Origin of the sequence: Mesorhizobium sp. BR1-1-15, from assembly GCF_020165475.1 — a bacterium.
Classification (GTDB): Bacteria; Pseudomonadota; Alphaproteobacteria; order Rhizobiales; family Rhizobiaceae; genus Mesorhizobium.
The window spans coordinates 55402-108370 of sequence record NZ_JAIUIF010000012.1; the positions used below are offsets into that span (position 1 = coordinate 55402).

Here is a 52969-nt window from a genome sequence, read left to right on the forward strand (position 1 = left end):
ACTTCGGTCGTGCCCGGCTTGAACTCCACCAGCCGGTTGAAGATCGTCTTGGCGGCGGCATCCATGGTGGAGTCGGCGATGCCGATCGCCGGGTTGAAGGTCTCGGGATTGGCCTCCGAGCAATAGACGAGCGTCTTGGCATGAGCCTGCCCGCCGAGAAGGACGGACGAGGCCAGAAGGGTCGAGCCAAGCACTGTGCGCAGAACGGTGGATTTCATCGCAAACGCTCCTGATGACACTTTTTCTGGTTGAGGGAAGGGCATGAAATTCATGGCGTCGCCGCCGGGGCCAGGAAGCGGTCGGGCGCCAGCGCCGCGGCGGTGACGCCAAGCGCGGTGACATCGTCGGGCAAGGGTTGGCCGCGCATCAGCGCCGAGCCGAGCCGCGCCAATGTCAGCGACACCTGGAAACCGTAGCCGCCCTGGCCGCCGAGCCAGAAGAAGCCGGGCAGGCGCGGGTCGAAGCCGGCGACCGGCGTGCGGTCGGGCGCGAAGGTGCGCAGGCCGGCCCAGGGCGTGGACGGGCGGCCGATGCATATGGACGTCGCCTGCTCGATCCGGTCGACGGCAATGGCGACGTCGATGTCTTCCGGCCAGGCGTCGCAAGGCTCGGAATCGGTTTCGTCGGCCAGCGAGCCGATCAGCCTGCCGGCGTCTGGCTTGAAGTAGAATTGTTCGTGCAGATCGACCACCAGCGGCCAGCCGGCAATGTCGGCGCCCGCGGGCGGGTCGAACAGGAAGGCGGTGCGCCGCTTGGGCTGGAAGCCGAGGCCGGTGAGCCCCGCCAGGCCGGCCACGACATCGACCCAGGCGCCGGCGGCGTTGACGACGATGTCGGCGGGATAGGCGCCGGCACTGGTGGCGACGCGCAGGCCATTGCCGGCGCGCGCGATCGCGCGCACCTCTTCGCTCGTGCGCATGATGCCGCCCCTGGCCTTCAGTGCCGAAGCGCAGGCCGCAAGCATCTTGCCGGTATCGACGTCCACCGCACCCGGTTCATGGACACCGCCGCATGTGGTTTGCGGATCGATGACGGGAACCAGCGCATGCAGCTCAGCGGCGGAGAGGCGGCGTACGCTCGGCACCATGGCCTGCAATTCGCCGGCCAGCCGGTCGACGGCCGCGCCGTCATCGGCGCGGCCGACATGCAGCGCGCCACGTTGATGCGCGACGAAGCCGCCGTCGAAGATCGCCCGGCGGCTCGCCAGCGTCAGCGCGCGCACCAGGCGGTTGCCATAAGTCTCGGTGAACAGGGCGGCCGAGCGGCCGCTGGCATGATAGCCCGGCTGGCTCTCGCGCTCGATGAGGGTGACGTCGGCCCAGTCCGCCACCTCGGCGGCAAGCGAGAGGCCGGCAATGCCGCCGCCGATGACGACGATTTTCGGGAGTGAATTCGACTGCATCGTTCAGTCGTAAAAATAATTTCTTATCCAGTCAATATTTAGCGTATAAGAAAATTGTTGGCGTTGTTGATGACGGCGGGAAGTTCAATTACCTAGGATGGAGCGGCGCGATCCCGCGGCATGGAGCTGATATGTCGGAGCAACCGAAGCTGGGTGATTGCCTGCGCGGCTTGAGGAAGACGCATGGCTGGACCCTCCAGGAGGTGAGCAGGCTCACCGGTGTCGCGGTGTCGACGCTGTCCAAGGTCGAGAACGACCAGATGTCGCTGAGTTACGACAAGCTGCTGCAGATCTGCGAAGGGCTCGGCATCCATGTAACGGAACTGCTCAGCGGCGACCGCAAGCAGCCGGCGGCGCGCACCCGCCGCTCCGTGACGTCACCGTCCAACACACTGCGCCAACTGACCCGCAATTACGACTACCGGTACCTGGCCACCGACCTGGTGCGCAAGCGCATGGTGCCGATCCACGCCTATGCGCGCGCCCGCACGCCCGAGGAGTTCGGGCCGCTGACGAAACATGCCGGCGAGGAATTTTTGATCGTGCTCAAGGGCGAGATCGAGCTGCACACCGACCAGTACGCGCCGGTGCGGCTGAAACAGGGCGAGAGCGTCTATATCGATTCCACCATGGGCCACGCCTACCTCTCTGTGGGCGACGGCGACGCCGAAATGCTGTGCGTCTGCTCCGGCGACGAGCCCGACATGGAAGGCACGCTGCTCAGCGTGCTGGAGACGGTGGAAGGATAGGGCGGAAAGGCCGGGGCAAAGCTGCACGACCTTCTCACTCCTCGCTATAACGAAACGGTTTGCCCCAATCCCTGCCGCACCGCCTCGCGATAGGCGAGGTCGGCTGCCACCATGTCCTCCATGGCCACACCCATGGCCTTGTAGATGGTGATCTGTTCGGCGCTGACCCGCCCTGGCCTGAGCCCCAGCAGCATCTCGCCGAGTTCGGTTCCGGTTTGCGGATCGAGGCCGTCAAGTTCGCAAGAGCCGACCGGAGTAGGGGCGAAGGCATCGGCCGTCTCGACGAACAGACTGCCCCTACCGATAAGCGAAACAGGCAGTTCGCCGCCGGGCGGAGCGACGCCGACCGACGAGACATGGGTGCCGGGCCGCACCCAGTCGGCCGAGATCACCGGCTCGTAGGAGTGCGTTGCCAGGCAGACGACATCCGACGAGCGTATCGCGGCCTCGAGATCGTCGACGGCGACGACGCCGACATGCCGGGCGGCAAGCGCTTGCGCATCGGCGAATTCCTTCGAGACCACGCGGATCTCGGCGAAGTCGCGCACCAGCGGCAGGAGATTGAGATGTTGGCCGGCCTGCACACCGGCGCCGACCACGGTCGCGATCCTTGCGTCGGGGCGGGCGAGTTCGCGCACCGAAAGCACGGCTGAGCCGGAAGTGCGCACGGCGGTGATGTAGGTGCCGTCCATGACACAGACCGGCATGCCCGTCGCAGGGTCGAACAGATGGATGGTGGCAAGGTGGCTTGGGATGCCGTCGGCGATATTGCCCTCGAACACGTTGACGATCTTCACCGTCAGGTGCATGCCCGCCATCCAGGCGGGCATCGCCAGCGAATAGCCGGCCTGCGGAATGTCGAGCTGCGGCCGGGCCGGATTGACGACTTTGCCGCCGGACAGCGCCTTGAAGCCGCTGGCCAGCGCGTTGAGAAGCTGGCGAAGATCGACGCATGTCTTCACCTCGGCCTCGCTCAGGACGAGCACCGGTGTGTCGCCCTTGGCCTGGGCGCTGCGGGAGATCGATAGGGCTGTCGTCATGGATACGCTTTCGTTGGTGGCTGGAGTGCACGGCAACGGTATTGCGATCCATGGGCGTGATGAAATATGCTGTTTTGGCTATTTCGGCGTGATTATCGCGTTTGCTCCCGTTCGAAAGTGTGAATCCTGAAATGGACGATCTCGACCGCATCGACCGCTCGCTGCTGCGCTTGTTGCAGGAGGATGGCCGCCGCACGACGCTCGATCTGGCCCGCCGCGTCGGCCTGTCGCCGACGGGAGCTGCGCAGCGCGTCAAGCGGCTGTTCGCCGAAGGTTTCATCCGCGCGGTGCGAGCCGTTCTCGATCCGGCCAGGATCGGGCAGGCACAGCTCGTCTTCATCGAGGTGCGGCTCGACCACACGGCGCCGCATGTCTTCGACCGCTTCGCCGAAGCGGTGCTGCGGGCGCCCGAGATCATCGAGTGCCACATGGTGGTTGGTGGCTTCGACTATCTGGTCAAGGCACGGATCGCCGACATGGCGACGTTCCAGGATTTTCTGCAGCGTGTCATCCTGCCGCTGCCCGGCGTTCGGGAAACGCACACCTACGCCTCGATCGCCAATGTGAAGCCGGATGCTTTGCTGCCCGTCGCTCCTTGAAGTCGAGTGACATGTTCGCATTTTCTGCAGGTCGGTTCAGCCTTTCTGGTTCGAAGCGGCCGACGAAACCGGCTATATGACCGCTGAGACGAAATTCCCGCCAACCCGAGAAGGAAAACCCAATGAGTTCAGAAAAAGTGGCTGTCATCGTGGCGGGCGGCAGCGGCATGGGGGCGGCAGCGGCCAAGCGGCTGGCGGCGGACGGGTTCAAGGTCGCCATCCTGTCTTCGTCCGGCAAGGGCGAGGCGCTGGCCAAGGAACTGGGCGGCATCGGTGTCACCGGTTCCAACCAGTCGAACGAGGATCTGCGGCGCCTCGCGGACCTGACGCTGGAGCACTATGGCCGCATCGACGTTCTGGTCAACAGCGGCGGCCACGGGCCGCGCGCGCCGATCCTGGAGATCACGGACGAACAGTGGCACGCCGGCATGGACGTCTACCTGCTCAACGTCATCCGGCCGGTGCGCATCGTGGCGCCGCAGATGGTCAAGCAGAAGGCCGGCGCCATCATCAACATCTCGACCGCCTGGGTGGTGGAGCCGAGCCCGATGTTCCCGACCTCGGCCGTGTTCCGCGCCGGCCTTGCCGCCTATACCAAGATATTCGCCAACACTTATGCAGCGGACAATGTGCGCATGAACAATGTGCTGCCCGGCTGGATCGACAGCCTGCCGGCGACGGAAGAACGCCGCGACTCCGTGCCCATGCAGCGCTACGGCACGTCGGAAGAGATCGCCGCGACCATCGCCTTCCTGGCTTCGGAAGGCGCCGGCTACATCACCGGCCAGAACATCCGCGTCGACGGCGGGATCATTCGCGCTATTTGAGGCGGGTCCGGGAGGGAAGGCCTGTCCGACCCGCGTCGCGGAGGGGATCCGGCATCCCGCCTGGCGCGACGACATCTCGCACCAAGGAGGAAAAATGCGGCTTCTGATACTTGGCACCGGCTGGATGGCGCAGGAACATGCACGGCAATTCAGCGCCATCGATGGCGTCGACATTGTCGGGGCCGTCGACCTCGATCCGGCGCGCGTCGGCGAATTCGCCGACGGCTTCAACATCCCCAACCGCTTCACCGTGCTGGAGGAGGCGCTGCAATGGGGCGCCTTCGACGCCGTGGCCAATGTCACGCCGGACCGCATCCACCACCCGACCACCATGAAACTGATCGCCGCCGGCAAGCCGGTGCTGTGCGAGAAGCCGCTGGCCGAGAATTTCGGCAAGGCGATCGAGATGGCCGAGGCCGCCGAGAAAGCCGGCATCGTCAACATGGTGAACCTCACCTACCGCAATGTCGCTGCGCTGCAGAAAGCCCGCCGGATGGTGCAGGCCGGCGAGATCGGCACGGTCCGGCATGTCGAGGCGTCCTATCTGCAGAGCTGGCTGGTGTCGAAATTCTGGGGCGACTGGCGCAGCGACCCGAAATGGCTCTGGCGGCTGTCGCGCGGCCACGGCTCCAACGGCGTGCTTGGCGATGTCGGCATCCACATCCTCGATTTCGCCAGCTATGGCGCGGCCCTCGGCATCGATCATGTGTTCTGCCGGCTGCGTTCCTTCGACAAGGCGCCGGGCAACCGCATCGGCGACTACGGGCTCGACGCCAATGACAGTTTCGCCATGACGGTGGATTTCTCCAACGGCGCCTTCGGCGTGGTGCATGCCAGCCGCTGGGCGACCGGCCATCTCAACGAATTGCGCCTGCGCATCTATGGCGATCGAGGCGGTCTCGAAGTGGTGCACAATCTCGACGGCTCGTCGCTCAAGGCTTGCCTCGGCGAAAATGTCGACGACGGGATATGGGAAGAGCTCGACGCCGGCACGGTGGCCACCAACTACCAGCGTTTCGCCGACGCGGTGCGGACCGGCGTGCAGGCCGAACCGTCCTTCCGCCACGCCGCCGAACTGCAGAAGGTGCTGGATCTGGCCGTGGTGTCGGACGAGAAGCGGGCGGAGCTCGCGGCGAGCGCGCAGACGCGGTGAGGGTGGCGCCTTCCTCTCAGGGACCGGTCACGAGGCCAAAAACCAGTTTTTGCAAATTGCCGCCATTGCCGAATTCGACGCGGTCGAAATCGCGGCTTGCCCGCCGCTGCGCCTGCGACAATTCGGAGAGGCGCCTGGTCATCTCGGTCCGGATCTTGGCGCATTTGGGATCGTCGGCAACGCTGAGGCCGACGGTCGCCGCCTCGATCTTGCGCACCATGGCGATGATATCGGCGCCATGCACTTTCTCATGGGCGGCGACGCCGGCGATGAAGCTGTCCCAGCTCTTCTGCACGGCCGGCGGCAGGGAGCCTGACGGCTTCGGCAAGGCATAGGTGATGATCAGCTTCGGCCTGGCCGATGCCAGGACGCAATCGCCGCCCTTGTTCTGGTAGTCCCTGGTCCAGGTCAGCTTGAAATTGGTGTAGGCGATGGTGCGCGTTTTGGCGCCGCGGATCAGCGGTCCGTTCTCGCCGATCGACCGGTAGAGCTCCTGTCCGGTCCGGCCTGAAATGGCGTAGGGCTCGACCGTCTCGACGGGCTTCCATTGTGCATGGGCGGCAAGCGGCAAGGCGAGCACCGCGACCAGCGACAGGCACAGACGAACACACGCTCTCAACACCGCTCTCCGCGAAACCAGGACCGGCGCCGACGCCAATGCCATCTTGTGGCTTTTCCTATATGCTGCCGGCGGGTGCTGCAAATGTGTTGGAGGGAGGCGCTGGCGCCGTGCGGCAAGACCAGGATGGGTATGGGGTTGAAGAAGTTCCCTCGGTTCGTCATCCTAGGGCGGAGCAAGGAGCGAAGCGACGCGGCGCAGACCCTAGGATGACGAAGATAGGGTGAGGCTTCCAAACCAACGGCCTTGCCGGCGCCGGCGCGTCGCCGTAAGTCGTGCTCATGATCACCTTCCGCAAGGCCCTGGCCTCCGACCTGCCTGCCCTCGTGGCCATGCTGGCGGACGATCCGCTTGGCGCGGCCAGAGAGGATGCCTCGCTGCCGCTGGCGCAGGGCTATGTCGATGCCTTCAACGCCATCGATGCCGACCCCAACCAGTTGCTGGCGGTGGCGGTCGATGGCGCCGACGTGGTCGGCACCTTGCAGATCAGCTTCCTTGCCGGGCTGTCGCGGAAGGGCGCCTGGCGCGGTCAGATCGAGGCGGTGCGGGTCGCCGGGCACCGCCGTTCCGAAGGCATAGGCAGGCTGATGATCGAATGGGCTGTTGATCAATGCCGGGCGCGCGGTTGCGGCCTCGTCCAGCTCACCACCGACAAGACCAGAGCGGACGCGCACCGCTTCTATGAAAGCCTCGGCTTCACCGGCACCCATCTCGGCTACAAGAAGACCTTGTAGCGCAGGCGGGGCCGTCGCTTTCCGCTAAGGCGGGCGGCTGGCGCATGCGGGAAGGCTAGCAGGCCCTATTCAATTTGCGGCGAGACCAGATATAGGTCAGCTAAGTTGACCTATATTCGATGCGTCCGGGGAGGCGTGCTTGACCCTTATGAACCTGTTGGCGTCGCGCTCGTCGCGCATGAAGGCCTCGGAAATCCGCGAGCTGCTGAAGCTGCTCGACCAGCCGGACATCATCTCCTTCGCAGGCGGCATTCCCGATCCGGCGCTGTTTCCGGCCGAGGCGATCCGCGACGCCTATGCCGACGTGCTCGGCGGCGGCGAGGCGGGGGCCGCGCTTCAGTACCAGGTGAGCGAGGGCTATCTGCCGCTGCGGCGATGGATCGCCGGGCAGATGGGCAAGCTCGGCGTCGCCTGCGAGGAAGCCAACATCTTCATCACTTCGGGCTCGCAGCAGGCGCTCGATTATATCGGCAAGCTGCTGCTGTCGCCCGGCGACACCGCACTGGTGACGTGGCCGACCTATCTCGGCGCGCTGCAAGCCTTCAACGCCTATGAACCGCGCTACGACCGGCTGCGGCCGGAAGGCGGTAACATGACGCCGGATGCCTATCGCGCGGCGGCGGCGGCGAATGGCGGCCGGGTCAAGTTCGCCTATCTGGTGCCGGATTTCGCCAACCCGACCGGCAACACGCTGGACAGGCAGCAGCGCGAGGCGGTGCTCGACCTTGCCGGCGAGCTCGACATCGCAATCGTCGAGGACGCCGCCTACCGGGCGCTGCGCTATGATGGCGAAAGCGTGCCGCCGATCCTGGCGCTGGACTGCGCCCGATCCGGCGGCATCGACAAGGCGCGCACGCTCTATTGCGGCTCGTTCTCGAAGATCCTGTCGCCGGGCATGCGCGTCGGCTGGGTCTGCGCGCCGCGTCACGTGGTGGAGAAGCTGGTGCTGATGAAGCAGGCTTCCGACCTGCACAGCCCGTCGATCAACCAGATGGTGATGCACCGGGCGGCCGAAGCGGTGTTCGAGGCCCAGGTCGAAAAGCTGATCGGCGCCTATCGCGAACGCCGCGACGGCCTGCTCGGCGCGCTCGCGGCCAACATGCCGGAAGGCGTGACCTGGAGCCGCCCGGAAGGCGGCATGTTCGTCTGGGTGACGCTGCCGGAAGGCGCTGACGCCACCACGCTCCTGGCGCGCTCGGTGAAGGAGGCGCGTGTCGCCTTCGTGCCCGGCAGCGCCTTCTTCGCCGATGGCACCGGGCGCAACACGCTGCGGCTGTCCTTCACGCTCGCTGACCGGCGCGCGGTGAGCGAGGGCATTCCGCGGCTGGCGGCGCTGCTCAAGGCTTAAGGCGCCGGCCAGACGACGGCGCATCGCCCCAGCGGCGAACAAACCCGGGTTGCCCTGACTTGTTGCTGGTGCAAAATAGCCTTGTGTCCACGAACGCGGGTTCATGCGCCATGACCGACCTTTCCGGTATCTACCGCGACTACATTGCCTGCCTCAACCGGCAGGACTGGCCGAACCTCGGGCAGTTCGTCGACGATGACGTGTCCCACAATGGCAGGCGGATCGGTCTCTCCGGCTACCGTGCGATGCTGGAGAAGGATTTCGACGACATTCCGGATCTTCGTTTCGATATCCGGCTGCTGGTCTGCGATCCGCCTCATGTCGCGAGCCGCCTGATGTTCGACTGCACGCCCAGGGGAAATTTCCTCGGGCTTGCCGTAGACGGCCGGAAAGTGTCCTTCGCCGAGAACGTCTTCTATGAATTTCGCGGCGCGAAGATCCGGCTCGTGTGGTCCATCATCGACAAGGCCGCCATCGAAGCCCAGCTTTGAACCACGAACCTCTCCTGGCGTGCTCGGTGAAGGAAGCGCGTGTCGCCTTCGTGCCCGGCAGCGCCTTCTTCGCCGATGGCACCGGGCGCAACACGCTGCGGCTGTCCTTCACCTTGGCCGACCGCCGCGCTGTGACCGAGGGCATTCCCAGATTGGCCAAGCTGCTGAGGAACTAGCAACCGACCGGATTCCTGGCCCCGGGGCGTCAGGCCGGCTTGTCGGCAGCCCTTGTGCGCCTGGCAAGGCGTGCGGTAAATGCGGGCGTGCCTTTGCCGGTCGAATGAGGATGTCATGGTCTCCGCAACGCCCAGAGTGACGCTGCTTCTCGGCAGCGCGCCCGATGTCGTGCGCTGCGCCGCCTGGCCGAAGGAGACCTTCGCCAGCATCGTCGCCATCAACAATGCCTGGCGCGTGCGCCCCGACTGGGACGTGCTGGTGCATGCCGGCGATTTCCCGTCCGACCGGATGCCGCCTCTGGAACCGCTGCGGCAGGCCGAGATCTTCAGCGCCGCGCATTACGTGCCGGCCCAGAATACTTTCGGCGGCTTCGTCTATGCCGGCGCCACCATGTCGCTGACGGCGGCCTATTGGGCCGTCCACAGCCAGAGGCCGGACGTGCTCGCCTTCCTCGGCTGCGACATGATCTACGACACGGCCGGCGACACCCATTTCTACGGCATCGGCCGCGCCGACCCGCTGCGCGACGATGTCACGCTGCAGAGCCTCGAGGCCAAATCCGCCCGCCTGCTCATTCATGCGCTGCGACGCGGCACGCTCTGCATCAACCTGTCGGACCTGCCGCAAAGCCGCCTGGTCTTCCCAAGGCTGTCCTTCGAGGAATTGCGGGTACTGTCCCCCGAGCGCCTCGCCGGCATGAAGATGGATGCGCGTGCGGGCATCCATCAGCATAGGGTCGAAGCGGCCGAGCAAATCGAGCGCGAGCTCGGCTATTTCTACGAGGATGGCATGTACTGGAACCATCTCGACGAAATCGACCGCGCGCAGCTAGCCGACATTGACCGGCTCTGGATCTCGGCGATCGGTCCGGCTGAGCCGACCGAAGAATGCAGCGCGGCGGAATAGCGCCGTCCGGCAGCTTTTGTTGCAGGGACCAGCAATTCCCGCGGCTCCCACCAGCAGTTTCGCGCCAAATTGCCTAATTTCGGGCCGCTTTTCGGCTAAACTTGTCGGCATCTTGGCTGGAAGTGGAGGAAGCCATGAGCTTGCGCCTCGGTTTCGCCGTGCTGGTGCTGTTCGGCCTCGCCAATCAGGCGGCGGCTTTCGAGATTTCAAGCCCGTCGGTTTCCAACGGCAAATGGGCCGAAAAATATCTCGGCGACAAGGCCGGCGGCTGCAGCGGGCAAAGCGTATCGATCGCTTTGAGATGGAAGGACCCGCCGGCAGGCACCAAGAGCTACGCGCTCACCATGTTCGACCCCGACGCCGGCGGCGGCAAGGGCTTTTGGCACTGGCTGGCCTGGAACATCCCGGCAAGCGCGAAGGGCTTGGCCGAAGGGGCGGGCTCGAAGCGCGGCAAAGGCTTGCCCAAGGGTACGGTGCTCGGCAAGGGCGGCATCGGCCGCGCAGGCTATTTCGGGCCATGCCCGCCGCCCGGCAGCGGCACGCATCACTATGTCTTCACGCTCTATGCGCTCGGCGCGCCGAAGCTGCGCGCGCCGGAGAATCCCTCTCCGGAAATGGTGGCAGTGGCCGCGAAGAGCCAGGCGCTCGGCGAGACCAGCGTGACGTACACCTATGGGCGGTAAGCATGACCGGTTCAGGCAGTCGCCCGGGCCACCAGCGCATTGACGACGCTGTTGGCAAACACGTTCCAAGAGATCGTTTGAATTCCGTTCCGGTGGCCATCTGGCGGCTTTGCGCGCGGCCTCGGCCGGCGCGTCAGCGCGTCCAGAAATCGCGATGCGGCGCGATCAGCTCGTCCTCGATCTCGGGGAAGGGGCCAAAGACCTCGATCTTCTTCTGGCCCGAGGCGAGCACTGTGCGCGAGGGCAGGCTCATCGTCGGATTCTCGGCGTGATCGCCGGTGAGCGCCAGGAGCTTCGTCTCCTCGAAGCCGTAGACCAGGCGGCCGATATTGGCCCAGTAGAGCGTTCCGGCGCACATCGCACAGGGTTCGCCGGTCGAGACCAGCGTGCAGGACCAGAGGAAATCCGGCTCGTAGGCAGCCGCGGCGCGCCGGGCAAGCTCCGTCTCGGCATGGCGCACCGTGTCGAGATTTCCCTGGCGCATAAGCACGCGATCGTCCGGCCCGACCAGCACACAGCCGAACGGATGATGGCCGTGCACGACCGCCTCGCGAGCGACGGCGTCGGCGGCGCGAAGGTGGGCGAGCATCTGGTCGCGGGTCATTGCGCAATCCTAACACGACGGGCGAGGGGAGGAACCGACACCCGGCGACCGGCTTCGTAGGGCTGAGAGTGCGCCGATCGGCGGGCATTGGCAAGCTTCGCCCGGCGGGCAAAACCCGAGCGCGGACCATCGCCTGATCAGGTTTGAAGCACTGTTCTCCGCTCTCGTATCCCTGTATACGAAATTGAAATGATCTGTTTTGAGGAATTGATGAGTCCACCGCCTGGGACCGTGCCGTTTTTCAGCCAGTGGGAGACGCCCGACATGACCTTGGCCGTGCTTGCCGATGGCGCCGAGGTGGCGCTGCGGCGCGATGCGCTGTGGGAGAACTCGGGCGCGCGCACACTCGACGAATACGCGCTGTGGGCCGCCAATGTCTGCGGCATGGCGTGCCTCAAGATGATCCTGGCGGCGCGCGGCCAGATCGTGCCGACCATCGAACTGGCCAGGCGCTGCACCGGATATGGCGGTTATGTCGTCACCGAACGATCGATCAAGGGCCTGATCTACGCCCCCTTTGTCAGCTTCGTGAAGGCGGAATTCGGCCTGGAAGCGAAGGTGATGACCAGTGTCGCTACATCGGATATTCCGGCGATCCTCGGGCAGTCGCGCTTCTTCATCGCCTCGGTCAGCAGTTCGATCCGCTGGCCCGAGCGCGAGCCGCCGTCCAAGGGCGGCCATCTGGTGCTGGTCATGTCGGCATCGGATGAAGGTTTTCGCTTTCACAATCCGTCCGGCCATACCGGCGCCACACAGGCGAACGCAGTGTTGGCGGCCGCCGATTTCGATCGCTTCTTTGCCAATCGCGGCATTGCCGTCAGCATTTGATCTTGTGGGATTTCGATGAAGGACAAGGCTTTTTCAATGAAGAGCAAGATTAGGGTCGCCGTCCTCTATGGCGGACGTTCGGCCGAGCATGACGTATCGCGCCTTTCGGCCGCCAATGTGCTGAAGGCCATCGACCGGACGCTTTACGAGGTGGTCCCGATCGCCATTTCCAGGGACGGAAGATGGCTGCTGCAACCATCCTCCGAGGCTGGCGACGACAGAGCCGGGGCACCGGTGTCTGAGGACGGCGTGGAGGTCGCATTGTTGCCCGGTGGTAGAGGCAGGCTGGTGGCCGCACCAGGCGGCGGAGCACAGCCCGACCTGCCGCCGGTCGACGTCGTCTTTCCCGTGCTGCACGGTCCTTTCGGCGAGGACGGCTCGGTGCAGGGCTATGCCGAGGTCGCCGACGTCGCCTATGTCGGCTGCGGCATTCTCGCCTCGGCCGCCGCCATGGACAAGGATGTCGCCAAGCGGCTGCTGCGCGAGGCCGGGCTGCCGGTTGCCCGTTCCGTCACCGTGCATCGAAACGATGTCGGGCCGTTCCAGGAGATCGCCGGCGCGCTCGGCCTGCCTTTCTTCGCCAAGCCGGCGCGCCAGGGCTCGTCGTTCGGCGTCAGCAAGGTGAACGACCGGGACGGCTTCGAACGGGCCGTCGAGACGGCTTTCCGCTACGACGGCAAGGTCCTGATCGAAGAGTTCGTCGACGGCCGCGAGATCGAATGCTCGGTGCTGGAGCGGGCCGAAGGAACGCTGACCGTATCGCTGCCCGGCGAAATCATTCCGGCCGGCAAGCACGGCTTCTACACCTATGAAGCCAAATATCTCGACGCCGACGGCGCCGTGGTGAACGTGCCCGCCGATGTCCCGTCCGCGGTCGCCGACCAGGCAAGGGAGATGGCGGCACAAGCTTTCCAGGCGCTCGGCTGCGAGGCGATGGCCCGCGTCGACCTCTTCCTGCGGGCTGACGGCTCGCTGCTGGTCAACGAGGTCAACACGCTGCCCGGCTTCACCGACATCTCGATGTATGCCAAGGCGCTGGCGGCGATCGGCATCGGCTACAGCCAGGTCATCGACGTGCTGATCGAGCACGCACTGGCGCGGCATGCCGCGCGAAAGTCCTGACGTTCGGCGGGGCATTGACGCCGGATCATGCGAAGCTAGATTCGAGCCCTTGGCGAGAGGAGAGCTTGCATGGAAGAACTGCATCGCGGCCGGCTCATCGATCATATCCAGCTGGTGGTCAGGGACATCGCCGCCAGCCGCCGCTTTTACGAAGCAGTATTTCGAGTGCTCGATATTCCGATCGGCGGCAGCGCCGCCGATTATTTCTGGGCCGACGAGCTTTTCATTTCAACCGCCGACAGCCGCGCGGCTCGGGGAGAGTTGACCGGTCGCCATCACCTGGCATTCCAGGCGAAAGACCGCGCCATGGTCGATGCGTTCTATAAGGCCGGGCTGGACGGCGGCGGCAGGGACAATGGCGGGCCGGGTGAACGCCGGTACCACCCCGGCTACTACGCCGCTTTCCTTCTCGACCCGGACGGCAACAACATCGAAGCGGTGCATCACGGGGCGGCCAACCGCAGTGCCGCCTCGGTGAAGATCACGTTCTAGAATGCGCCGACAAGAGGCGGGTGGTTTTGCCTTGATGTGGCCCGTCCCGGCTTGATCCCAATCGGGTGGAGGGAGCTCGATCCACGCGGAGGCGACCCGTCCGTGGGGCAGGCCTTGAAGGCCATGTGAGGCATAGTTACATCAACCATTAAGCGTGCGTTTGCACGCGAATACAACGCTTTGGCCAAGCTTCATCTATGGAGGTTGTCATGGCAAATACACTCATGGAAGGAAAGAAAGGCCAGGACTGGCTCAATCTGGTCCTTGCCGTCTGCCTGTTCATCTCACCCTGGATAATCGGCTTCGCTGCTGAAACCGCTCCCGCATGGAACGCCTGGATTGTCGGCGTCGTGCTGGGCGCGGTGGCCGTGGCGGCGCTTGCCGCCTTCGCCGAGTGGGAGGAATGGGTAGGTGTCGTTCTCGGGCTCTGGCTGATCGTGTCGCCCTGGCTGCTCAAATTCATGGCGAACACGAATGCGATGGCCACCCACGTCATTCTCGGCGTGCTGGTGGTTGCCGTATCGGGTTGGGCCGTCTGGGACGTCCGTCACCCGCACGCACATGCGTGACCGCTGACCAAGGACGGGGCCGGCGCGCGAGCGGGGCCCCTTCCGGCTTTGAACGTCTGCCCATTGCGTTTGCCGCCGGCTGCGAAGGGCAGGGTCGCCGGCTTGCAATCTGAGGCCAGGCCATGGATCTCGACGGACCGAACGCCATATCCTGCACAGCATATCCTGCGTAATTCAGGGAGTTTTGAGCGTGACCCTCGCGCGGATGGCGGTTCTGGCAGCGGCCTTCATGGCCGCCGCGGCCGCCAGTCACTCTTCCGTGACCGCGGAGGCTGCGGAGAAGGTCGCGTTGCGCGTCGTGATCGACGGCGCCATCGGCCCGGCGAGCGCCAGGCAGCTCAACGAAGCGCTGGCCAAAGCCGCCGAGCGGCACGCCGAAGCCGTTGTCCTCGAGATCGACACGCCGGGCGGGCTGGTCACCTCGATGCGCGAAATGATCGCCGATATCCTTGCCTCGCCGGTTCCCGTCATCGGCTATGTCGCGCCCGCCGGCGCGCATGCGGCAAGTGCCGGAACCTATATCCTTTATGCCACCCATGTCGCGGCGATGGCGCCCGGCACCAATCTGGGTGCCGCCACGCCGGTCGAGCTTGGCGGGCTGCCATCCCTTCCCGGTGGCGACCAAAAGGACAAGGGCGACCAGAAGAATGCCACCGGGCCTCCGGCGGGCGACGCGATGATGACCAAGGTAACGAACGACGCGGTCGCCTTGATCCGTTCGCTCGCCGAACTGCGCGGCCGCAATGCCGACTGGGGCGAAAGGGCCGTGCGCGAGGCGGCCAGCCTTTCCGCCAATGCGGCACTTCAGGCACATGTAGTCGACCTCGTCGCCCGCGACACGGCCGAGCTGCTCCAGCTTGCTGACGGCCGCACGGTCGAGGTGGCCGGCAAGCAACAGGTGCTGGCGACCAAGGGCGTGGCGGTCGAGACGCTCGATCCCGGCTGGCTGATCCGGCTTCTCGCCGTCATCACCGATCCCAACATCGCCGTCGTCCTGATGCTGGCCGGCGTCTACGGCCTCGTCTTCGAGTTCACCAGCCCAGGCGCCGTGGCGCCCGGCGTGATCGGGACCATCTGCCTGCTGCTCGGGCTCTATGCCCTCAATCTGCTGCCGATCAGCTATACCGGCCTCGCCCTGATGCTGCTTGGCATCGCCTTCCTCGTCATCGAGGCCTTCAACCCGACCGTGGTGCTCGGGCTTGGAGGCGTGGCCGCCTTCCTGCTCGGCGCCGCCATGCTGCTCAAGGTCGAGGGCCCGGGCTTCGAGATGTCGTGGGCGCTCATCGGCACCGCCGCGGCGCTGACGCTTGGCCTGGCGCTGCTGGCCGGCAGCTATCTGTGGAGGGCGCGCAGGAGCCTGCCGCGTGTCGGCGCGCAGGCCATGCACGGGCTGCCGGCCAGGATCCTCGACTGGTCGGGCAGCGAGGGCCATGTGTTCGCGCAGGGCGAGCGCTGGCGGGCGAAAGCCGATGAACCGCTCGCCCCCGGCGACAGCGTCGAGGTGGCCGATGTCAGGGATCTCGTGCTGACGGTCCGGCGCAGGAACAATGGAGCAAGGCAATGATCATCGGTTACGTCGCCTACCTGGTGCTCGCCCTCATCGTGCTGATCTTCCTGTCCGCGGCCATTCGCATCCTGCGGGAATATGAGCGCGGCGTGGTCTTCACGCTCGGCCGCTTCACCGGGGTGAAGGGCCCCGGCCTCATCCTCCTCGTCCCCTTCGTCCAGCAGATGGTGCGGGTCGACCTGCGCGTGGTGGTCCAGGACGTGCCGCCGCAGGACGTGATCTCGCGCGACAATGTCTCGGTGAAGGTGAACGCGGTGCTGTATTTCCGCATCGTCGACGCCGAGCGGGCCGTCATCCAGGTCGAGGACTTCATGGCCGCGACAAACCAGCTTGCGCAGACCACATTGCGCTCGGTTCTCGGCAAGCACGAGCTCGACGAGATGCTGGCCGAGCGCGACAAGTTGAACAGCGACATCCAGGAGATCCTGGACCAGCGGACCGACGCATGGGGCATCAAGGTGTCCAATGTCGAGATCAAGCATGTCGACCTCAACGAAAACATGGTCCGCGCCATCGCTAAGCAGGCCGAGGCTGAAAGGCTGCGGCGCGCGAAGGTGATCAACGCCGATGGCGAGCAGCAGGCGGCGGCAAAGCTGGTCGAGGCCGGCAAGATGCTGGCGCAGGAGCCACAGGCCATGCAACTGCGCTATTTCGAGGCGCTGCACGACATCGCCGGCGAGCGCTCGTCGACGGTGGTGTTTCCGCTGCCGATGGACCTGCTAGCGATCTTCAACAAGCAGCCGGGCGCCGGGAAATAAGCTTGGGAGGGGTTTGGCAGCCCGGCCGCGGGCCGGCGAGTTCGGGACCGGCACGATCACCCGGCGATTCCCCGAAGTTGCGATCTCCACGCCAAGCGCTGCCGGTCCTTTGCTGTCAATTTTAGGAGTTTTATTCAGAATTCGGCAATATATAGCGGGCTTTTTAGCGGATTCATTGTTTTTAATCAGCTTAAGCTTTCGCTATGGATTCTCGACTAGGGTGACGGCGAAATGATCGAGAGCCCTGACGGCGTGGCGGCTTGCCCGGCCAGTCAGGTCAATCGCCTCCTGCAAGTCAAGCTTCGGTTGCATAAATGAGTGGGCCCATGTCGATTGCCGGCATCATCGAAAGGATCCTGGACAAGTTGTCCGGCTCCAGCCTGCTTGCGGCCGGCCTTTTGCTGCTGACCGCGCTGGGCAGCGCCCTGATCGCCTATTGGCGGACGGCGGAGCGCAAGAGCTTCAGGGAATTCTTCGATTTCGTCTTTCCCAACGAGATCGTCACGCATCCCTCGGCGCGGGCGGACCTGCTTTTCTGGATCACCCGCAAGGCGATTATGCCCTTCCTGATGCTGCCCGCGGGCGTGACCTTCGTCGTCGCCGTCGGTTACGCGACGAATCGGACGCTGGCGGCACTCCTGCAAATCGAGCCGCCGCTGCTGCCGGGACCGCCGGGGGCGGTGACGATCGTCATCTTCACGGTGACGATGCTGATCGCCTACGACATATCCTATTACCTCTACCATGTGGCCCAGCACCGCTTCCCGTTCCTGTGGGAGCTGCACAAGGTGCATCACTCGGCGGAGGTGATGGTCGGGATCACCAAGGACAGGGTTCATCCGCTCGACGAGCTCATGAACCGCGCCTGGGACGGCGTCATACCCGGGATCTGCTTCGGCATCTGGACCCTTTTGTCGCTTAACCTCGTCGAAGTGACGATCTTCGGCGTCAACGTCTACGTCATGCGCAATATCCTGATGATGGATTTCGTCAGGCACACCCATTTCAAGATATCGTTCGGGCCGCTCAACAACATCGTGCTGTGCCCGCATTGGCACCAACTGCACCACAGCGTCGATCCAAGGCACTACGACAAGAATTTCGGCTTGCTGTTCTCGTTCTGGGACCGGCTATTCGGAACGTTGTGCGTGCCCAAGCCCGATGAGGATTTCAGGTTCGGATTGATGGAACGCGGCGCGCGCGACTATCAATCCCTGTCCGGGCTTTACGTGCTGCCGCTCAAGAAGATGTGGGGGCACATCGCCCGGCGGTTTCGCCGCCGCGCTTCGTCCGAGCCGACACGGAGCCCGCAGCCATGAACGCTCACGCCGCGATCGAGGGCCCGAAGGCCGGCGCTTTGGAGATCGTCACCTCCGAGGAGCGCCTCGCGTCGGTCGGGCCGGCCTGGACGGAGCTGTGGCGCCGGGCGGAGGGGCTGATCTTTCAAAGCCACGCCTGGGTCACGGCGTGGTGGCAGACGGCCCCGGACCGGGAGCTGCGTGGTCTCAGGATCGGCCTCGTCTGGAACGGTGACCGGATCGACGCCGTCATCCCGCTGGCGACGGTGCGGCGCAAGGGCGTCAACATCCTGGAATGGGCTGCCAAGGACCACAGCGACTATGGCGACGTGCTGGTCGCGCCGGACTGCGATCCGGCGGCGGTCGCGGCGCTATGGCAGGAAATTTCGGCCGCGGGCGGCTTCGATCTCGTCTATCTGAACCGCCTGCTGCCGGACGCCGCGATGCGCACGCTGCTTGCTCCCGCTTCGGCGCCCAAGATGGCGCTGCGCCCGAACCGCCGCAGCGAAACCAGCTTCCGGGTCGCCGGGCCATGGCGTACGGGCGCGGACTGGTTCGGGGAACAAACGAAGAAGATGCGCCAGAATTATCGCCGTGGCCGCAAATTCCTCGAGGAAGGCGGCGAAGTGCGGTTCCGCCTCATGTCGCCGGACGAGCCGATGCAGCCCGTCCTCGAGAGGCTCGCCGAGTTCAAGCGCAAATGGCTCGCCGCGCGCGGACACGAATCCAACCTGTTCGATGAGGGGTCGCCGGCCCTGGCCGCGCTGGTCGCCGTGCTGGCCAGGGAAGGACTCCTGCATGTCTTCGTGCTGGAATGCGCCGGGATGGTGGTGGCGGTCTCGATCAATTTCGTCCAGCGCAACACGATGATGGCCTTCGTCACGACCTACGATCCGGATGTCGAACGGGCGTCTCCCGGCATGGTGCTGATGATGGACTACATCCAGTGGTCGATCGACAGAGGGCTGACGATGGTCGACTTCCTGTGCGGCGGCGAGGACTTCAAGCGGCGCTTCGCGACCCAGTCGGTGACGCTGGATTCGGTGCTGGGAACAAGGACCTTGCGCGGAACACTCGCCGCGCTGGCGGACCGGACCCTGCACGCCGGCAGGGAACTTCACCAGCGGTTGCGGCCCGATCCTCGCCAAAAGCCCGCACCGGTGGAATAGGCCCGATTCACCGGCGACGTGCGAACCTATCGGTCGATCATCATCATGGTGCGGTCGCCGTAGCGCGGGCCGGAGACCTTCCCCGGGGCCAGCGCGTCGTCGAGCGCCGCCATCTCGGCGGCCTCCGGTTTCAGCGACGCAGCGGCGACATTTTCTTCCAGATATTTGATCCGCTTGGTGCCGGGGATCGGCACGATGTCGACACCGAAGACGTTGCCCTTCTCCAGGAGCCAGGCCAGCGCGATCTGCCCTGGCTTGATGCCTTTGGCGGCGGCGATGTCGCGAACCTTCGCGGCGGCCTCGACATTGGCGTCGTAGTTCGCGCCCTGGTAGCGCGGGTCGCCGCGGCGGTAATCGCCTTCCGGATAGTCCTCGGCGCGCTTGGCGCCGCCGGTCAGGAAGCCGCGGCCGAGCGGTGAGAACGGCACCAGGCCGATGCCGGTTTGCCGCAGCAGGGGAATGATTTCCGGCTCGAGATTGCGCTCCCACAGCGAGTACTCACTCTGCAGCGCCGAGATCGGAAACACGGCGTGCGCCCGCTGGATGTTGGCGGCTCCCGCCTCCGACAGGCCGAAGAAGCGGACCTTGCCCTGTTTTACCAGCTCGCCGACCGTGCCGGCGACATCCTCGGCCGGCACGGCCGGATCGACACGGTGCTGGTAGAGAAGGTCGATATGGTCGGTGGCGAGCCGCTTCAACGACCCTTCAACCGCCGCCCTGATGGTTTGCGGCCTGCTGTCGCGTTCGGTGCCGACCTGCCGGCCATTTTCGATGCGAAAGCCGAATTTGGTGGCGATGGTCACCTGGTCGCGCTTGCCCTTCAAGGCGCGGCCGAGCAGCGCCTCATTGGCGTAAGGGCCATACACCTCGGCGGTGTCGAGGAAGGTGCAGCCGAGTTCGATGGCGCGGTGCAGCGTGGCGATGGATTCGGCTTCGTCGGCCGGGCCGTAGGACTGGCTCATGCCCATGCAGCCGAGGCCGATGGCCGAGACCCGCAGCCCCTGGCTGCCGAGCTTGCGTGTGTCGAGCGTCATGGCGTGTTCTCCAGAGGGGGGAATTCAAACACCATATAGCGCGCGCGCTCAATTTCCACAGGTAGGCGGCGTCCAGCGGGCTCGCCCGGCCACCGGAGCCCTGATGCAGGTCGCCCGAAATGACTTAGCGCGTCGCCTCAAATCTGTTCAGACGAGGCGCTTCAGGGCAGGGGCCGGTCCGCCGGGGCGGCCGTTGACATGAGCGTCCGGCAAGCGGTCGATCATGGTCAGGCCCTCGAATTCGATGGCGGCTCCAAGCAGTTGGGCGGCCGCCAGGACCAGGTGCTCGACGTCCTCGAGAGCAACGTTTTCGTCGAGGTTCCTGAGCCTGATTCGTTCGGCCACCGCGGTGATGTTGACGATGCCGTACGTCCTGAAAGCCGTCGTGACCGCGGATTGAACGTCATCGCGCAACCGCGTCGAGTAGTCATACCGCATCGAAACCTCCTGGACTGGTTTTGCCTTTGTAGCATGCGCCTCGCATCGGCGTCTGGCAAGCGAAAATATGAAAATAGTCGATATATATCAGTTAGTTAGCATGGTTACGCAAAGGCGCACCCGACGCTTTATAGTCATCATGAGCAGGATGGGGAGGTCGCGTATTTGCCGACCTTGACGTGTTAGGATTGCTATCCTAATTATTAGTGGAATGAGACAGATACTCATTCGCGTATTGGGTTTTGCGAGGAAGTGCCGTGACTGAACTGGAACGTCCTGAACGCTTGCAGGTCATGCTGACCGCCGATGAACTGGCGGCATTGGAGAACTGGCGCTTCGACAAGCGCATGCCGAGCCGCTCGGCCGCGGTCAGGGAGCTCTTGCGGCGTGGCCTCGCCTCGGACGGATTCCTGGCGGCGGAGCAGGGCGTCAAGTCCCAGGACTTCGGACTGCTGTCCACCCCGGGCGGCAACGGCAATGTGGGCGACGGCCATTCTGACTGAGGCGCGGTGACATTCAGGTGATGCCGGCCCGCAAGGACGGGTTCCGCGCTTCCGGTGCCCATGGACTTGAATGTCCGCTCTGTCCTGGTGCTCGAAAACCATTTTGTATGGTCGCTGGCGTCTCCGATGCCGGCCGCCCTGATCTGCGGAACGACCTTCCCCTCGATCACTCCAGCCGGCGAGGCGATTTCGATGAAGTTGAAGCAGCAGGCCGCTTCAAGGTGATTGCCTTGTCCGGCGCACGCGTTATCTAGTGGCTATAGGCTGACACCTGGCGGGGCAATGGCTGACATAGCAAGCGGTGAAAAACAGGACGCAACGGCCGATGCGCAGCTGGCGGCGATCGTCGATTCCTCCTTCGACGCCATCATCAGCAAGGACCTGAACAGCATCATCAAAAGCTGGAACCAGGCGGCCGAACGCATGTTCGGCTACAGCGCGGAGGAAGCGTTGGGGCAGTCGATCCTGATGCTCATCCCCGACCACCTCAAGAACGAGGAAACCGAGATCATCGCCAAGGTCCGCCGCGGCGAACGCCTCGCGAGCTACGAGACGACGCGAAAGCGCAAGGACGGCACCTTCATTGCCGTTTCGCTGACGGTGTCGCCGATCAGGAACGCCAGCGGCGAGATCGTCGGCGCCTCGAAGATCGCCCGCGACATCAGCGCCAGCAGGGAGAACGAGCGCCGGATCAAGATGCTGATGCGCGAGGTCAACCATCGCGTCAAGAACCAGTTTGCGGTGATCCTGTCGATGGTCAGGGAAACCAGCAAGCGCTCGCAGGACCCGCGCGAGTTCGAGGAGATGATCCGCGCCCGCATCATGGCGCTGTCACGCTCGCACGATCTGCTGGTCACCTCGAACTGGGCGGGAGCCAGCCTGTTCGACCTGGTCCAGGAACATCTCAAACCGTTCGGCCGCGAGGAGCAGATACTGCTTTCGGGACCGCTGCTGACCTTGCAGTCGAATGCGGTGCAGAATCTCGGCATGGCTTTCCACGAGCTCGGCACCAATTCGTCCAAGTATGGAGCGCTCGCCAGCGATTCCGGCCGGGTCGAGGTGACCTGGAGCATGAGCGACGACGCTCTGGCCGAACGCGAATTCCAACTTGTCTGGGAGGAGCGGTCGCCCCCCTATAGCGGCGGCGACGAGCGCGACGACACCACGCGCAAGGGGTTCGGCACCGTTGTCCTGCAAAGGGTGGCGCCGCAGTCGCTCGGCGGGTCCGCCGTGATCGAGCGCTCGCCCGGCTATTTCAGATGGACGCTGAATGCGCCGCTGGCGTCGATCATTGTGCCGCAGCACCCTATGGAAGACGCCGGCCAGACGATCGGCTTAGGCATCTGAAAGCTGCCGCTGCCGATCCGCCGTGGCCAAGGCGCGCCGCATTTGCGGATTCAGGCGACTACAGGATGTTGCCCGTCACCTCGACGATGATCGCAGCCCCTTCGAGCGAGCCGTCGGGCACATGCACGACACGCGAAACGCGCAGGTCCTGGGCGTTTCCGTCGACGGACAGCGAAACGCTCTCGCCGATCCGGGGCACGGCCTGGAAAACGGCCTCGATCGATTGAGGCCGGTTGTCGATGGATACGCGGCAGTTGACGGTCATGGGCATCTCCTGTGGCGGCCACCCCACGCGTCAACGCCGGCCCCTCGGAATGGTTTCAGGCAGGGATGCGGCAATCCCCGAACGTCGATGCCGGCGCCTGGCCGACCGGTCAATTCGGGAAATTGTTGACCGGCTCCTCGCAGCGGTAGACCGGACAGTGCCCGTCACGGGCCGGGATATAGGCCGACATCGGCACTTCGGGCCAATCGCATTCATTGCCGAACTGCCTGACATAGCGGTCATAGGTGTTGGGGCCGGTGGTCAGCACGACGGCGCGGTGGCTCTGGATCATGGCGCGGATCTGCGCGCAGCTCATGGCGCGGCTGTCGGGCCGGGCTTCGGCCAGGCCGGTGGCGGCAAGCATGGCAGCCACGGTCGGCAACAGTATTCGAACGGACATGGCGGTCTCTCCAAGGCATGATCCGCAACGCCGGGCGGTTTGCGCCTGGTCGCGGCATACCGGGGAGATTCGCACTTTGTCTGGCGGTTGCGCAACAGCCGGCGTCTTCTCTTGCCAGGGACGGCGCGGGCGCGCAACCAAATCGCGCCTCGCGCATTGCTGGGCATGCTCGGCAGGAAGCCTTACCAGACCCCGCGATGGCCGCCCGGGAACAGGGAGCGCGAAGCCATGTGCTGTTCGTTCTGCGGCGGCCGCGACCACGGCTACGAGGACTGTCCGCAAAGACCGCCGTCCGACAATCCGGCCGAGCCGAACTTCGATGATCCGCCGGGCGGCGATCTGATCAAGAGCGGCCCGGGCGAGGGCAGGCAAGGCGCATAAGAATTTCGCGATCCGGTCGCCCCGCGCATCAATGGGCGTGCGCTTCGTTGCGCTTGCGGGTCGCGGCTGCCTTCCTGGCCGATGCCGACCGGCTCGCGGCCGAACGCGAGGCGGAAGCCTTGCCGCCCTTTTCGCCGCCCTTGTGCGCGGCGGGATGGCCGGTGTGCTTGCCGCGGCCGGAGCCGCCCTCCTTCTTGCCGCCGCCATCATCCTTGTTGACGGTGGCCCAGGCGCGGCGCTCGGCTTCCTTCTCGGACACGCCGCGATGCTCGTAGCCCTCGGCGATGTGGTCTGCCTTGCGCTCCTGCTTGTCGGTGTATTTCGATTTTTCTCCACGTGGCATGGCTCTGCTCCCGGGTTCATCCGATGCCCCTGCAACTGCGCAGCCAAGGATGTGGTTCCAATTCCCTTGGTCGCGGCCGGCTGAGAAGGTTCCCGCTGAGCCGCTCCAGGCGTTAGTTCGACGCGATTCCCCAGGGAAAGCGCTAGGTGGGAAACCGCTAGGCACTTTTCCTAACATTGCCCTCTCGGGCGGCGGTTTCGGGGCCGGCGAAGAAAGCGCTCAATTCGGCGGCCGTTTGCGCGGGTGCTTCTTCGGGAAAGAAATGCCCGCCCTGGACCGCATGGCCGCGCAGATCGCCGGCCCAGCCGCGCCACAAGGCCAGCGGTCCGCCTTCGCCGGCATACCATTCGGCGAGCGCGCCTTGCCCGCTCCACAGCGCCAGCACCGCGCAGGCTATGCGCCGGCCGCCGGCGCGATCGGCATGGTCGTGCCCGCGGTCGAGCATCGCGGCCGCCCGGTACTCCTCGCAGATCGCATGGGCATGGGCGGGATCGCGCAGGGCCTCGACATAGGCCTGGCGCACGCCGGCGGAAAATGTCTCTGGCGACGAGCCCCAGCCGCCCAGGGCATCATCGACGATCGCGTCGGCCGCACTGGCCAGGAGCTTTTCCGGCAGCGGCTCCGGCTGCGCCAGCAACGACCACGGCCAATAGCCGAGCGCCAGCCTGGCGTCGGCCCGGTCCCAGGCGTCGGCGGTGGGCACGATGTCGAGCACGGCAAGCCTTTCGACGCGGTCGGGATGGTCGAGCGCGAGGCGGTAGGCGACACGCCCGCCGCGATCATGGCCGGCGACCATGAAGCTGGAAAAGCCGAGCTCGGCCATCAGCGCCACCATGTCGCGGGCCATGGCGCGCTTGGCGTAAGGGGCGTGATCGGCGCTCGACGCCGGGCATGAGCTGGCGCCATAGCCGCGCAGGTCGGCGCATATGACGGTGAACCGGTCCGCCAGGCGTGGCGCCACGTCGCGCCACATCAGATGCGTCTGCGGAAAGCCGTGCAGCAGAAGGACGGCGGGCCCGTCGCCGGCGCGCCGGGCGAAGATGCGGGCGTCGCCGCAGTCGACCTCGAGGGTCTGAAAACCTTCGAACATGATTGCCTCCGGCAGGCGAAACGGCGGCAGGACGCGAGCGGTTGCAATGCGCGCCTGCGAAAGCCGCCAACTTTTTCCGCCGACATGCGTTGTCCCTGCGAGCAGAGCGTTTGGACCGAAGACATCGCGAACAGTTCCGCGCGTTGCGCGAGGAGGTTCGGGATGTCTCCGGTCCAAACACAGAGGAGATGACCATGCCGACCAGCACCCAGAGCGACAGTTCGAAAGCAACCAGCAAGCAGCGCAGCATCCAGCGCAAGGTCGACGCCAAGGACCGCGCCAAGGCCAAGCCCAAGGGCGACGGCGCCATGCAGGCCGGCGCGCGAAAATATCCCGCGCCGCCTTTTCCCGCCCAGCATCATCCCAAACCCGGCGAGGAATGGGCCATCGAGCCGGCGCCGCTCTATGACGCGCCGTTCTGGCGCGGTTCGGGAAAGCTGGAAGGCAAGGCGGCGTTGATCACCGGCGGCGATTCCGGGATCGGCCGTGCGGTGGCCGTGCTGTTCGCGCGCGAGGGTGCCGATATCGCCATCGTCTATCTCAGCGAGGACCGTGACGCGGAGGCGACCAAGCAAGCGGTCGAAGCGGAGGGCCGCCGCTGCCTCGCCTTGCGCGGCGATGTCGGCAATCGCGCCTTCTGCGCCAAGGCCGTGGCAAGGGTCGTCAAGGAACTGGGGCGGCTCGACGTGCTGGTCAACAACGCCGCCTTCCAGATCCATTCCACCGATTTCGCCGACCTGACCGAGGAGCATTTCGACACCACGCTGAAGACCAACCTCTACGGCTACTTCCATATGGCGCAGGAGGCGGTGGCGCATATGAAGCCGGGTTCGGCCATCATCAACACCGGTTCGGTCACCGGCATCGAGGGATCGAAGGACCTGGTCGACTACTCCATGACCAAGGGCGGCATCCATGCCTTCACCCGGGCGCTGTCGGGCAACCTCGTCGGCAAGGGCATCCGCGTCAACGCGGTGGCGCCGGGGCCGGTGTGGACGCCGCTCAATCCGTCGGAGAAGGAGGCGCAGGACGTGTCGCAGTTCGGCGCCAAGACGCCGATGAAGCGGCCCGCACAGCCGGAGGAAATCGCGCCGGCCTATGTGTTCCTGGCCTCGCCGCAATGCTCCAGCTACATCACCGGCGAAATCCTGCCGATCGTCGGCGGTTATTGAGGCAAGCTATCGAAGGCACGCCATCGACTATTGGGCGGCCGGTGAGGGTGGCCCAACCTGGAAAGGAGGCCGAGATGAGACTTCTCGCCGTCATGTTCGTCAGCCTGATGCTCGCGGCGCCCGCCGCGGCGCTGGCGCAGGCCGAGCAGCAGAACCCCGACAAGCAGGCGCCCAGCGAAAAATGCCGGGCCAAGCCCGACGGCAACCAGCAGCCGACCGACAACACGCTGACCGAGACGCTGAACGATTGCGGCGGCGTGCTGAAGCCGCCGCCGACAGGCGACCAGGGCATGGCCGCGCCGGCGCCCAACGAAGGCAAGACGCCGGTGATCAAACCGGGTGAAGTGCCGCCGCAGCCGCCGAAACAGTAGCCGGCGGCTTGCCGCGATGCAGCTATCGGGTTCCGAACCGCCCCTTGAGGCGGCAGGCTTTCAGGATTTGCCGTTGCCGGGCAGAAATTCCGCCTCGCGCCCGGCATCGATCATGGCCCGCATCGCCTTCTCGGCCGGGGTCCAGCCATCGAGGGCATCGCGGCAGCTGCGCCATGCGGCGCGGTAGCGCCGGCCGTGCTTGCCGGGCCAGTCGCGCAGGCATTCCAGGCCTTCCCAGGCGCTGCGCACCACGCGCTCGCGGGCCGGTCCGACCTTCAGCCTGACCGGACGGGGAAAGAACTTGTCGTTCACGGCGATCTCCATTGAAACTGAGGCGCCCGATAACGCCGGCCGCCGTTCCGGGGTTCCGTCGCAGCCGCTAAACTTTTCGACTAATTTTCAGCCGCCGGGAGCTGCGTCCGACAGCGGCCTCGGCGGCGGCGGGCCGGGAGCCTGCGCGGCGGGCCGGTCGTGCTCGAACTGCCGCGTATCGGGCAAGGCATGCAGCCAGGATTCGCGCCGGCCGATCCACAATTCGTACTCCGGCATGAGATCGGTCGGCGCCACGTCCAGGCTGCCGATCATCACCTCGGCTTCGTCGTCGCTGAGCGAGGCGACACGGCTGCCGCAGGTCGGGCAGAAGCCGCGGCCGGCATAGGTGCCGAGAATGCCCGATGTCTCGAACGCCTGGCGCGGCCAGATGGCGAAGGCGGCAAAGGCGGAGCCGCTGGTCTTGCGGCAATCCTTGCAATGGCAGAGACCCACCCGCAGGGGCGGACCGCTGACGGTGAACTGCACGCCGCCGCAAAGGCAGCTGCCGGTTCTGCGCGCGGTGTCGGGCATGGCCGTGGCCTCCAACCATTCAGTGCCGCAATGCGCCCGGGGTCCTGCCCCGGGCAAGGCTTCCAACGCCGGTCGCGCCGAGCTATCCGCGCGCGGCCATGTGGTTGTCGAGCTTCTTCCTCGAGGGCCCGTAGCGCTTGATGATGGTCTGGGCCTCGCTCTGCGGGATGCCGTATTTGCGGGCGAAAGCGGCAACCTCATAGGTTTCCTCGCTCGAAACCAGCTTGCGATCCTGCTTGATCTTCGATTTGTCGTCCGCCATGCCGAGCCTCACTTTCCACCCCCGGCGCGCCGCCGTCGCGGCGCGACCCTGCGGTCATACATAACAGCATTTGACGCCGCTGGTTCCATAGCGGCTTTTGCGCGCTTTGGCGATCACCCGGACCGGATATCGGCTCCGCTGCCTCAGGCCGGCTCCAGGCGCGTGGCGGCGAGATACATCAGGGCCGATGTGGCCCACTTCATCAAGGAGCCGGCAAACCGGACTCCAGTTTTTGCGACAGCGGCCCGATCATGTGGCGCCGATCACGACATCCGGAAAAAACTTCGGCGGATATGTCGGATGCGCGGTGCGTGGCGCGTCCTAGGAGCAATTCCAGGAAAGTTCGGTTTCCATCCGGAATTGGGTAAGACAAGCAAACGAAACGGGAGAACAACCATGCCGTCGCCAACCGTCCAATCGCCGTGGCAGACCGCCGCCTTGCTCATCGCCCGCCTGATCTTCGCGGCCGTCTTCCTGATGGCGGTGACGTTCAAGTTCATGGGCATGGGCGCCACCGCCGGCTATATCGCCGCCGCCGGCTTTCCGTTTCCGCTGTTCCTGGCCTGGTGCGCGGCGATACTGGAGGTGCTGCTGGTGATCGCTTTCCTCACCGGCGCCTTCTTCACGCCGGCCGCGCTGGTCGCGGCGGTCTACGTGCTGTTCCTCGGCTTCGCCTTCCACGGACCGAGCCACTGGGCCGGCAACCAGGCGGAATTCGGCTTCTTCGTCGACCATTTTTCCTTCCTGGCCGGGCTGCTGTTCGCCGCCGTGCACGGGCCGGGCCGCGTGCTTTCGCTCAATCCGGGATGGCCGGGCAGGGCGTAGCTACATCTGGTCGTTGTAGGGTTCCTTCATCTGGCCGACCATGCGCGCCAGTTTCGAAAAGGACGGCATGTCAGCTTCGGGCTGGCACTGGTTGGCGAGCTCCAGCAGCCGGATCGGGAAATTGACGGCGTCGCGGCTCGACGCCGACATGCCCTCGGACCGCTCCTCGCTGGTTTCGCCGGCTTCGGCCTTGCGCAGGGCGATGTCGATCTCCTCTGATGTCAGCACGCCCTTCCTGACCAGGACGTGGTTGATCGATGCGACGGCCATCAGCAGGCCCTCGAGTTGCAGGTTGGCGACGTTCATGGCGGTTGCTCCCATCGGTGAGGCGCGTCACGCTGAACAGGGCCCGTGCGACGCACTTGCAGGTATCGGCCTACGCATGTCGCCCAAAACCGAGGTCACTTTGAGGCGGCGTGCATAGGCGTTCAGAACGCGCGGACATCCATTCGCGATCCGCGCCCGGCAAGGAAAATAGTTCAAGACCGATGTCGGGCTGCCGCGCAGGCTTGTTCGTCATCGCCAGGAAGCCCGGAAACAGGCAAGGAAGCGGATGCAATGACAATCACCATTACGGCATTCAAACGGTCGCCCGACGGCGGCAAGGGACTGGCGCGCGACACGCGCGTTCGCTGGGCGCTCGAGGAAGTGGGCCAGCCGTATGAGGTTCGTCTTGTTTCCCATGCCGAGATGAAGGCGCCCGACCATCTGGCCATTCAGCCCTTCGGCCAGATCCCCACCTACGAGGACGGTTCGCTCTGCCTGTTCGAGACCGGCTCGATCGTCTTCCACCTTGCCGAGCGGTATCCGGGGCTGCTGCCGGAGGATCGCGATGCCCGCGCCCGCGCCATCACCTGGATGTTTGCCGCGCTCAACACCGTCGAGCTGCCGATCCTCGAACTGACGACGGCAAAAATATTCGAGGCCGACAAGCCCTGGAGCGAGGAGCGCCTGCCATTGGTGAAGGACCGCGTTCGCGCCCGGCTGGACAGGCTCTCGGCCCATCTGGGCGGCGCCGACTGGCTCGACGGCGCGTTCAGCGCGGGCGATCTGTTGATGGTATCTGTGCTGCTGCGGCTCAGAATGTCGGGCATTCTGGACGAATATCAAAACCTGGCTGCCTATGTGGCCCGCGGCGAAGCCCGGCCCGCCTATGGCAGGGCGTTCGCCGCGCAATTCGCGGTCAATGCTCCAGCACCCAACTGACAAAGCGGATAGGCCGGGGGAGGATCACGCTGGGACGGGCAAGATAGGATTTTTTTCTTAAAGACTGTTGACGGGGTGAAGGCAACTATGCTATGTTTTTATCTATGGTGCTGAGTTGCGCCGATGACCCGCCCCCGAGGCGGGTTTTTGATTCTGGCGCGCCGAAACAAGAGCGCCGGTCGTGCTGGGTATTGGCGCGATATTCGAGCGGATCTTCATTCAACGCGCTTAGCGACCTTCACAGCGAGATTGTGACGAAGCCCCGGTTCATTAGTTGGGCTGATCCTGTTCGCCCATGCCGTGAAGGCGTGCATTCGCTGCGCGGGGATGCCTAAAGCCGATAAGGAATTTTTTCCTAAAACCTGTTGACGGGGTGAAGGCAACTATGCTATGTTTTTATCTATGGTGCTGAGTTGCGCCGATGACCCGCCGCCGAGGCGGGTTTTGTGTTTCTGGTTTTGCTTTCCTCTTCGAACGATGGCGCTCTACGGCGCCCCCCTCTGGCCTGCCGGCCATCTCCCCCACGGGTGGGGAGATCGGCTGTTGTCCCGGCTTTCGCCAATCGCCAACGTTGTAGAAAAAAGCGAGGCGCCGAAGCTGCGATCTCTCCCCTCGTGGGGGAGATGTCCGGCAGGACAGAGGGGGGCGGAAGGAATGCGACGTTTCGAACCTGACGATTATCCGCGAGAAATCCCATGCCACGCCATGCCACCATCATCACCGGGGATGACGGCCTTGAGGTCGTCAGCGCCATTGGCGAATTCGAGGGTGCGGCGCCGCAGACGCGGCTCGGCCGGATCGAGCAGGTCGCGCCCGGCGTGCTGATCGGCATGGTTCGAGACGCGGCCGGCGGCTTCGCTTTCCCGCAGGCGACAATTCATAGCGGCGCCATCGGCCTCGCCATGGCGGGCCTGAAGGATCTGCCGGGCGTCGCAAAACCTGCCCGGCGGCCGAAGGGCGCCAGGAACGTCAGGAGGAAATCCACCCGCTCGAAGAAGAAGCGGGTCCGGTCGGTCAAGTCCGTGCCGTCGAAGGCCAAGGCCGGCGATGCCGAGGCGGTGACGGGCCATGGCTGACGAAACCGCCGCAGTGCCGGCGCGCGGCAAAGGGCGCAAGCCGGCCGCCAGCCGGAGCGCAAGCCCGGAGGCCGCGCCGGAGACCCGCCGCAAACGCCCGAAGAAAACGCTGGGCGACGACTTTCTCGCCGCCGTGCGCGCCGATTTCCGCGCCCATGGCGCCGGCGTCATCGCCGAAGTGCGGGCCGACAAGCCTGACCAGTATTTGAAGATCGTGCTTTCGGTGCTGCCCAAGGATTTCGATGTCGCCGTCAACCATCTGGATGCCCTGAGCGATGAAGAGATCCGCAGCCGCATCCGCGCGCTCGAAGCCGCGGTCAAACCGTTCCTCGAAGACATCGCCGGTGGCGGCGAGGACGGAATATCTGGCGCTGCTGGCGGAGCTTGACCGCAGGCGCCGTACCAACCAGCTTGCCGCCTACCGGCCCTATGCCAGGCAGGCGGCGTTTCACGCGGCAGGCGCCACCAACCGCGAGCGGCTGTTCATGGCCGGCAACCAGCTCGGCAAGACCCGCGCCGGCGGCGCCGAATGGGCCATGCACCTGACGGGCCGCTATCCCGCGTGGTGGCAAGGCAAGATTTTCGATGCGCCGGTGCGGCTGTGGGCCGCCGGCGTGACCGGCGAGGGCACGCGCGACAATCCGCAGCGCGTGCTGGTCGGCCCGCCGCAGCAGCAGGCGCAATGGGGCACCGGCATGATCCCGGCCGATGCCATCGTCGACACCATGATGGGCCGTGGCGCGCCGGGCGCGCTCGACAGCGTCGTGGTGCGCCATGGCGGCGGCGGCGATGTTCAGGCCGGCGAGAGCGTGCTGTCGTTCAAGAGTTTCGAGAAAGGCCGCGAGAAATGGCAGGGCGAAACGCTGCACGGCGTCTGGTTCGACGAGGAACCGCCGCTCGACATCTATTCCGAGGGCCTGACCCGCACCAACGCCACCGGCGGCATCACCATCGTCACCTTCACGCCGCTGCTCGGCATGTCCGATGTGGTGCTGCTGTTTTTGTCGGCGGCGGAGGTGGAGGGGATGGGGAAGGGGTGATGGAGAAGAAACTGATTGGGGACGAGCGGCATCGCACTTGGCGCTTGCTCGCCTTCGTCGGCGCTGCCCCTCATCCGGCTGCCGCCACCTTCTCCCCGTAATGACGGGGAGAAGGGAGCTGGCCGCAATCTCGGCGCCGATTCTTGAACGTTCGCGATTGGCGAAACCGTCGACAACAGCACCCCTCTCCCCGTCACTATACGGGGAGAGGATGCCGGCAGGCAGGTGAGGGGCGGCGCGACGTTGGTCCGAAAAACGTAGCCTTCACAAGACGCTACATCGATTATCTCGAAAGTGATTCAGGATCCCCCATGTCCCGTCACGTCACCTTCATGACCATAGACGACGCCGAGCATTATTCGCCCGAGGAGCGCGCGGCGATCGTTGCCGCCTATCCCGCGCATGAGCGCGAGGCCCGCGCCCGGGGCATTCCGGTGCTGGGGTCCGGCCGCATCTTTCCGGTGGCGGAGGAGCTGATTGCCTGCGCGCCGTTCCGGCTGCCGCGCTACTGGCCGCGCATCGGGGCGCTCGATTTCGGCTGGGACCACCCTTCCGCCGCGGTCGAGCTCGCCTGGGATACGGAGGCCGACGTCGTCTATGTCGCCAAGGCCGCGCGCGCCTCGCAGCAGACTCCCGCCATGCAGGCGCTGACCCTGAAGCCTTGGGGCGAATGGCTGCCCTGGGCGTGGCCGCGCGACGGCCGCCGCGAGACGCTGGAAGGGGCGGGCACCGCGCTCGCCAAGCAATATGCCGCGCACGGGCTGAACATGCTGACCCGCCACGCGCAATTCCTCGACGGCTCTGTCTCGGTCGAGGCCGGGCTGATGGAGATGCTCGACCGCATGCAATCCGGCCGCTTCAAGGTGTTTTCGACGCTTGTCCCCTGGTTCGAGGAGTTCCGGCTCTATCATCGCAAGGACGGCCAGGTGGTCAAACTTCGCGACGATTTGATGGCGGCGACGCGTTATGGCGTGATGATGCTCAGGGAAGCGGTGGTCGATCCGGCGGAGTTCAGGACTGCGAGACGGGCGAAGGGGCAGAGCGATCCGCTGGGGGCGTTCAGGTGAGGGCGGAGGGCTCTTCGGAGCGTCGCGGCAGCGCAATTCCCGCTGGAGGAAACGGGCGCCACGGCGCCGGCCCGATAGCCCGCGCTGCGATGTCCCTGCGGGGCCTACTCCACGATTTTCCAATATGAATCCTTGCGGATCACCTTGCCGTCGCGAAACGTGTAGAAGTCGCAACCCCTGACCTCCTTTTTCTCCCCCTCGCGGGTGGTACCTGTGAGGATCCATTTCGAGATGCCGGTATTGGCGGTCGAATCCACAAAATGCTCGGCGTTGCCGTAGTGGACATCGGGCAAGCCTTCAAAGCGTGTCGCCAGTGCTTGCCGTACGTTTTCCTTGCCCTCGAAACGAGAGCCCCAAGGATTGCCTCCCCTCGGCATCTCCAGGATGCAGTCGTCGGAAAAGAACGCCATGATGCGATCGAGATCGTGCGCGTTGAAGGCCTCAGATATCTGCGTCAGCGCCGATCGAATGTCCATTCGCCCGTCTCCCTTCAATTGGATGACCGATGTTTTGCTCCCGCATTCTATGGTCGAAGTAGGTCACCGGAGAGGAGACCGGTCAAGGGCGTGAATTTTTCACGCGGCACTCACACAGATGAACCTTATCCCCCGGGCTCTGGCATCCGCATGACCCTCCGCATCATCCCCGCGACCCTGCGCGATCTCTCCTATATCGCCGCCAATTTGCGGCCCGAGGATCGCGCCGAGATCGATTGCCAGCTCGACTACTGGTCGCCGGCGCTGCTGGCGCTCACCGCGCTGCAAGGGTTTGCCTATGTGGCCGAGCTCGGCGGCAATCCGGAGGTCGGCTTCGGCGCGGCCGAACAGCGGAGCGGGCTTTGGATCGCCTGGAGCTGGGGCACGCGCCGCATGAGGCGCTGCGTGCCCGGGATTACGGAGTTCTTTCACGCGGTGCTCGGTCCGCAAGTTTCCGCCCGCGGTGCCTGGCGGGTCGAGGCGCGGGCGCTGGCCGGCAATGAACTGGCGCTGCGCTGGCTTGCGCGGCTGGGCGCCACGCAACGTTGCCTGCTGCCCGGATATGGCCGGAACGGCGAAGATTTTTTCCTCTACGACTGGACAAGAGAAGGCTGGAACCATGTGTCTGTTTCAAAAACCACCGGAACTGAAGCCGCTGCCGGCAGTGCCGACGGCCGGGGATAAGGACGTGCAGGCGCGCGAAGCAGTACTTCGGGCTGAGCTCGAACAACGCCAGGGCACGGCCAGCACCATAAAGACCGATCTGGCGCCCGGTAGCCTCGCCGGCCAGCGCCGCGTGCTTTTGGGGGTGTAACCATGACCGCGATGAAGCGCAGTTTTCGCCGGCGCGTGCTGGACTGGTGGTATTGGAGACGGCATGCAAGGTTGGTGAAGCGGCGTGGCGGGTGAACGCTGCCAATCTCCCCCCTCGTGGGGGGAGATTGGCAGCTTCCACCGCTCATCCCTTCTTCGCGAACGCCCAGACCATCATCGGGTATTCCTCGTCGTTGCTGAGGTCCCGCCACAGGCCGTAGGCGCGGACCGGGCCGCCTATGTGGGCGCGGGCGCAGGCCTTGTTGCCCCAGCCGAACGCCTGGACGTTGTCCTCGGCGAAGCCGCCATCGACCATCAACTGCTTCAGGCCGGCCGGCGTCCACCTGTTGTAGTCGTGCGGCCTGGCGTGTACGCGAAACAGGAAGGGCGTCGCCACCATCGCCCAGCCGCTCTCGCGGGTCATGGCGTGGATGTTCCGCGCCGCCGCCTGCGGCCGCTGCACATGTTCCAGCACCTGATCGGCGATGACGATGGAATATTGCTCGTCGGTGTGATCCTTGCAGATGTCGAAATCGGGGAAGTCGACCGAGCGATAGTTGGGGCACATCGCCTTCCAGTAGCGGTTCCAGCCGGGCGAGATCTCGATCACGTCGCGCGATTTGCGGTTGGCAGCCGTCAGGAAAGTGGTGAAGGCTTCGATCTGGCGGATGCGCAGCCAGTTGCGGGAATCGTAGCCGATGAGCCGTTTGACGGTACGTTTGCTCTGGTTCTTCAGGGCGGCAAGGCTTGTCGTCGTCACATCGACCTCCTGCAAAACCCCGCCGCGAGGCGTTCCTAGACCAAGAACCGCGCAAAAGGATGACATCGTCGGCTGAAGCTGCCGATCTCCCCCCTTGAGGGGGAGATGTCGCCGGAGGCGACAGAGGGGGTCGCCTCGCATGAAGCGCTAACCTCCTTCTGTTGCAGAAGGCCGAACCCGGTCGATCCGACCCCCTCTGGCCGCTTTGCGGCCATCTCCCCCTCAAGGGGGGAGATCCCCCAGTTTTAACGAGGCCCCCATGACCAGCGATTCCCGCGCCCGCGACATTCTTTCCCGCCAGTCCGAACTCGAGAGCGAGCGCGCCGCCTACGAGCCCGTGTGGGAGGCGGTGGCGGAGTTCTGCGATCCCGATGCGCCCGATATCCGCTCCGGGCGCGGTGCCCGCCGCGGCGACAGCCAGGCCGAGCGGCAGGAGCGGCGCGGCGCCCGCGTCTATGCCAACACCATCAACTCGGCCGCCAACCGGCTGGCCGCCGGGCTGGAAAGCCTGATCATCCCGCAGTCGGAGAAATGGCACGGGCTGACCACCGCCGAGATGGACGACGAGGAGACCGACGAGGAAAAGGAATGGGCGGAAAACCTGCGCGACTTCCTGTTTTCGCTGCGCTACTCCGCCAATTCCAATTTCGTGCCGGCGACGCAAGCCTGCCTGCGCAATGTCGTGCGCTACGGTCCGGCCTATCTCTATGCCGAGGAAGGGTTCGGTTCGACGCTGATCCGCTACGCCTCCATCCCGGTGGTGGAAGGCTATCTCTCGCGCAACCGCTGGGGCCAGGTCGACATCTTCCACCGCCGCTACGAACGCACCGCGCGCCAGGCGGCGCAGCTGCTCGGCTATGAAAAACTGCCGGCGCGCATCAGGACGCTGGTCGACGACCCCGCCAAATGCGAGGAGAAGATCGCGCTCATCCAGTGCATCCAGCCGCGTGACGAGCGCCGCATGTACCGATCGGGCGGAAGCTACCGCTATCTCGACGCCGCCTTCGCCTCCTACCATGTCATCGAGGACGAGGAGGAGATCGTGCGCGAGAGCGGTTTTCGCACCTTCCCGGTGTCGGCCTTCAACTGGCGCCGCTACGAGGGCGACGCCTATGGCATCTCGCCGACCATCGAAGCCTTGACGACCGTGCGCGAGGAAAACGCGGTCCGCCGCTCGGGCCTGCGCGCGCTGCAACAGATCACCGATCCGCCGACGGCGTCGAAGGCCAGGCTCGACTATGTGCCGGTGCTCGATCCGGGCGAGAATTATCCTGGCCTCATCGACGACAATGGAAGGCCGCTGATCGCGCCGATCACCACCGGGCAGAACCCGAGCTACGCCTTCGACTATGCGGCGAGCCGGGCGGAGGAGATCCGCGACATGATGTTCGTCAACCTGTTCCAGACCCTGGTGCAGAACCCGCAGATGACCGCCACCGAGGCGCTGATCCGCCAGGAGGAGAAGGGCGCGCTGCTGGGGCCGTCGGGCTCGATCATCCAGGCGGGCTTTGCCACCAATCTCGACCGCGAGCTCGGCATATTGGAGGACAAGGGCCTCTATGACGAGGACAGCCGATTCCTGCCGCCGGCGAGCCTGGCGGGCAAGGCGGTGCGGCCGACCTTCACCGGTCCGCTGGATGTCTTGCGCCGCTCGGCGGAAGCGCGCGACACCATCCAGCTGGTGACCACGGCCATGCAGATGGCGCAGTTCGACCCTGATGTGATGGACAATATCGACAGCGACGAGGCGCTCAAGATCGTGCAGAGCGCCGGCCGCAGCCCGCAGCGCATCTTCCGCCGCAAGGATGAGGTGGCGGGCCTGCGCGACGCGAGGGCCAAGGCCAGCCAGGCGCAGGCCGGCATGGCGGCGATCGCCACCGCCGGCAAGGTGGCCAAGGATGCCGTGCCGGCGGCCGTGCAGGCGCGCGACAGCGGCCTGCTCGAAGGCCTGCAAGGCATGCTGCAGGGCGGCACCGCCGATGGGCCGGCACCTGATGCCGGCGCCCAGGGCGCGATGCCGGCCGGACAGCGCGCATGAGCCGCAAACGCTTCGCCCACGCGTCGCAAAGCGGCGGCCCCGCCAAAGCGCGCGAGGCGCTGGCCAAGGCGTATATGCGCGTGTTTTCCGGCGAGGACGGCGAAATGGTGCTGGCCGATCTCGCGGCGACGGTCGGCTATTTCAGGCGCCCGTCATACGGCGAGTGGATGGCGCGGACCAGAACCCCCAATGGCTTCGAGCTGCACAGCGCGCTCAGCAACGCGCGCGCCGAAGTGGTGCAGCACATTATGGGGTTCCTGACGCTGGACGAGGCGCAGCTCGTGGCGCTGGAAAAGGCGGCACGGGAGGAGGAGAGGTGAGGCGCTGAAGCGCCGATCTCCCCCCTTGCGGGGGGATGCCCGGCAGGGCAGAGGGGGGCGCTGTCCCGCCGGCCTTGCCGTGTTCATCGCACGGCGATCAAATCACGAGCGGTCGCTCAAGCCGGGCCCTAGACGACAAACATATGGCCATGTTCAAAGTTCGGCGGCGACCGAGGTCGGCGCTCTACGGCGCCCCCCTCTGTCCTGCCGGACATCTCCCCCACAAGGGGGGAGATCGGCGGTCTGGCCGCCGGTGATTCAATAATTGCCGTTGTAGTACCGGTCGTCGCAAGGCGCGGTGTAGATGCGGCCGTAGCGGTCCTGGTAGCGGCAGAGCTGGTCGCCGCGGCGCTGCGGGGTGGTGGCCGAGCCGACGACGGCGCCGAGCAAGGCGCCGCTGGCCGCGCCGATGACCGTGCTCTTGGTGTTGCCGCCGATGGCCTGGCCGACGAGGGCGCCGCCGGCGCCGCCGATCAGCGCACCGGTTCCGGCCCGCTGCTGGCCTTCCGTCTGCGCGCAGCCCGCCAGCGCGGCGATCATCAAAACGGCGGCAGTTGTTTTGTGAAGGTTCATGTGACGTCTCCCTTAAAGATTTGAAATCCCTATCGATCGTCCCGTGCGGCCGCATTGCGGCGGAACGGCGGCACAGGCTGTCACGATATAAGACATGGTTTCTCGGGCGTTGATGAACCGGGAGGCGAAACACCTCTTTCGAACAAGGCGCTAGCGCCGATGCCTGTCAAAATGATTCAGCCTGAGCGGTCCCGGCCGTGTCTGGCCGCCCTTCCTGCCGCGTAGACCGCTCCTCACCCTCACACAAGGACGATTGGCGGCGCCACCAAGCTCACTTTCAACCTAACCCTCAAAAGGAACATCACATGACAGATCTGGCAGATGCCGGGTCCGTGGTTGCCTCGTCGCAGCCGGCGGGCAACCCGGAACGGCCACCGGCAGGCGCGGATAACGGGTCCGCCGGGCTTGCCGGCAAGAGTTGGTTTGACGGTCTTTCCGAAGGCAACCGCAAGCTTGCTGAAGCCAAGGGCTGGACCAAGCCTGAAAGCCTCGATCGGGTTTTCACATCCTATGCGGAGCTGGAGCGGCGGCAGGGCGAAAGCCTGCGCGTTCCAGCCAGGGACGCGCCTAAGGAAGACTGGGACAAATTCCATGCCCGGCTGCCCGAGGCGATGCGTCCGCTGACATCGCCCGAAAAGGTCGAATACCGGCGGCCCGACGGCCTGCCGGAAACCTTCGCCTATTCGGACGAACTCGCCCAGGCGTCCAAGGCCTGGGCGGTCGAAGCCGGCGCCACGCCGAAGATCGCCCAGGCCTATCATGACAGGTTCGTCGGCTACATGGCCGAGCAGGCGGCGGCCCAGCAGGCAGCGCTCGCCCGCTCGGTCGAAGCCACCCATGACGACCTCGTCAAGGATTGGGGCCCGGCCGACAGCGATGGCTTTCGCCAGAAGCTGGAGGTGGCCAACCGGGCGATGAAGAAGCTCGGCCTGGTCGATGCCTACAAGCAGAAGGGCATCCTTCTGCCCGACGGCGCCCTGACCGATCCGCAGATCGCCAGGGCCTTCCAGGCGATCGGCGAGGCGATGTTCCGCGAAGACACGATCGACGCCGACGCGGCGCCGCGGGGGCAAAACCCCTTCCGGCGCAACGCCGCCGGCGAGCGCAACGTTTCGGCCATTTCAGCCCTTGTCAAAAGCGACCCTCAACGCGCCCGGCGGCTGGCCAGGGAAGCGGGCGAAAACCCGGATCTCTGGATGCCGAACAACCCGCTCTGATCCCGACGCATCAGCCGCCGATCAATCTCTCAAAGGAAGACAAAATGGCAGACGCCTATACCCGTATCGCGGACGCGATCGTTCCGTCCGTTTATGCCCAATACGCTTTCGAGGAGCACGTCCAGTCGCTCGAAATCTACCAGGCCGGCATCCTGTTTTCCGATCCGGCCATCTCCTCGAAACTGTCGATGGGCGGCCGTTCCGTCGACATGCCCGGCTGGAAGGACCTCGGCAACGATCCGTCCGAGCCGGTCAATGACGACCCGGCCGATTCCATCGAGATGAAGAAGATCGGCTCGCGCCGCGAGGTCGCCGCCCGCAATGTCCGCGCCCAGGCGTGGGGCGTTCCCGACCTGACCTCCATCCTGGCGGGCGACGATCCGCAGAAGCTGATCGTCAAGCGGCAGACCGAGTACTGGCAGCGCGCCAACAAGCTGACCCTCATCGGCATGCTCAAGGGCGTCGTCGCCGACAATCTGGCCAATGACGGCGGCGACCTGGTGCGCGCCACCGGCGCCTCCATCGTCGACACCGACATCATCGAGGCGGCCTACCTGATGGGCGACCGCGCCGACAAGTTCCGCACCCTCTGGATCCATTCCAAGCAGATGAAAGCGCTGAAGCTCGCCGACCTCATCGACTATGTGCCGTCCTCGCAGCAGGGCGGGCCGCTCATCCCCTATTACATGGGGCTGCGCTGCGTGGTCGACGACGACATCCCGCAGGCGGCGGGCGTCTACACCGCGTTCATGTTCAAGGACAAGGCGATCCTGTGGAACGAGCTGCCCGTCAACACCGAAGGCGGGCCGCTGGAGTTCGACCGCAAGCCCCGCCAGGGCCATGGCGGCGGGGTGACGGAAATGGTCGGCCGCCGGCATTTCGTGCCGCACGTTCCCGGCACCCGCTTCCTCGACGCCTCCACCGCCGGCGAATTCGCCACCGACGCGGAGCTGGCGCTGGCGGCGAACTGGGACCGCACCGCGTCGAGCGTCAAGACCATGACGTTCATCGCTCTGAAGACGACCGAGGCATAGGGTTTCGTCTCCCGGGAGGTGGGCCAGGCCCACCTCCTTCCTGCGAGCGCCGGCGCTTGAACATTGACGCCAACCGTCGATGCCGGCGCTGCCCCTCATTGCCCTGCCGGGCATTTCTCCCCGTGAACGGGGAGAAAGACGCACTTCCCCCAATCACAACCCACGGAGGCCTTACCCATGGCCATAACCCCGACCGACATCGCCAATATGGCGCTGGCCGTCCTCGACGAGGCGCCGATCGACAGCCTTGACGAGGACATCAAGGCCGCGCGCTTGCTCAACATGCATTTCGACCTGACCCGCGAGGCCGAGTTGACGAAATACGCCTGGGTGTTCGCCATCCTTTCGGCATCCCTGGCCGGCAGCGATACCGGTTCCGGCGATTGCACGCTGAACTGGGTCTATGAACTCCCCGTCGATTGCCTTCGCCCGCTGCCGCTGACCCACAATGGCGAGCCGGACGGCATCGCGATCTCGTGGCGGCAGGAGGCGGGGCTGGTCTACAGCGACCGGGCGGGACCGCTCACCATCCGCTATGTCGCGAACCTCACCGACCCCAACGACTGGGACGCGCCGTTCACCGAAGTGCTGGTGGCGGCACTCGCCATCAAGATCGCGCATCCGCTGACGCACAAGGCCGGCATGATCGACATTGCCCGTTCGGCCTACGACCGCGCGCTGGACGCCGCCTTCACCGCGCAGGCCATCCAGCGCGGCGGACGGCTTTCGACATCGAGCTGGGCGCGGCAGCGCGGCGACAGCCGGTTTTATGCGGGGGCCATGCGCTGATGGCGACGCTCTATCCGGTCCAGGACGTCTTCACCCGCGGCGAGATCTCGCCACGCCTGCACGCGCGCGCCTCGCTTGATCTCTACCGCGCGGCGCTGTCGAAATGCGAAAACTTCGTCACCCTGCCGCATGGCGGCATCCGCAAGCGCGGCGGCACCTGTTTCGTCGGCGAAGTCAAGACGTCCGCCAAGGCGACGCGGGCGATCCCGTTCATCTTCTCGGCCGACCAGGCCTACATGCTGGAGTTCGGCAATCTTTACATCCGCGTCTACGCCTATGGCGCGCGTGTCGGCACGGTCGAGGTGGCCTCGCCCTATCTTGAAGCCGACCTGTTCGATCTCGACTATGTGCAGTCCGCGGACCAGATGTGGATTTCCCACAGGGACTATCCGCTCAAGGTGCTGACGCGCACCGCCCATACGGCATGGGTGCTCGACGACTACGCGATCGACGACGGGCCCTATGACGACATCAACGATACGCCGACCACGCTGACGCCCGCGGACTTTGGTGCGCTGACGCCGAAGATGACGTCGAACAACGCGCCTTCCGGCACGGTCTCAGGCATGGGCGGGGCAGGGGACGCCTTCCAGCTTTTCGACAAGGCGACAGAGACGGACAGCGGCATCGCCGGTGCCACCAACGGCTCGGTCACCTACCAGCTTGCCGGTGGCGCGCAGGCCATCGTCGAAAACTACTATCTGACCGCACGCACCGGCGGAACGGTCGACCGCACGCCGACAATCTGGGTGCTTGAAGGATCGAATGACGGCGCGACATGGGTGACGCTCGACAGCCGCACCGGCGAGACCGGCTGGTCGGGCGGCGAAACCCGCTACTATGAATTCCTGAACAAGCTGGCGTTCGAGTATCACCGCTTTACGTGGAAGGCGATCAACGGCGCTTCGGACAGCGCGTTTTCCGAACTGAACCTCAACCGGGCGGCGGCCAGCCAGACCCCGTTCGACCTCACGGCGTCATCGACCGCCGGCATCAATGGCGGCGCCGGCTTCCAGGCTTCTGACGTCGGCCGGGCCATTCGCCTGCTAGCGTCCGATGGCCGCTGGCGCTGGGCCAAGATCACCAGCCGCACCAGCGCCACGGCGGTGAAAGTCCAACTGCATGGATTTGCCCTGCCGGACCTCAGCCCGATATCCCGCTGGCGCCTGGGCACGCTTGTGCCGGGGAAATATGTCGAAAGCGGATCGCTCTACGAGGAGCGCCTGGCTTTCAGCCGCAAGTTTTCCGTCTACGCCTCGGCAACGGGGGATTTCAACAATTTCGCATTGGGCGAGAAGGATGACGACGCGCTGGAATTCCTCCAGGCCGGCGGCGGCCAGGCGAACGACATCACGTGGATCGCGGAATCGGACGGCGCCCTGCTGATCGGGACGCTCGGCGGCGTCCGCGCGCTCTCCGGCTCCGGCATCGACGAGGCATTGACGCCGTCCTCGTTCAAGAACCGGCGCTCGCGCACGTCGGGCTGCGCCCGCATCCGCCCCGTCGATGCAGGCCAGTCGTTCCTCTATGTCACACGCTCGCGCCGCTCGATCGCCGAGCTGACGCAAGCTTCGACCGGCCGCTTCACCTCCGACGATATCGGCCAGATCTCCGAACATATCGCCAAGCGTGGCGTGGTCGAGCTGGCGTTCCAGACCGACCCCGACCCGATGCTGTGGTTTCCGCTCGATAATGGCGAGCTCGGCGGCTACACCCACCAGCCCTCGCAGGAGGTGCGCGGCATGCACCGCCACCGCCTCGGCGGTACCGTCGCCGGTTCCGGCTGGGCGGCTGTCGAAAGCGCTGTGGTGACGCCGGGCCAAGACGGCGTCGACGACATCTGGCTGATCGTCAGGCGCACCATCGGCGGCGTGACCAGGCGCTATATCGAGATCATGACGGCGCCGTTCGAATATGGGGCGCTGGAGGACGCCTTCCAGGTCGATTGCGGCCTGACCTATTCGGGCGCCGCCGTCAACACCGTGTCCGGGCTTGCCCATCTCAACGGCGAAAAGGTCGACGTGCTGGCCGGCGGCAAGGTCTATCGCGGGCTGCCGGTCGCCTCCGGCCAGGTGACGCTGCCCGGCGGCGCCGTCGCGGCCAGATGGCAGGCCGGGCTTGCGTTCCAGTCGCAGGCCGACACGCTGGAGCTCGACGTCGCCGGCCGGGACGGCTCGATCCTCGGGCGGCGCAAGAAGGTGGCGGGTGTCATCCTGTCCCTGCTCGAGACCGACACGACAGGGCTTCAGGTGCAGTCGCTGATCCGCGGCCGCTGGGAAAGCGTGCGCATGCCCTCCATCGTCGCGCCCGACGGCAAGGCGAGCCTGTTCACCGGCAATGTCGAGGTGCCCATCGACGACAGCTGGGAAGGGCAGGGCCGGGTGCGGATCCGCCACGTCAACCCGACGCCCTGCACGATACGGGCATTTACGCCAGTGTTCGACGCCGAGCCGTAGGGCGAGCTGGCGTTCCTCGCCCCCGCGAGGCGGGGGAGAGGTGGCCGCGAAGCGGTCGGAGAGGGGGCCTTCGTAAGGCGCAGGCGCTTCTGCCGGAGAGTCCGGCACAGCTCGGCGCCATCCCCTCTCCGTCTCGGCTTCGCCGAGCCACCTCGCCCCACTTGGTGGGGCGAAGAACCCAGGCTGAATCAACGCCGCGATCCTTCGCGCCTCCCTCTGCCCTGCCAATCTCCTCCACAAGGGGGGAGATCGGCGCTCCACCGCCTCCAGCCCACCACAAGGAACCCATCCCGTGACCACATCCCCCCATGCCGAACAGCTCGGCAGGGCGCGGACGGCTGCCGAATATGCTGCCGTCATCGCCTTGCTCGATGCCGACCTCAATGATGCGATCGCCCGCCGGCGCGGCTGCGAACAGGCCGAGGACCGCGCCGTTTTCGGCGACGGCGATCTCTCCGCCGCGCGCATCGCGCTGGACGACTGCAACGACGTCGTCGCGCTGCTGGAGAAGATCATCGCGGCAGCGGACAAATGCCGTGCCGAGGCCGCCGCGGCAGAGGCGCGCGCCGCCGTCGAGGCGCTGGGCGGGCAAGCGAAAGCCAAGGCGGAGGTGCTGACCGAGCGCTGGCGCGCCGTGCGCCGCCTGGTCGAGCTGTTGCGCCAGGACCTGTTCGAGGCCGATGCGCTCGCCCGCGCGCTCGCCACCGCCAACGGCCTCTTCGACGCCGCCGGCATGCCTGACCTGAAGGTGAACCTGGCCGTTGCCCGTCGCGCCGCCATGGCCGGGCCGCGCGCGGCGGCGCCGGCGCGCCTCAGCCGCCCGGCGATCCAGGCCGACAGGCTGCTTCTGTCGTTCACCAACCCCGGCGGCGCGCTCGACCCGCGACCGGCGCTCGGTTCGCGCCCGGCCAGGAAAACCCCCATTGCCGCATCCCAGCGAGGCTGACCATGTGCACATTAGCCCTTCTCGGCACGGCCATCTCCGTGGGTGGCGCATTGATCGAAGGCCGGCAGCAAAACCAGGCGGCCGGTTACCAGGCCAAGGCCTACGGGCAGCAGGCGCAGGCCGATGCGCAAAGTGCCGCCTTCGAACAGAGCCAGGAGCGCCACAGGCAGGATCTGCTGCTTTCGCAGGCGCGGGCCCGGGCGGGCGCCTCCGGCGTCGGCCTATCGGGCTCGCCGGCCGAGGTGCTGGCGGCCAATGCCAGGCAAGGCCAGCTCGACCTGAAGGCGATCCAGTACGGCTCGGCGCTGCGCCGCAACACTCTCGACAGCCAGGCGGCGCTCGCGCGCTACTCCGGCAGGCAGGCCGCGGCGGCGTCGATCTTCAAGGCCGACGGCAGCCTCGTGTCCGGTTTCTCCCGTCTCTACGACCCGACCAAGGCCGTGACCTTCGGCAAGGGCGCCTTCCCGCCGGCGCCGGGCGGCGCCTTCACGGGAGGGCTCTACTGATGGCGACGATTCCACTCCAGCTTGCCCAGCGCCGGCTCGAGGCCGGCAATGGCGTTTCCTATCCCGAGGGGTCGCCGGCCGGCAGGGCGATGCAGGATCTTGGCGACGAGCTCTCGGCCGTCGCCGAGCGCTACCGGCAGATGAAGGAGCGGCAGGAAGCGTTCGACGCGGAGCTCGCGCGCCGCCGGTTCGCCGACCGCATCGCGCAGGCGGAAGACGACGTGGCGGCGAACGCGCCGGCCGACGGCAGCGGCCTGCACGATGCGATGTATGGCGAGGTCGATCCGCGCAGCGGGCAGGTGGTCAAGCCCGGCCTGTTCGACAGGCTGTTCGACGAGGCCCTGCCTGAAATACCCGAGAGCCGGCGCGCCGCTTTCGCCAGGCAGAAGGAACCGATGCGCGCGGCCGGCTCGCCGCGCATGGCGCAGCGGCAGCAGGCACAACGCGATGAGTATGAGCTGGCGGAGTGGGCGAAGGTCGACACCATGTCCACCAGCTCCATCGCAAAAGGCGACCCGAACGACATCGGAGCTTTCGAGGCGATCCGGCAGAACGGGTCCGATCTGATCGCCAAGATCGGAAACCCGGTTATCAGGCAAGCGGCGGAAGTGGCCTGGCGCAGCAACACGGCCAAGGCACTGGTTCAGGCGATGATCGCCCAGGATCCGAAGCGGGCCGCCGAGATGTTGGGCGGGGCGCAAGCTGGAAGCCGGCTCAAGTATGATACGGCGGAGGCCGTTGATGGCTCTAATGCCTCGGGCATCTCTAATGCAGCTATAGCAGATGGTGCTGGCAAGCTGACGCCGGTTAACAGTAGTGCGCAGGCGTTCGACCGAAGCATCTCGTCGACCCCGGATGACAAGTCGGCCATCCCCCTGGATGCCATTACCTACTTGAAGCCCGGCGATCTTGCAGCACTAAGGGATCAGGCCAACACGGCCACCGCTGCACAATTGGTCGATGCCCGCGCCAAGGTGCAGCTGGCGGAGCAGAACGCTCCGGCTGTCATCGCCAGTACCGGCGAATATCCCGAGGAGAGACCTACCGCACAGGATTTCGTCAATATCTATGGCCTCAAGGAGGGCGCCGAGCACTTCCAGGCCTTCGACACGACATCCAATGTTGCCGCTGCGGTCTTCGATATGCGCCGCGCGCCGAACCAGGCGATACACGCTCAGCTCCGAGACTTTGAGCCCGGTCCCAATGGCTCGCAGGAAGAGTGGGCGCGATACGAAGCAAGGATTGGCGGCGCGGAATTCGTTCTGAGCGCCAGGCGGGCCGACCCTGTCGCCTATGTCAGCCAAATGCTCCCGGGCCGGGCTCCCGACTGGGACAAGATCACCACTCCCGAGGGCTATAAAGCCGCCATCACCTGGGTCGTTGCAGCCCAGGGGGAGATGGGTTTCTACAAGATATTGCCGTTGCCGTGGACTGCCGCGGAAAGCCTTGCTGCGAAATTCATCGATCCAAGCGTGCCGTGGCGGCAGCGCATGACCGATCTGAGCACGATTTTTCTGGCGGTCCGCGATCCACGCCTGCGCTTCGGGATGGCCGAGCAATTGTTTGCCTCCGGCTTGCCTCGGCTGCGACAGAACGCGGCAACCGATCCGAAGCTGACACCAGCAGATATCCAGGCACGAGAAGATGCCTTGGCGGCCGCCCTGTTGGCCGTCGCATTGCATCCGGCTCGATCACAATACAATGCTGAGTCGTTTTGGCTGCAACCTGTCCAAGCCGCCGATGACGTGGCCCGGCTGATGGCCAAAGGGATGACTCTCGGCCACGCGGATAAAGCCGCGGCCAGCCTCAGTTCGCTTTTTTCCGACAAAAGCTACGAGGAGTTGCTCGCTGCCGAACGAGCCGCGACGGAAGATGCCGAAGACCGGGCAGGGTCGGCAGCCCTGCCGGCGGAACTCCTTGGTGGTGTCATCGCCGGACATGGTCTGGCGAGTTCGGGCATCACTCTCACAGGCAGGTTGGGCACCGCAGCCTTGGAGGGCCTGACCGGCCTGGCCGCACGAACCGCCCTCGCCGGCGGCGAGGGTGCAATATATGGCGCCACATATGCGCACGGCCTGGATGAGGACATGCTGCGCGGTGCAGCCGCTGGGGCCCTTTGGGGGGCCGGCGGCAATGTCCTTGCCGAGGGGCTCAGCGAGATCGGTAGGCAGGTGACGGCGAGGCTCACCGGCTCGCTGGAAGGCTCGACAGCATCTGAATTTGTGGACAGCAGACCCGCTGAAGAGGCAACCGACGCACTGCGAAATGAAGGCGTTCCGACGGCGACGGAAGTCGAGGCGTTGGAACGCTTTCCTACCACAGGGAATCCGGCTGCAAAAATCTCTGACGAGGACGATCTAAAGCTTGTTGCGACCAAGCGCACGACCACGAACAGAGCTCTTCGTAAGGAATGGGAACTACTGCACGGCAAACCCTGGCCCAAAGATCCCAAGACAGGTCGAAATATGGATGTTTCCCATGAGAAAGCTCTGGCCGACGGTGGGCTAGATCACGTATCAAATATTAAGCCTCGTACCAGGGAAGAGCACATAAGGCTCCACATGGAAGCCGGCGATTTTCAGCGTTGGGCTAGGAGACGATGGCTGCGGGCTAAGATAAGTAGTGGAGAGAAATTGTGAACAAAATTACCCCGGATCTGAGTAAAGTAAGCCGCCTTCCTCTACCAGCAGACGACCCAGATGCAGATGGTGACCTTGACAACGCTCTTCTGGAGGCTCGTGAATATATCAAATCATACGACTGGGTAAGGAGAATCGAAGGCGAGTATTTCGGATATGGTGCCGAAGGGATAATATACATTTTTCTCTTCGAGATTTCACCCGGGAAACCAGATGTGCCACGATGGATATGGGTGCTCGTCGGTGATGTACCCCCAGCGTACATGCCCGGTGACGATTTGGAGACCCCGTACGAGGCGCTGGACGGATATATCGGTGCAATGGATGAGTGGGTTGAAGCTGCGCGGCAAGGGAAGTCCGTGGCGAAGCTCATTCCCGTTAATGTCCCGGCGAATCCCGCCAACGCCGAGATGTTGAGTGGACGGCTTAAATTCCTCGACGAAAAGATTCTGCCGCTGCTTCAAGAATGATGTCTCGGCAGGCAGAAGAGCCTAAGATATGGATAAATGGAAGTTCGAAGGTCCAGAAAATTTGGCCGTCATATCGACCCGAAAAATATTTGGTGGTGGCGGCTGGGTTGCCTAGGCCTCACATGATGCCGATGATGAGTCGTGGCAATTCTACGGAGATGAAGCTGAAGTTGATCAAGGCGACCTAATTTTGGTAGCCACAATATATGGTGCTGCGTCTGTCCCCTTCTCCCGGTCGACTAGCGTAGGCTGGGGCTAAGTTGGCACGATTCGGGTGTTGTCAGTATCTCGCCAATTCGGAGATCGGTCAGGCCTTGACGCTCGCCAGCACCGGACATATTTTCTATAAGCAAGTTGCGTAGGGATCGCGTTTGCAGCCCGATGACGTGGAACTCATTCTGGACGCCGACATCTCGGAGGACCCATGCCTCCTCTTTGATGTCGTCACGCCGGATGGCGTGCTTCAGCTATTGGGAGAAGTGGAAATGGGCGGCAACCATCTGGTCGTCCGTGACCTCCATATTGGGGGCGATGCCCAGGTCCAATGGGGTTGGTCCAACTTGCGCAGGCTCGGTCGAGTGATCGCGGAGAAGCTTAATGTCGACTACATCGAAGTTCATGGAGCGGTTCGGACAACGGGTGCGAACCCGGGACGTCGTCCGGGTGTCGTCAGGCTCTCCCGTCCGGCTGAGCCTCAGCTTTCTACACGGCGCGAATACTCCTGAAGCTGCTCGGGTTCTCGTCAGGAGGCATCTGCCGCTGAGGACGGCCCATGCGGTCCTCACTGAGATGGTCGATCACGGCAAGGCGTTCGTGACCGTTCCTTGCGTCGACGACCTGCGAGCACTGAAGGACGAACTCTCGTCCGCAGGAGTGATCGCGAAGGTTCATGCGCCGCGGCCGATAAGCGTTCGCGAAGTTCGGGATAGCACGAAGCTGTCCCAGGAGGCGTTCTCCGTGAGGTATGGCCTTGATCTGGCAACGCTTCGAAACTGGGAGCAAGGCCGTTCGGAACCGGATGCAGCTGCGAATACTCTCCTTTGGACCATCGCCCGGAATCCGGAGGCAGTCGAAAAATCGCTCGACATGGAGGACGAAGTGGCGGCGCCGTCTCCCTAGTAGTCTAAACCACGGTTGCCGACCGTCTCGACCGCTCCGGCGATCCATATCTGGTTGGCTTTGCTGCTGCTGCCATCCATCTCCAGCGCGTCCTCCTTGCGCCGATATGGGATGGCGGACTCGTCCACGTCGACAGTTCCGAAAAGCGGTGTCCGGTTTACCATTACCCGCCGGAGCTTGCGGAGCACCAGCCGGCGGTTTTGTAGAGACACCCAGTTCAGGTTGGAGCTGCAGCGCTGAAATGGAGTTGGAGTGCGTCGCCCTCAGGTACGCCGCCAGGAACCATTTGCGCAGCAGCGGGTGCGTGCCCTGCATGACGGTCCCAGCGATCATGGAGGCTGTTTCCAGCACCCAGGCCCCCTTTGCCTGCGCATCCGAAGCCACGGCCGGCCCTCGAGGCGCCATGCTTTTCTGGAATCGCAGCATGGGCATGTGAAGCCGCCCGGCCAGCGCTTGTTGACAGGTAGTCGGCGCTCCACGAACTCCTCGACCGACGATGGCGGCACCGATGGCCAAAGAATACAATTTTAAGCAAATGTTTCCGGATTGGTCTATTCTGTTACCTGGGGGCAGTTCAGGTGCAATACAGCGGAAACACCCACGGAACACCTTGGCTTTAGGGCTGCCAGTGCACTTCGATGGCGCAGCTGGCAGCTCTGCGATGTATAATATTAGCTAGGCGTAAACTTTGGCATGTTCGTTGCACCTTACCCCTTGAGGGGGCCACAGGGGTTGGAACCGATGTATCGAAATGACACAGAACTGTTCGCGCGGGCGAGCGAGCGGGGCATTACGATCTACCAACGCTCGAAAACGGTGTGGATTGCGGCCGGAAGCTACCGGGACCGCGACTATGCGGTGAAGGGGCGGACACCCGCCCTTGCGCTCGCATTGTGGAAGGAGGCCACCAGATACAGCGGGTCGGGACTTTAGAGCCTGTCCTTGCCGTCTGGATGAAGCCTCAAAGGCGATCTAGACGCCCGCTACGCGACAGAACATCTGCAAAGCCGTCAGGGCGCGGGCCTCGGTCGGCTCTTCGCCTGCTGCCTGTGAATCCGCCGGCGCCGCTACCGCTCCAACGGATTTGTACCGGGAAGCGAACGGCCTTTCTTCTGCCGTGCGGTTGTCGTTTGCAGCGACGACAATCGCGGATTTTTTCATCGGAAATCACACCTTGTGGAAGCGCTGCGACATTGACGCTCCCATAGCGCAAGCCACCGCAGTGCGCGGGTGTTAACACGGCAGCCAGTCCGGGAGCAAGCCGGCATTGCTGCTTGTTCAGGAAGTGCGTGCCCGAGGACGGAAAACCGACCGCTGAATTGTCTCTCGCCTGGCCGAGCGATCGTGACCAAACTTCTCAAGGAAGAACCTGAATGACCGTGGCGCCGTGGCCGCACGGGCCAGCGCTTATCCCCTCCGAACCCATCGCCAAGCCGCCAACCAACCCGAATTCCAAGCCTTGCTTTCGCGAGGCTTTTTTTATGGAGCAAGCCTCATGGCCCGACCCGCAACTGCCGCCGTTCGCCTGCTGACGGGCGAGCGCGAACCCGTGCGCCTGGCGACGACGGCAAACCTGGAGACGGTCATCGTCGACGGCGTTGCCTGGATCCTCGGCCTGAAGACGATCGACGGGGTTTTGACCGCCGTCGGCGACCGGGTATTGGTCAAGAACCAGTCGGACGCCCGGCTGAACGGCATCTATACGGCGAGCGAGGGCTACTGGTACCGCGCGGCCGACGCCCGCACCGCGCGCACGATGCAGAAGGGAACGACCGTTCACGTGCAGGAGGGGGTTGTTTCGGGTGGCTTGGTCTACGCTTTCCAGACCCTCAATCCTGTGATCGGCACGAGCGACATCGTGATCTCCTACTATCTGTCGGATGATCCGCTCGGGGATATCGGCGGAGCGCTGGCGGCAGTCATCCACATCGCGGAACTCGCGCGCGACCTGGCCCAGCAATACGCCGCCGACGCCGCGCAGGTTTCGGGCGTCAACGTGCCGATCTACGCTTCCGTGGCGACGGCATCGGGCTCGACGATCGCTGCCGGCGTCAAGAGCATCAGGACCCAGTTCTACGCCCCGGTCTTCACGACCCCGGCAACCCTGGTGGGCGGCGCCAACTATGCCCGCATGTCGCGCGCGGCGATCACCGCCGGCGGCTACCCGGCGCTGGCCTATTTCCGCTCCGCCGACCGTTTCATGCCGGACGGGACGACCGATGCGGTCAATGGCGGGTTTTGGGTGTTGAATGAAAGCGTCGCCACCGCCACGATGTTTGGCGCCCGTGAAGGGCTTGCCGACAACGCGCTTGCGTTAAACGCGCTCGGCTCCTATTGCCGGATTACCAAGGCCGTGCTCGTCCTGCCTGCCGTAGCAACATACTACGCGGTTGGCTCTTCTATCGACTGGCGCGACATCAGCGAGATCAATGGCAAGGGGGCGCTGATACGCGGTGCTTTCGACGGCCTTTCGGCGGTCCGCATCGGTGGGACCGGAACGAATGTTTTGCGCGGCGCAAAGATCTGGTTGGAAGTCCAGAATACACCAGACAAATCTGTTGTCGCCAACACGCGAGGCATTCACTTCGGCGGCATGGCCGAGAGCAAGCTCTGGCTTGCTGCCCGTGGTTACGACGAAGGGCTCTATTTCGACGGCCTGACGGCAAATACAAATTGGGTAAGCAACGAATTCAACATCATCACTCTCTACAACAACGGCTCCCATGTGCATTGCGATCTGGCTGGCGCGAGCTATTTCGTAAACAACCAGTTCCGCGGTGGAACCTGGTACATCGGCACCAACCAGAAGGCGGCGGGTCGCGGGACCTTCAAGCTGACTCTCGCCGGGACCGCTGCCGTTGAAGAGGTGTTGATCGACAGCCCCCAAATCGGCATTGATGGTGGCTCGGCCGGCGTTAGCCATGCAGCTTTCATCTACGCCGCGCTAGGCAGCACCAGCAACCTGACCACCGTGTTTTTCAAGAATGCGCGCATCGAAACTTACAGCGCCTTCACCAACACACTTGCTCTCGTCAACGTGCCATCCGCGACTGGCTTCGCCTCCTTCAACATTGATCTTTTGAGCGCGTCAGGCATCGATGACGCGAACATCCTTTCGCCTGATCTGAAGCGCCTGTTTGTCTCGCTGCGAGATATGTCGAATAGGCCGACTGGAGGGGCCAACTTGGTGAGGCGCTTTCAGGGCGAGCGGTTCTTTCCGGTGCAGGCCGAGGGCCGCATCACGGTACCCGGCGTCGTTTTGTACGACAGCGCGACCGGCGGTTATACAGCTCCATCGCCCTTCCTGACCAACGGTGTCACGGCGCGCACGTCGCGGGCCAACGGCGACGGCCAACTTGTGGTGTCAAGCTCGGGCCAGGCTGTCGGCCACATCTACAAAAAAGCCAACACCACACAGCACGCGTTCCTCAACTTCCTTAACGGTTCGCGCGCCATTACCGTCATCTGTTTCGACGCCTCTGGCACCGTGTTGTCAGGCAATGCCCCGTACTATGCAAAAGGTAGCAACGGCCAGTCAATCGCTCGAACCGGTGCATCGGTTTATGAATTTTCGACCAACTGGCTGTGGATACACCCATCTGTTGCCTCATTCTTCGTTGGGGCGTCCGGATGGATTGGCGCAACGATCATTGAAAGTATCGATTTTGAACAAGGCTTCGCCGCGCCCATACTGCGATTGCGTGATCAAGAGACCGACATCAGCCGGCTTTGCTATAGCTTCCTTATGGAAAGCTATCTTCCCGTTGGAGCGACCATCGAGCGGGCACAATTTGGTGGATATCGAAATACATTCCTACTGAAGACCACCGTCTCCACCGCCGCCATTTCCGGTGCCACCACGATTGGCTTAGCAAGCGTCGCGGGAATCACGGCTGGCGACCGTATTGGAATCGAACTTGACACTGTGATTACCGGAGCAGAGCTCCAATGGCACCACACAACTGTGAACGGCGCACCTTCGGCTAACACGGTGACACTGACCAATGCCTTGCCG

The 52969-nt window shown here is 64.7% G+C and carries 61 protein-coding genes and 1 pseudogene (2 of these 62 running past the window's edge); 42 read left to right on the top strand and 20 right to left on the bottom strand.

All coding sequences use genetic code 11. The features are described from left to right. Both LB541_RS20050 and LB541_RS20055 read right to left on the bottom strand, forming a co-directional pair. Positions 1-218 carry the 5' end (the start) of an ABC transporter substrate-binding protein gene (locus LB541_RS20050; protein WP_140630677.1) on the bottom strand. It extends 1387 nt beyond the left edge of the window, so 218 of the gene's 1605 nt are visible here — the first part of the coding sequence; its start codon is at positions 216-218; its stop codon lies off the left edge, out of view. A gap of 50 nt (positions 219-268) precedes the next feature. Continuing rightward, a complete protein-coding gene (locus tag LB541_RS20055) occupies positions 269-1402 on the bottom strand; it encodes an NAD(P)/FAD-dependent oxidoreductase (protein ID WP_140670987.1) in 1134 nt (377 codons plus the stop codon). A 131-nt stretch (positions 1403-1533) separates the two neighbouring features. Between LB541_RS20055 and LB541_RS20060 the strand changes: the two genes are divergently transcribed. Further along, positions 1534-2151 carry a helix-turn-helix domain-containing protein gene (locus LB541_RS20060; protein WP_140516014.1) on the top strand — a complete coding sequence of 206 codons (618 nt, stop codon included), beginning with the start codon at positions 1534-1536 and terminating at the stop codon, positions 2149-2151. 44 nt (positions 2152-2195) lie between these two features. On the opposite strand, the gene LB541_RS20065 is transcribed toward LB541_RS20060, so the two are convergent. After that, entirely contained in the window at positions 2196-3191 is a 996-nt protein-coding gene (locus LB541_RS20065; protein ID WP_140516012.1) for an ornithine cyclodeaminase family protein, read from the bottom strand. A 131-nt stretch (positions 3192-3322) separates the two neighbouring features. Between LB541_RS20065 and LB541_RS20070 the strand changes: the two genes are divergently transcribed. The 3 genes from LB541_RS20070 (at position 3323) to LB541_RS20080 (ending at position 5770) form a co-directional block, all read left to right on the top strand. Beyond that, positions 3323-3790, top strand: a complete 468-nt coding sequence (locus LB541_RS20070) for an Lrp/AsnC ligand binding domain-containing protein (protein ID WP_224619424.1) — start codon at positions 3323-3325, stop codon at positions 3788-3790. Between the two features lie 122 nt (positions 3791-3912). After that, a complete protein-coding gene (locus LB541_RS20075) occupies positions 3913-4617 on the top strand; it encodes an SDR family oxidoreductase (protein WP_140557856.1) in 705 nt (234 codons plus the stop codon). A 94-nt stretch (positions 4618-4711) separates the two neighbouring features. Further along, positions 4712-5770 carry a Gfo/Idh/MocA family protein gene (locus LB541_RS20080; protein WP_224619425.1) on the top strand — a complete coding sequence of 353 codons (1059 nt, stop codon included), beginning with the start codon at positions 4712-4714 and terminating at the stop codon, positions 5768-5770. Positions 5771-5786: 16 nt separating this feature from the next. Here the strand turns inward: LB541_RS20080 and LB541_RS20085 are convergent, their stop codons facing one another. After that, on the bottom strand, positions 5787-6434 hold the full coding sequence (locus LB541_RS20085; RefSeq protein WP_140561090.1) for a DUF922 domain-containing Zn-dependent protease: 648 nt from the start codon (positions 6432-6434) through the stop codon (positions 5787-5789). 236 nt (positions 6435-6670) lie between these two features. On the opposite strand from LB541_RS20085, the gene LB541_RS20090 reads away from it, so the two are divergent. From LB541_RS20090 to LB541_RS20115, 6 genes and pseudogenes are all read left to right on the top strand, one after another. Continuing rightward, positions 6671-7123, top strand: coding sequence for a GNAT family N-acetyltransferase (locus LB541_RS20090; protein WP_140500024.1), 453 nt, complete (start codon positions 6671-6673; stop codon positions 7121-7123). A gap of 148 nt (positions 7124-7271) precedes the next feature. Then, positions 7272-8471, top strand: coding sequence for a PLP-dependent aminotransferase family protein (locus tag LB541_RS20095; protein WP_181167687.1), 1200 nt, complete (start codon positions 7272-7274; stop codon positions 8469-8471). A gap of 110 nt (positions 8472-8581) precedes the next feature. Beyond that, a complete protein-coding gene (locus LB541_RS20100; protein WP_140500021.1) occupies positions 8582-8962 on the top strand; it encodes an ester cyclase in 381 nt (126 codons plus the stop codon). An 11-nt stretch (positions 8963-8973) separates the two neighbouring features. Continuing rightward, positions 8974-9138 (top strand): annotated as a pseudogene (locus LB541_RS20105) (PLP-dependent aminotransferase family protein); the annotation flags it as partial. A gap of 115 nt (positions 9139-9253) precedes the next feature. Further along, complete coding sequence (locus LB541_RS20110) at positions 9254-10045, top strand: hypothetical protein (RefSeq protein WP_224619426.1); 792 nt, start codon at positions 9254-9256, stop codon at positions 10043-10045. A gap of 134 nt (positions 10046-10179) precedes the next feature. Then, on the top strand, positions 10180-10728 hold the full coding sequence (locus tag LB541_RS20115) for a YbhB/YbcL family Raf kinase inhibitor-like protein (RefSeq protein ID WP_140500017.1): 549 nt from the start codon (positions 10180-10182) through the stop codon (positions 10726-10728). Positions 10729-10861: 133 nt separating this feature from the next. Here the strand turns inward: LB541_RS20115 and LB541_RS20120 are convergent, their stop codons facing one another. Beyond that, positions 10862-11332 (bottom strand): nucleoside deaminase, encoded by a 471-nt coding sequence (locus LB541_RS20120; RefSeq protein ID WP_224619427.1) that lies wholly within the window; start codon positions 11330-11332, stop codon positions 10862-10864. Positions 11333-11542: 210 nt separating this feature from the next. On the opposite strand from LB541_RS20120, the gene LB541_RS20125 reads away from it, so the two are divergent. From LB541_RS20125 to LB541_RS20160, 8 genes are all read left to right on the top strand, one after another. Beyond that, positions 11543-12160, top strand: coding sequence for a C39 family peptidase (locus LB541_RS20125; protein ID WP_140500014.1), 618 nt, complete (start codon positions 11543-11545; stop codon positions 12158-12160). 36 nt (positions 12161-12196) lie between these two features. Then, positions 12197-13282: a D-alanine--D-alanine ligase family protein gene (locus LB541_RS20130; RefSeq protein WP_224619429.1), complete on the top strand. Its 1086-nt coding sequence runs from the start codon at positions 12197-12199 to the stop codon at positions 13280-13282. Positions 13283-13351: 69 nt separating this feature from the next. Further along, the gene (locus tag LB541_RS20135) at positions 13352-13774 is read left to right on the top strand and encodes a VOC family protein (RefSeq protein WP_140500011.1); all 423 of its coding nucleotides are present in this window, start codon (positions 13352-13354) and stop codon (positions 13772-13774) included. Between the two features lie 209 nt (positions 13775-13983). Further along, positions 13984-14343, top strand: a complete 360-nt coding sequence (locus LB541_RS20140) for an SPW repeat protein (RefSeq protein ID WP_140500009.1) — start codon at positions 13984-13986, stop codon at positions 14341-14343. Positions 14344-14533: 190 nt separating this feature from the next. Next, positions 14534-15907, top strand: coding sequence for an NfeD family protein (locus LB541_RS20145; RefSeq protein ID WP_224619430.1), 1374 nt, complete (start codon positions 14534-14536; stop codon positions 15905-15907). After that, positions 15904-16668, top strand: coding sequence for a slipin family protein (locus LB541_RS20150; RefSeq protein WP_140515988.1), 765 nt, complete (start codon positions 15904-15906; stop codon positions 16666-16668). Before LB541_RS20145 ends, LB541_RS20150 begins: the two co-directional genes overlap by 4 nt. A gap of 326 nt (positions 16669-16994) precedes the next feature. Next, entirely contained in the window at positions 16995-17987 is a 993-nt protein-coding gene (locus tag LB541_RS20155) for a sterol desaturase family protein (protein ID WP_140500004.1), read from the top strand. Continuing rightward, positions 17984-19135, top strand: coding sequence for a GNAT family N-acetyltransferase (locus LB541_RS20160; protein WP_140739649.1), 1152 nt, complete (start codon positions 17984-17986; stop codon positions 19133-19135). Before LB541_RS20155 ends, LB541_RS20160 begins: the two co-directional genes overlap by 4 nt. A gap of 26 nt (positions 19136-19161) precedes the next feature. Here LB541_RS20160 and LB541_RS20165 read toward each other — a convergent pair whose 3' ends face one another. Both LB541_RS20165 and LB541_RS20170 read right to left on the bottom strand, forming a co-directional pair. Continuing rightward, the gene (locus LB541_RS20165; protein ID WP_224619432.1) at positions 19162-20169 is read right to left on the bottom strand and encodes an aldo/keto reductase; all 1008 of its coding nucleotides are present in this window, start codon (positions 20167-20169) and stop codon (positions 19162-19164) included. Between the two features lie 147 nt (positions 20170-20316). Next, positions 20317-20607 (bottom strand): hypothetical protein, encoded by a 291-nt coding sequence (locus LB541_RS20170; protein WP_224519116.1) that lies wholly within the window; start codon positions 20605-20607, stop codon positions 20317-20319. A 257-nt stretch (positions 20608-20864) separates the two neighbouring features. Between LB541_RS20170 and LB541_RS20175 the strand changes: the two genes are divergently transcribed. Together LB541_RS20175 and LB541_RS20180 are read left to right on the top strand one after the other, a co-directional pair. After that, complete coding sequence (locus LB541_RS20175; RefSeq protein WP_140499998.1) at positions 20865-21110, top strand: hypothetical protein; 246 nt, start codon at positions 20865-20867, stop codon at positions 21108-21110. Between the two features lie 282 nt (positions 21111-21392). Further along, on the top strand, positions 21393-22457 hold the full coding sequence (locus LB541_RS20180; RefSeq protein WP_140499996.1) for a sensor histidine kinase: 1065 nt from the start codon (positions 21393-21395) through the stop codon (positions 22455-22457). 58 nt (positions 22458-22515) lie between these two features. On the opposite strand, the gene LB541_RS20185 is transcribed toward LB541_RS20180, so the two are convergent. Continuing rightward, positions 22516-22722 carry a hypothetical protein gene (locus LB541_RS20185; protein WP_140515979.1) on the bottom strand — a complete coding sequence of 69 codons (207 nt, stop codon included), beginning with the start codon at positions 22720-22722 and terminating at the stop codon, positions 22516-22518. Between the two features lie 109 nt (positions 22723-22831). Next, positions 22832-23122 carry a hypothetical protein gene (locus tag LB541_RS20190; protein ID WP_140521515.1) on the bottom strand — a complete coding sequence of 97 codons (291 nt, stop codon included), beginning with the start codon at positions 23120-23122 and terminating at the stop codon, positions 22832-22834. Positions 23123-23350: 228 nt separating this feature from the next. Here LB541_RS20190 and LB541_RS20195 point away from each other — a divergent pair, with 228 nt between their 5' ends. Next, the gene (locus LB541_RS20195; RefSeq protein ID WP_181173439.1) at positions 23351-23503 is read left to right on the top strand and encodes a hypothetical protein; all 153 of its coding nucleotides are present in this window, start codon (positions 23351-23353) and stop codon (positions 23501-23503) included. Positions 23504-23531: 28 nt separating this feature from the next. Here the strand turns inward: LB541_RS20195 and LB541_RS20200 are convergent, their stop codons facing one another. Together LB541_RS20200 and LB541_RS20205 are read right to left on the bottom strand one after the other, a co-directional pair. Then, positions 23532-23846 (bottom strand): plasmid stabilization protein, encoded by a 315-nt coding sequence (locus tag LB541_RS20200; RefSeq protein ID WP_140515975.1) that lies wholly within the window; start codon positions 23844-23846, stop codon positions 23532-23534. A gap of 157 nt (positions 23847-24003) precedes the next feature. Next, complete coding sequence (locus LB541_RS20205) at positions 24004-24936, bottom strand: alpha/beta fold hydrolase (protein ID WP_140521516.1); 933 nt, start codon at positions 24934-24936, stop codon at positions 24004-24006. Positions 24937-25130: 194 nt separating this feature from the next. Between LB541_RS20205 and LB541_RS20210 the strand changes: the two genes are divergently transcribed. Both LB541_RS20210 and LB541_RS20215 read left to right on the top strand, forming a co-directional pair. Then, positions 25131-26108: an SDR family oxidoreductase gene (locus LB541_RS20210; protein ID WP_140499988.1), complete on the top strand. Its 978-nt coding sequence runs from the start codon at positions 25131-25133 to the stop codon at positions 26106-26108. A gap of 74 nt (positions 26109-26182) precedes the next feature. Beyond that, positions 26183-26479 (top strand): hypothetical protein, encoded by a 297-nt coding sequence (locus LB541_RS20215; protein ID WP_224619434.1) that lies wholly within the window; start codon positions 26183-26185, stop codon positions 26477-26479. Between the two features lie 60 nt (positions 26480-26539). On the opposite strand, the gene LB541_RS20220 is transcribed toward LB541_RS20215, so the two are convergent. The 3 genes from LB541_RS20220 to LB541_RS20230 form a co-directional block, all read right to left on the bottom strand. Next, positions 26540-26791 carry a DUF982 domain-containing protein gene (locus LB541_RS20220; RefSeq protein ID WP_140499984.1) on the bottom strand — a complete coding sequence of 84 codons (252 nt, stop codon included), beginning with the start codon at positions 26789-26791 and terminating at the stop codon, positions 26540-26542. 87 nt (positions 26792-26878) lie between these two features. Beyond that, positions 26879-27322 carry a GFA family protein gene (locus LB541_RS20225; RefSeq protein WP_140582355.1) on the bottom strand — a complete coding sequence of 148 codons (444 nt, stop codon included), beginning with the start codon at positions 27320-27322 and terminating at the stop codon, positions 26879-26881. A gap of 82 nt (positions 27323-27404) precedes the next feature. Continuing rightward, complete coding sequence (locus LB541_RS20230; protein WP_115144153.1) at positions 27405-27584, bottom strand: DUF3606 domain-containing protein; 180 nt, start codon at positions 27582-27584, stop codon at positions 27405-27407. Between the two features lie 396 nt (positions 27585-27980). On the opposite strand from LB541_RS20230, the gene LB541_RS20235 reads away from it, so the two are divergent. Then, complete coding sequence (locus tag LB541_RS20235; RefSeq protein WP_140515969.1) at positions 27981-28409, top strand: DoxX family protein; 429 nt, start codon at positions 27981-27983, stop codon at positions 28407-28409. On the opposite strand, the gene LB541_RS20240 is transcribed toward LB541_RS20235, so the two are convergent. Continuing rightward, entirely contained in the window at positions 28410-28715 is a 306-nt protein-coding gene (locus LB541_RS20240) for a hypothetical protein (RefSeq protein ID WP_140499979.1), read from the bottom strand. It abuts the gene before it with no gap. A 252-nt stretch (positions 28716-28967) separates the two neighbouring features. On the opposite strand from LB541_RS20240, the gene LB541_RS20245 reads away from it, so the two are divergent. The 5 genes from LB541_RS20245 (at position 28968) to LB541_RS20265 (ending at position 32798) form a co-directional block, all read left to right on the top strand. Beyond that, on the top strand, positions 28968-29615 hold the full coding sequence (locus tag LB541_RS20245; RefSeq protein ID WP_140499977.1) for a glutathione S-transferase family protein: 648 nt from the start codon (positions 28968-28970) through the stop codon (positions 29613-29615). Between the two features lie 695 nt (positions 29616-30310). Further along, positions 30311-30691 carry a hypothetical protein gene (locus LB541_RS20250; RefSeq protein WP_140895422.1) on the top strand — a complete coding sequence of 127 codons (381 nt, stop codon included), beginning with the start codon at positions 30311-30313 and terminating at the stop codon, positions 30689-30691. Then, complete coding sequence (locus LB541_RS20255; protein ID WP_140521519.1) at positions 30684-31079, top strand: hypothetical protein; 396 nt, start codon at positions 30684-30686, stop codon at positions 31077-31079. The genes LB541_RS20250 and LB541_RS20255 overlap by 8 nt, the downstream gene beginning before the upstream one ends. Continuing rightward, positions 31036-31731 (top strand): terminase large subunit domain-containing protein, encoded by a 696-nt coding sequence (locus LB541_RS20260; RefSeq protein ID WP_224619436.1) that lies wholly within the window; start codon positions 31036-31038, stop codon positions 31729-31731. The genes LB541_RS20255 and LB541_RS20260 overlap by 44 nt, the downstream gene beginning before the upstream one ends. Before the next feature lie 311 nt (positions 31732-32042). Further along, a complete protein-coding gene (locus LB541_RS20265; RefSeq protein ID WP_140895425.1) occupies positions 32043-32798 on the top strand; it encodes a terminase large subunit domain-containing protein in 756 nt (251 codons plus the stop codon). 104 nt (positions 32799-32902) lie between these two features. On the opposite strand, the gene LB541_RS20270 is transcribed toward LB541_RS20265, so the two are convergent. Beyond that, complete coding sequence (locus LB541_RS20270) at positions 32903-33274, bottom strand: nuclear transport factor 2 family protein (RefSeq protein WP_140521521.1); 372 nt, start codon at positions 33272-33274, stop codon at positions 32903-32905. A gap of 150 nt (positions 33275-33424) precedes the next feature. On the opposite strand from LB541_RS20270, the gene LB541_RS20275 reads away from it, so the two are divergent. Next, positions 33425-33958 carry a hypothetical protein gene (locus LB541_RS20275; RefSeq protein ID WP_140521522.1) on the top strand — a complete coding sequence of 178 codons (534 nt, stop codon included), beginning with the start codon at positions 33425-33427 and terminating at the stop codon, positions 33956-33958. Between the two features lie 274 nt (positions 33959-34232). Here the strand turns inward: LB541_RS20275 and LB541_RS20280 are convergent, their stop codons facing one another. Next, on the bottom strand, positions 34233-34847 hold the full coding sequence (locus tag LB541_RS20280) for a methyltransferase domain-containing protein (protein ID WP_224619437.1): 615 nt from the start codon (positions 34845-34847) through the stop codon (positions 34233-34235). 259 nt (positions 34848-35106) lie between these two features. Between LB541_RS20280 and LB541_RS20285 the strand changes: the two genes are divergently transcribed. Both LB541_RS20285 and LB541_RS20290 read left to right on the top strand, forming a co-directional pair. Beyond that, positions 35107-36885 carry a portal protein gene (locus tag LB541_RS20285; RefSeq protein ID WP_140630711.1) on the top strand — a complete coding sequence of 593 codons (1779 nt, stop codon included), beginning with the start codon at positions 35107-35109 and terminating at the stop codon, positions 36883-36885. Beyond that, positions 36882-37205, top strand: coding sequence for a hypothetical protein (locus LB541_RS20290; RefSeq protein ID WP_140623028.1), 324 nt, complete (start codon positions 36882-36884; stop codon positions 37203-37205). The genes LB541_RS20285 and LB541_RS20290 overlap by 4 nt, the downstream gene beginning before the upstream one ends. A gap of 258 nt (positions 37206-37463) precedes the next feature. Here LB541_RS20290 and LB541_RS20295 read toward each other — a convergent pair whose 3' ends face one another. After that, positions 37464-37778, bottom strand: coding sequence for a YMGG-like glycine zipper-containing protein (locus tag LB541_RS20295; protein WP_140521524.1), 315 nt, complete (start codon positions 37776-37778; stop codon positions 37464-37466). Positions 37779-38083: 305 nt separating this feature from the next. Between LB541_RS20295 and LB541_RS20300 the strand changes: the two genes are divergently transcribed. From LB541_RS20300 to LB541_RS20340, 9 genes are all read left to right on the top strand, one after another. Continuing rightward, a complete protein-coding gene (locus LB541_RS20300; RefSeq protein WP_140759839.1) occupies positions 38084-38995 on the top strand; it encodes a hypothetical protein in 912 nt (303 codons plus the stop codon). Between the two features lie 44 nt (positions 38996-39039). Beyond that, positions 39040-40029, top strand: a complete 990-nt coding sequence (locus LB541_RS20305; RefSeq protein ID WP_140515933.1) for a Coat protein — start codon at positions 39040-39042, stop codon at positions 40027-40029. 177 nt (positions 40030-40206) lie between these two features. After that, complete coding sequence (locus LB541_RS20310; RefSeq protein WP_140499954.1) at positions 40207-40818, top strand: hypothetical protein; 612 nt, start codon at positions 40207-40209, stop codon at positions 40816-40818. Then, positions 40818-43274 carry a hypothetical protein gene (locus LB541_RS20315; RefSeq protein ID WP_224619438.1) on the top strand — a complete coding sequence of 819 codons (2457 nt, stop codon included), beginning with the start codon at positions 40818-40820 and terminating at the stop codon, positions 43272-43274. Before LB541_RS20310 ends, LB541_RS20315 begins: the two co-directional genes overlap by 1 nt. 292 nt (positions 43275-43566) lie before the next feature. Continuing rightward, entirely contained in the window at positions 43567-44220 is a 654-nt protein-coding gene (locus LB541_RS20320; protein WP_140657729.1) for a hypothetical protein, read from the top strand. A gap of 2 nt (positions 44221-44222) precedes the next feature. Then, positions 44223-44726: a hypothetical protein gene (locus LB541_RS20325; protein WP_140657731.1), complete on the top strand. Its 504-nt coding sequence runs from the start codon at positions 44223-44225 to the stop codon at positions 44724-44726. Beyond that, positions 44726-47365 carry an HNH endonuclease signature motif containing protein gene (locus LB541_RS20330; protein WP_224619439.1) on the top strand — a complete coding sequence of 880 codons (2640 nt, stop codon included), beginning with the start codon at positions 44726-44728 and terminating at the stop codon, positions 47363-47365. Before LB541_RS20325 ends, LB541_RS20330 begins: the two co-directional genes overlap by 1 nt. After that, the gene (locus LB541_RS20335; protein WP_224619440.1) at positions 47362-47835 is read left to right on the top strand and encodes a hypothetical protein; all 474 of its coding nucleotides are present in this window, start codon (positions 47362-47364) and stop codon (positions 47833-47835) included. The genes LB541_RS20330 and LB541_RS20335 overlap by 4 nt, the downstream gene beginning before the upstream one ends. Before the next feature lie 597 nt (positions 47836-48432). Next, the gene (locus LB541_RS20340) at positions 48433-48954 is read left to right on the top strand and encodes a helix-turn-helix domain-containing protein (RefSeq protein WP_140499942.1); all 522 of its coding nucleotides are present in this window, start codon (positions 48433-48435) and stop codon (positions 48952-48954) included. Here the strand turns inward: LB541_RS20340 and LB541_RS28555 are convergent. Beyond that, a complete protein-coding gene (locus LB541_RS28555) occupies positions 48951-49082 on the bottom strand; it encodes a hypothetical protein (RefSeq protein WP_263486248.1) in 132 nt (43 codons plus the stop codon). The genes LB541_RS20340 and LB541_RS28555 overlap by 4 nt on opposite strands. 844 nt (positions 49083-49926) lie before the next feature. Beyond that, positions 49927-50115, bottom strand: a complete 189-nt coding sequence (locus LB541_RS20345; protein WP_140557899.1) for a hypothetical protein — start codon at positions 50113-50115, stop codon at positions 49927-49929. A 334-nt stretch (positions 50116-50449) separates the two neighbouring features. On the opposite strand from LB541_RS20345, the gene LB541_RS20350 reads away from it, so the two are divergent. After that, positions 50450-52969: the 5' portion of a hypothetical protein gene (locus LB541_RS20350; RefSeq protein WP_140521538.1), read on the top strand. Its footprint extends 54 nt past the window's final position; 2520 of the gene's 2574 nt are visible here — the first part of the coding sequence; the start codon lies at positions 50450-50452; its stop codon lies off the right edge, out of view.

Excerpts from the sequence above, each read along its gene's own strand:
- LB541_RS20055 (WP_140670987.1), bottom strand. The coding sequence starts at position 1,402 with ATGCAGTCGAATTCACTCCCGAAAATCGTCGTCATCGGCGGCGGCATT.
- LB541_RS20060 (WP_140516014.1), top strand. The coding sequence starts at position 1,534 with ATGTCGGAGCAACCGAAGCTGGGTGATTGCCTGCGCGGCTTGAGGAAG.
- LB541_RS20065 (WP_140516012.1), bottom strand. The coding sequence starts at position 3,191 with ATGACGACAGCCCTATCGATCTCCCGCAGCGCCCAGGCCAAGGGCGAC.
- LB541_RS20070 (WP_224619424.1), top strand. The coding sequence starts at position 3,323 with ATGGACGATCTCGACCGCATCGACCGCTCGCTGCTGCGCTTGTTGCAG.
- LB541_RS20075 (WP_140557856.1), top strand. The coding sequence starts at position 3,913 with ATGAGTTCAGAAAAAGTGGCTGTCATCGTGGCGGGCGGCAGCGGCATG.
- LB541_RS20080 (WP_224619425.1), top strand. The coding sequence starts at position 4,712 with ATGCGGCTTCTGATACTTGGCACCGGCTGGATGGCGCAGGAACATGCA.
- LB541_RS20085 (WP_140561090.1), bottom strand. The coding sequence starts at position 6,434 with ATGGCATTGGCGTCGGCGCCGGTCCTGGTTTCGCGGAGAGCGGTGTTG.
- LB541_RS20090 (WP_140500024.1), top strand. The coding sequence starts at position 6,671 with ATGATCACCTTCCGCAAGGCCCTGGCCTCCGACCTGCCTGCCCTCGTG.
- LB541_RS20095 (WP_181167687.1), top strand. The coding sequence starts at position 7,272 with ATGAACCTGTTGGCGTCGCGCTCGTCGCGCATGAAGGCCTCGGAAATC.
- LB541_RS20100 (WP_140500021.1), top strand. The coding sequence starts at position 8,582 with ATGACCGACCTTTCCGGTATCTACCGCGACTACATTGCCTGCCTCAAC.
- LB541_RS20110 (WP_224619426.1), top strand. The coding sequence starts at position 9,254 with ATGGTCTCCGCAACGCCCAGAGTGACGCTGCTTCTCGGCAGCGCGCCC.
- LB541_RS20115 (WP_140500017.1), top strand. The coding sequence starts at position 10,180 with ATGAGCTTGCGCCTCGGTTTCGCCGTGCTGGTGCTGTTCGGCCTCGCC.
- LB541_RS20120 (WP_224619427.1), bottom strand. The coding sequence starts at position 11,332 with ATGACCCGCGACCAGATGCTCGCCCACCTTCGCGCCGCCGACGCCGTC.
- LB541_RS20125 (WP_140500014.1), top strand. The coding sequence starts at position 11,543 with ATGAGTCCACCGCCTGGGACCGTGCCGTTTTTCAGCCAGTGGGAGACG.
- LB541_RS20130 (WP_224619429.1), top strand. The coding sequence starts at position 12,197 with ATGAAGAGCAAGATTAGGGTCGCCGTCCTCTATGGCGGACGTTCGGCC.
- LB541_RS20135 (WP_140500011.1), top strand. The coding sequence starts at position 13,352 with ATGGAAGAACTGCATCGCGGCCGGCTCATCGATCATATCCAGCTGGTG.
- LB541_RS20140 (WP_140500009.1), top strand. The coding sequence starts at position 13,984 with ATGGCAAATACACTCATGGAAGGAAAGAAAGGCCAGGACTGGCTCAAT.
- LB541_RS20150 (WP_140515988.1), top strand. The coding sequence starts at position 15,904 with ATGATCATCGGTTACGTCGCCTACCTGGTGCTCGCCCTCATCGTGCTG.
- LB541_RS20155 (WP_140500004.1), top strand. The coding sequence starts at position 16,995 with ATGTCGATTGCCGGCATCATCGAAAGGATCCTGGACAAGTTGTCCGGC.
- LB541_RS20160 (WP_140739649.1), top strand. The coding sequence starts at position 17,984 with ATGAACGCTCACGCCGCGATCGAGGGCCCGAAGGCCGGCGCTTTGGAG.
- LB541_RS20165 (WP_224619432.1), bottom strand. The coding sequence starts at position 20,169 with ATGACGCTCGACACACGCAAGCTCGGCAGCCAGGGGCTGCGGGTCTCG.
- LB541_RS20170 (WP_224519116.1), bottom strand. The coding sequence starts at position 20,607 with ATGCGGTATGACTACTCGACGCGGTTGCGCGATGACGTTCAATCCGCG.
- LB541_RS20180 (WP_140499996.1), top strand. The coding sequence starts at position 21,393 with ATGGCTGACATAGCAAGCGGTGAAAAACAGGACGCAACGGCCGATGCG.
- LB541_RS20185 (WP_140515979.1), bottom strand. The coding sequence starts at position 22,722 with ATGACCGTCAACTGCCGCGTATCCATCGACAACCGGCCTCAATCGATC.
- LB541_RS20190 (WP_140521515.1), bottom strand. The coding sequence starts at position 23,122 with ATGTCCGTTCGAATACTGTTGCCGACCGTGGCTGCCATGCTTGCCGCC.
- LB541_RS20195 (WP_181173439.1), top strand. The coding sequence starts at position 23,351 with ATGTGCTGTTCGTTCTGCGGCGGCCGCGACCACGGCTACGAGGACTGT.
- LB541_RS20200 (WP_140515975.1), bottom strand. The coding sequence starts at position 23,846 with ATGCCACGTGGAGAAAAATCGAAATACACCGACAAGCAGGAGCGCAAG.
- LB541_RS20205 (WP_140521516.1), bottom strand. The coding sequence starts at position 24,936 with ATGTTCGAAGGTTTTCAGACCCTCGAGGTCGACTGCGGCGACGCCCGC.
- LB541_RS20210 (WP_140499988.1), top strand. The coding sequence starts at position 25,131 with ATGCCGACCAGCACCCAGAGCGACAGTTCGAAAGCAACCAGCAAGCAG.
- LB541_RS20215 (WP_224619434.1), top strand. The coding sequence starts at position 26,183 with ATGAGACTTCTCGCCGTCATGTTCGTCAGCCTGATGCTCGCGGCGCCC.
- LB541_RS20225 (WP_140582355.1), bottom strand. The coding sequence starts at position 27,322 with ATGCCCGACACCGCGCGCAGAACCGGCAGCTGCCTTTGCGGCGGCGTG.
- LB541_RS20230 (WP_115144153.1), bottom strand. The coding sequence starts at position 27,584 with ATGGCGGACGACAAATCGAAGATCAAGCAGGATCGCAAGCTGGTTTCG.
- LB541_RS20235 (WP_140515969.1), top strand. The coding sequence starts at position 27,981 with ATGCCGTCGCCAACCGTCCAATCGCCGTGGCAGACCGCCGCCTTGCTC.
- LB541_RS20240 (WP_140499979.1), bottom strand. The coding sequence starts at position 28,715 with ATGAACGTCGCCAACCTGCAACTCGAGGGCCTGCTGATGGCCGTCGCA.
- LB541_RS20245 (WP_140499977.1), top strand. The coding sequence starts at position 28,968 with ATGACAATCACCATTACGGCATTCAAACGGTCGCCCGACGGCGGCAAG.
- LB541_RS20250 (WP_140895422.1), top strand. The coding sequence starts at position 30,311 with ATGCCACGCCATGCCACCATCATCACCGGGGATGACGGCCTTGAGGTC.
- LB541_RS20255 (WP_140521519.1), top strand. The coding sequence starts at position 30,684 with ATGGCTGACGAAACCGCCGCAGTGCCGGCGCGCGGCAAAGGGCGCAAG.
- LB541_RS20265 (WP_140895425.1), top strand. The coding sequence starts at position 32,043 with ATGTCCCGTCACGTCACCTTCATGACCATAGACGACGCCGAGCATTAT.
- LB541_RS20270 (WP_140521521.1), bottom strand. The coding sequence starts at position 33,274 with ATGGACATTCGATCGGCGCTGACGCAGATATCTGAGGCCTTCAACGCG.
- LB541_RS20275 (WP_140521522.1), top strand. The coding sequence starts at position 33,425 with ATGACCCTCCGCATCATCCCCGCGACCCTGCGCGATCTCTCCTATATC.
- LB541_RS20285 (WP_140630711.1), top strand. The coding sequence starts at position 35,107 with ATGACCAGCGATTCCCGCGCCCGCGACATTCTTTCCCGCCAGTCCGAA.
- LB541_RS20290 (WP_140623028.1), top strand. The coding sequence starts at position 36,882 with ATGAGCCGCAAACGCTTCGCCCACGCGTCGCAAAGCGGCGGCCCCGCC.
- LB541_RS20295 (WP_140521524.1), bottom strand. The coding sequence starts at position 37,778 with ATGAACCTTCACAAAACAACTGCCGCCGTTTTGATGATCGCCGCGCTG.
- LB541_RS20300 (WP_140759839.1), top strand. The coding sequence starts at position 38,084 with ATGACAGATCTGGCAGATGCCGGGTCCGTGGTTGCCTCGTCGCAGCCG.
- LB541_RS20305 (WP_140515933.1), top strand. The coding sequence starts at position 39,040 with ATGGCAGACGCCTATACCCGTATCGCGGACGCGATCGTTCCGTCCGTT.
- LB541_RS20310 (WP_140499954.1), top strand. The coding sequence starts at position 40,207 with ATGGCCATAACCCCGACCGACATCGCCAATATGGCGCTGGCCGTCCTC.
- LB541_RS20315 (WP_224619438.1), top strand. The coding sequence starts at position 40,818 with ATGGCGACGCTCTATCCGGTCCAGGACGTCTTCACCCGCGGCGAGATC.
- LB541_RS20325 (WP_140657731.1), top strand. The coding sequence starts at position 44,223 with ATGTGCACATTAGCCCTTCTCGGCACGGCCATCTCCGTGGGTGGCGCA.
- LB541_RS20330 (WP_224619439.1), top strand. The coding sequence starts at position 44,726 with ATGGCGACGATTCCACTCCAGCTTGCCCAGCGCCGGCTCGAGGCCGGC.
- LB541_RS20340 (WP_140499942.1), top strand. The coding sequence starts at position 48,433 with ATGTCGACTACATCGAAGTTCATGGAGCGGTTCGGACAACGGGTGCGA.
- LB541_RS20345 (WP_140557899.1), bottom strand. The coding sequence starts at position 50,115 with ATGAAAAAATCCGCGATTGTCGTCGCTGCAAACGACAACCGCACGGCA.